Source organism: Photorhabdus sp. RM322S (assembly GCF_042879395.1).
Taxonomy (GTDB): domain Bacteria; phylum Pseudomonadota; class Gammaproteobacteria; order Enterobacterales; family Enterobacteriaceae; genus Photorhabdus; species Photorhabdus khanii.
The window spans coordinates 114,158-171,828 of the sequence record NZ_JBHFKW010000001.1 but is presented as its reverse complement, the minus strand read 5'-3'; the positions used below and the strand labels follow the sequence as shown (position 1 = coordinate 171,828).

The following is a 57,671-nucleotide window of genomic DNA, read 5'->3' as shown; positions in this document are numbered from 1 at the left end:
GAGCCTGATCCTGATCCCTAAACACCTTATGCGAGAGCGTCATGAGCGTCGGCAGGTGAGTCCGGTGCCTCTCGGCCAGGCGAATATCGTCAGGGCAGGAAAGGATATTACGCTGGTTTCCTGGGGAAATACTGTTCAACTTGCGACTATGGCTGCTCTTCAGGCGGAAAAAGACAATATTGACATTGAAGTGATTGAATTACGTAGTCTGGTACCTTGGGATAAACAGCGGATTGCGGAATCTTTACGCAAAACCGGGCGGCTTATCGTTGTACAAGAAGATACCCGGACAGCCAGTGTTGGCGCATCCATTATTGCTGATCTTTTGGATGAGAATGACAATTTCTTCTCCTTACTGGCACCTCCGCGCCTGGTGACGCGTGAAGATATTCATATTCCTTTTAATCCTTGTTTAGAGAAAGCTGTTTTGCCCGGCACGGATGACATTTTGGCCTCCGTATATGCGGTAATGAGCTAAGGAGAACTTATGGCACAGTTGCTTATTCCCCCGATGGGAGAAGGAACCACTGAAGTCGTTATCACCCAGCTACTTAAGCAGGTAGGAGATCATGTCAAGCGTGATGAACCTGTTTATGAAATGGAGACGGATAAGGCCGCTTTTACCATTGAATCTGATGTTGAGGGGATCCTGGAAAAATGGCTGGCTGCGGAAAATGATATTATCCCTGTTGGGTCGCCTATTGCGGTCATCAGAGCCGTCGGTGAGTTGGCAGAACTTTCCCCTGTCAGTGAAGAGTTGACGCCTCCGCCGGTTAGCGTGGAGAAAGTGGAGGCTGTTCCTGAGGTATCTGCTCCTCCTGCACGTATTCCGCCCAAAACCCGTCAGTATGCACAAGAACACCAAATTAAGCCCCACATTCTTAATCAACTGGCGGAAAAATACGGGACATTATTGCCCAGCCATATTGATGACTACCTTAAGCACAGCGAAACTAAATTGCCAGAAAATGGCCATTCCAAAGATGACAATATTGGTTTTCTGTCAAAAGATCAGCAGCGCTTTAATCGCGCGTTACGGCTGAATAGCGGTACGGTACAACCTTGTTGGGCAGGCAAACCCCTGTCGATTGAGCTGGTTGATAACGCCATTCGTCATCTAACCGAGAACTCCGGGCAGCAAGAGTGGATAACACCGTTTCAGGTAATCACTTACGCAGTTTCTCAGGCGCTGAAAAAATTCCCAATGTTGCGTTCAAGGCTGCTGGATCAAGAGCGTTATCATACTTATACGGATATCAATCTGGGTATTGCTTTTCTGGATGAAAAAGGTGATTTGAGTTCATTAAAAGTGCCTGGCACACAGACCATGGGCTTTTTCGAGTTCAGGCAGCATCTGAATAGTGTACTTGATCCCGATGCTGAAAGAATGCCCGTCGATATAGATGTTCCCATGATGATCTCGTATACCGGCAGCGATGGTGCTACCTTGGCTGTACCGCTTATCGTGCCGCCATCTCAGTCAACATTGTTCATCGGTGCTCCGCACAACAAAGAAATGAACCTCGTTTTGGCATTCAATCACTATTTGCTGAATGGGGTAGAAGCGGCTGAATTTCTTACCGAGATTGCTGCTGAAGTTCGCGTTCTGTCCGGGCCGCAATCTGTCGCACATCAGATGGAAGGTCAATCCGGTAAACCGGTTGCTGGGCAGTTACGCACGCTTCTGGCTGACTTCCTGAATTGGGACGAGGATTTTACTGAATCAATGATGCAACGTACCTGGGCTGATTTGGGCATTGATTCGCTAAAAGCGGTAAAACTTGCGGAGCTGATGTCAGTGCGTTTTCGCCGGAAATTATCGCCCACGCTGTTCTGGCGTTATAGCTCACCGCATCGGTTGATTGAGTATCTTGACGTTTCCAGAACTGAAGTGGCCGAGAAGAAACATTCCTTAGATGACTTTATTAATGCGGTGCGTTGTCTTGATGGTGAAGCAGCATTAGGATTGCAGCGCCTCATAGAGGGAGGTAAGCATGGATAATCTGCATCACATATATCATTCACTCAGCCTGGAGGAACAGCGGATAGCTAAATCCGCCTTACTGGAACATCTAAGCTCTATGGCTCCATCAGTAAGCAGTTCAGGTGATACGAAACAGATGCCTATTGCTATTGTGGGCATGGCCTTCCGACTACCTGGCGCGGAAGATTCCCCAGAGCAAATGTGGGAGATCATAAGATCCGGACGTAGTGTAATAGAAGAGATCCCAGAGCAGCGGCTTGCGTCTGGAAAACCTTACATTATTCCGCTGCCTAAAAAAGCATTAAAAGCTGGGTTACTGAATAATATTGATGGTTTTGATGCACCATTCTTTGGTATTTCTCCGCGAGTGGCCGCCATGATGGATCCGCAGCAGAGAATGTTGTTGGAGCTGACTTGGCAAGCGATAGAAGATAGCGGTACTAATCCGCTGAGTTATTCAGGGTCAAAAACCGGTGTTTTTATTGGCTCGTGCAGTAATGATTATCGTGAACTTGTCGCGGCTGATATGGCAATGGCGAATGCTTATGCAACGACGGGAACACTGAATTGCCTGTTGGCAAACAGGTTATCATTTTATTACAACTTTGTTGGTCCCAGCTTGCAAATTGATACCGCGTGTTCAAGCGGATTAACGGCGCTGACTCAGGCGGTAAATTCATTGCGTTCTGGGGAATGTCATCAGGCGATAGTTGGCAGTATTAATTTGTTGAGCAACACATTTAACATGGCCGCATATTACCGGGCAGGAATGTTATCTAAGGATGGTTGTTGCCGAGTTTTTGACGCGGACGCGAATGGCTTTGTCCGTGGTGAAGGCGCTGTGTGTCTGTTTTTGAAAACGCAAAAACAGGCATTGGAGGATCAGGATCCTATTTATGGATACGTTCGGGCATCGGCGGTAAATCATGGTGGGCGTGCTAACTCACTGACTTCACCTAACCCTGAGCAGCAGATTGCATTAGTCAATGATTGCTTGCAACAGGCTGGCGTTGCTGCGGAGCAAATCAGTTACCTGGAGGCACACGGTACGGGAACTTCGCTGGGCGATCCCATAGAATTTAACGCGCTTAACGAAGTCTTTAACCATGATCAGTCAGGAAAAATCCGGCAACCTTGCTATATTGGCTCAGTAAAAGCCAATATTGGGCATTTAGAAGGGGCGGCGGGGTTAGCGGGTATTGTTAAAGTTTTATTGATGTTGCAGCATAAATCCATTGTGCCTTGCGCGGCATTTCAGCGTTTGAACCCTGAAATTGATAGCGCTGACACGCGCTTACAACTGGCTACAGAGGAAAGCGCCTGGCAGGTGGATGCCGGGCAAAAACGTTTTGCTGGGCTCAGCTCTTTCGGATTGGGTGGCAGTAATGCACATGTTATTTTGGAGGAGGCGCCGACCAAAGTTCAGCAACAGATTAAAGCCAGTTCGGAGAGATATTATTATCCCATCGCGGCTAATAGCCAGGCATCGTTGCAAAAAATGGTGGTTATGTTGGGAGATTTTATTGCGAACGATGAAAACATCGATCTACAAGCGGTTAGCTGGACATTGCAGTTTGGCAGGGCGGCGCTATCTCATCGGGCATTGTTTGTTGCAACATCACGGCAGGATCTCCTGAACCAACTCCGTGATTTTGCTTCATCTGCTGCAACCAAAGAAGATCAATGGCTTCATATGGCAGAGGACGATTCTCGATTCTTATGGTTACAAGGTCAGGATATAGATTGGCGTACTTGCTGGCCTTCCGGGCAGAAGCCGTTACGCATTCGACTGCCCAAATATGCTTTTGAACATCGGCGTTACTGGTTACCTCACAACGAAACTGTGGTTGAAAAACCGTAGTTGGGGCCTCTCTTTTCCGTATAAATTCCCTGTTTTACAACAGGGAATTTATCAGGTCTATTAATCAACCCATTTAAAGAATGAGGAATGTTTTCGCTTCATCGAAAATTTTAAATAACGTGTTATCGATTAATTGGTTTTCTCTCATGCTTAATAACGTTTTAATTGTATTAACGATGGTAAAAAGTCTGACAGATTAATTAATCAAAAAGGTTATATACCCAATAGATTTCAAGATGCCTCGCGACGGCAAGGGAGCGAATCCCCGGGAGCATAGATAACTATGTGACCGGGGTGAGCGAGTGCAGCCAACAAAGAGGCAACTTGAAAGATAACGGGTATAACGATAAGCCGGTATTTAAGCGTTAATAGAGGACGAAAATAGCCTGGAAAAATAACGAAATTGATTTTCGCATGAGATTATATTAAAGGCATGAAAAAGAGGGGCCGTTTAAATCAAAACGTAAAAAAGAAATACTATTACATGGGTTAAAGTAGTGAAAAGCAAGTTTAAACTGGCGTATTAAAGGTATCGCAATGCTGCATAGTAAACGCAATATAAAAACGCTGAAAGTACCCAGTTACTATTATGTTAAATCATTTGCCTGAGGATTTTGTTATACCGATTTTTCATGATTGATTATTTAATTGGTTTGTAAAAAAGTTTATTTCCAGGTTGAGGATTTTATTAAAGTAGATTAATTTTTGGGAATGTATTGTCTGATTAACCTATTCATGTTGTTGCTTGTCTTTTTTTCTGGAGTATATAAGTTTTAATAAAGCCAATTTTTGCTTTTCATTTTTCACTGATAATTTTATAAGGTTTTAACAATTGTTTTTACCACTTTTACCGTCTGCTTTTTGTTAAGTTTAATCATCATGGGATATCGTGTTTTACACGAACATTAATCATACCCGTTTTATCTTTGCTGGCGCTGCTTTACTGGCAATCCTAAACGGTTTTCATCGGTCACTATTCTTTATTTTGTCTTCATAAATCAATCAGTAAATAACCTGATAATATAAATATATCCCTTTGTGTTTTTTCGGATAATATACTTTTTCTCACTTATTTATTTTAAATTCTTGGTTAATGGTTAATGGTTAATGGTTAATGGTTAATGGACTTTGATTAAATTTAATTAACATGATTTTAAAAAAATCACTTATAGTTAAATACGTGTTTTATATAAAATATTTAATATATTCATTTTCATTATTTTAAATGGTCATGGCAGGACAGGTAAATATAAAATAAGAGGAGGATGGCATCGTTGATGAATATTATTAAACATGACAAGGAATAAGCCGTTTTTAGTCACTCTGCACCTTTTAAAAATCCGGCATTAATGGTTGCCTGTTTTTTTACCCTCAGCTAATTAATCACCGAAAAAAATCAGCTTGTCGATTGCCTAAAAAGGGAAAATAAGTAAAAACATGATAAGTCTGTAAAACGCATCTCATTCCAAGGGGATGATAGAATAAAATAAATAATTTCCTGTGTTTATTGAGAATAAAACACGCACCATACGGAGGGAGGTTTAATATCCGGTGGTGCAACCAAAAGCTCTTTTTCCCAGCGAGCCAGCCGTTTGGCTGGCAGTGGATGAATGGTAGGAAACCATTTTTTGAGTAGATTTTTTAATGCTGCTTTCATTCGGAAAGATCTTCATCAGGGGGACCAAGGCGATCCAGTTCTGCCAAAATCAACGGAATTTGTGCGTCTAAATCGGCGGGTCTTTTATCTTTGCTCCACCAGATAAGCGGCCCACGGCGTTTATAATCCACCTTACTGACTGCTTCTTTGCCGTTTAATAAGAATTTCACCATAAAGGCGACTGCCAGCGCTTTATCATTGCCACTGCTTAAGAAAGCAAAGGAATAACTACTGACGTTAGGGATAAAACCACGCCCAATAAGCTGATTGTTTTCGTCTAAGCCATAGACTTTGAGGAACAGAATATTAGTTTTTTCTGCCATGCCTACTTGTGGATAACGGGCAGCATAAGCTTTACCTTTATACCAGGTGTAAAAAATCTGTTGTTCACGATCGATAATTAATGGAGCCTGACGGCGTAAAAAAAATATAGCCCATACAAAAGGCGGAATAATTATCAGATAGAGCAATAGGAAGCTTATATCAATAATGAGAAGTCGAGAGCTACTTGGATAAAAAGTATAACGATAATATAAATATTTTATTAGTGGGATCTCTTTATCGTTACCGATATAGCGGATATCTTCCATATCATCAGGTAGATCATCGCGTAGATAAAATTTTTCACCGTAATCTTTTTTTGCATAGCCGATCCATCGGTGAATAGCTTTTTCATCAATTTTTCGTTCTTCAATAAATTCGTTAATATTTAGAATAAGACTACTAATAATCCCTAATGTGACTGGGATTAAGGTAATACTCCGGGCGCGGCGTTGAGTATTGCGAATATGACATTCTTTATTATCAAGGTAGTCCAATATTTCCACATGCTTAATGGTTTCTGCATCCTTAATATCCGGTTGTGCCGCCAGAATTTCTTTTTCCCAGCGGGCCAGCCGTTTGGCTGGCAGTGGATGAATGGTAGGAAACCATTTTTTGAGTAGATTTTTTAATGCTGCTTTCATTCGGAAAGATCTTCATCAGGGGGACCAAGGCGATCCAGTTCTGCCAAAATCAATGGAATTTGTGCGTCTAAATCGGCGGGTCTTTTATCTTTGCTCCACCAGATAAGCGGTCCACGGCGTTTATAATCCACCTTACTGACTGCTTCTTTGCCGTTTAATAAGAATTTCACCATAAAGGCGACTGCCAGCGCTTTATCATTGCCACTGCTTAAGAAAGCAAAGGAATAACTACTGATGTTAGGGATAAAGACACGCTCGATAAGGTTATTATTTTCATCCAGTCCGTAGACTTTGAAATACAGAATATTAGTTTTTTCCAACATGCCTAATTGTGGATAACGGGCAGCATAGGCTTTACCTTTATACCAGGTGTAAAAGATCTGCCGTTCCCGATCGATAATTAATGGTGCCTGTCTCTGCCAGAAAAATACACAATAGACAAAAGGTGGAATAATCAGCAGATAGAGCAGCAGGAAGCTTATATCAATAATGAGGAGTCGAGTACTACTTGGGTAAAAATTATAACGATAATATAAATATTTTCTTAGTGAAATTTCTTTATCATTACCAATATAGCGTGTATCTTCTAGATAGTTTGGTAAATCATCACGTAGGTAAAAATTTTCCCCATATTCCTTTTTAGCTATATTAACCCATCGATAAATTTCTGATTCATTACTCTTTCGTTCTTCCATAAAATCGTTAATGTTTAATGCCAAGCTGCTAATAATCCCCAGTGTTACTGGAATCAGGTTAATGCTCCTAAAACGGCGTTGAGGATTGCGGATATGGCATTCTTTATCATTCAGGTAGTCCAGTATTTCCACATGCTTAATGGTTTCTGCATCCTTAATATCCAGTGGTGCGGCCAGAAACTCTTTTTCCCAGCGTGCCAGCCGTTTAGCTGGCAGTGGATGAATAGTGGGAAACCATTTTTTAAATAAGCTTTTTAGTCGTTGCTTCATAGTGTACGCTCCCCGTCAAGACTGCCTTTAATGGTATTTTCTGCTGTCGGTTCTTTTTCCCAGAGATAGCGCAAAGGGGCGATGACATTTGTCGATTGTTCATAGTACCAGTACAGTTCGCTACTGCGGGGATAAACGCCCATTGTTTCTGAGATGACTACTTCCAGCGTTGCCGTATCGCCATTCAGGGTCAATTTAGCCTGCTCCTTAGCTTTCCTGAATTTGGCATTGCGAAAAGCATCAGGGGTATATTTGCGGCGGTTAATCTCAACATAATCGATTTTTCCTTCCCAGTAGTAGGGAGCTCTGGATGGAGTTACAAAGATCCCGCGAATATCTGAGAGACCCATCTGAAAAGCAGGCAGGGTAAAACAATAGGTCGTGACACCAAACCCCTGATGTATTTTCAGTTGTGGCTGAATAAACAGATTTAAAAACTCCTGGTTTTCGATAACAAAATGATTTTGTGTGTCATTATCCATTCTTCTTGCATTTTCTAATTGTTTTTCAATGGATAGCCTTTCCTTTTTTTCATCCCAAAAGCCATACTTATCTCCCGCTCCCCAAAAACAGTTATTCAGCACTTTTTCCAAATCTGACCAGGCGCTGCTGGCCTGGACAATACTGCCACCGATAAGCAAACTGGCTCCCACAACCAGCCATGTCAGCAGTCCTGCTGTCATGACCGAGCCGGCGGCAAAGAAGACTAATCCTACCGTTGTTAGGATAATGGAGCCTGTTCCGATAGCGATATCACTGTAACCTTCTACACTATTACCCACTTTGAAAGCGTTACTGGCATCATAGAAGGAGACCAGCGCCCCTAAATAACCTGCCACGCTACCGGCAACCCGGGAGAACTGACTGACCATAGCTGTATTGACAGCAGGCACTTTTATGCCGTTCATCAGCGCCTTGACTATCGGGGAATTTACCTTGCTCGCCAGCGTCGAACCCAGAGAGGTCAAATCGGCACTCATACCAATCACCGCGGTACTAAAGCGCAGCAGACTCATATAGGACGGTCCGGGCTGTAACGGGTTGTTGCGGGCATATTCTGTCTGCGTGAGCACGTCCGCCAGGGTAAAGGCATTCAGAAACAGGCTGACGCCGGTCAGTGAGGAGTCAAACAGTAAACCAATGGACGGTTTACCGGCACCGTCTAAGGTAAAAAGCTGAACCGGCGAGTCTGCAAGGGTCTTAACGGCGGGCAGGGTTATCACCGGTTTGTCACCAAGTGATTCCAGCCGCTTGCTCCAGTTAATGATCCGTTCCCCGATAGCCTGTGTCCGCATCGCGGGATCTGGCAGGTGACGATTTGCTTTCGATTCCAGACGCTTAAGCACTTCCTGATAGCTCTGTTCACTGAGTGCCACTCTGCCATCCGGTTCAATCACCACGCCCAGCGTAGAGAGCAAGGCGGGGACAAATTGCTGGGTTATCCGGTCAATGGCTTTTTGGGGAAGCTGTCGGCCATAATTTGTCCCCTGAGAAATCGCCTGACCGGGATTGGCGCAGACGGTAGCCAGAAAAGTCCCCATGCCCAGCAGAATATTATCGACTCCGCGAATAAACTGACTTTGAAGCATCGGCGATTTGACTTTGTCGTTATTCAGCACGGTGATAACACTGCCGGTAATGGTGCGCCAGAAGTTGCCATCCCCGTTGCTGTCCGACTCTTTGGCGGCAAGTTTTGCCAAAACCTGTTGGCCGGGCAGGGAGGATTGCAGATTGCCGAGCAGTTCTGAGAGGATTTCACTGAAAAATTGGAACTCCAGCGCGTCCTCTTCTTCCCGCGTCTCTTTTTCATCTTGCAGTGAAAAGAAGTAGTGAAAGTAATTTTGTAGCCCGCCGACCTGATAACTCAGCGCCGGGTTGTCCGCAAAGGCCTCAAACAGTTTCATCAACATCGCCTGACGGACTTCAAAGTCTTGGGTAGTTTTTTTCAGTTTCGGCCAGTCGTTATCCCAGCGATCCTGATTAATACTGTCATCTATTTTCTTTTTCAGCGCCGGGTCTTTGGTCGCTTTGAGCCTTTCGACATAGAAACCGATAGTCAATGGGTAGATATTGGAGGCGTTGTAGCTCTGTTGCCACAGATGCAGGATAGAGTACGCTTCCGCGATATCCCGCTGGCGGCCCACCGGGTCATGCAGAATAACAATCCGCGCCTGTTCGTGCAGGTGCAGATAACCGTTGATTGCCTTGATAATCACGTCGGCATCCATCTCGTAGCTTTCCTGCGTGGTCAGCGCACCAATCTTGGCGGTCGCTAAATCCAGTTCATTGATGTCTTTTTCAATGATGGCTTTGATGTCGGCAAATTGCTCCTGCTGGATTTTGTAATCGACGATCAGCTTACGGAAGTACTTGACTGAGGCCTTAACGGCGAAGGGGGACTGTTCCTTATCAAGATTGATGAACTGCATGGTTTTCTGCCGCAGTTCCAGGCTGCCGTTCATTTTATCCAGTACGGAGGAGTGCCACGGGTGTTCGCTGTAGGCGATACTGATATTGATGACATCTTTGGCGACAAACAGGAACGGGTGACCTTCTCCCCGAATGCCCGGCTCAGGGATCAGCCCCTCACTGGCGTCTTTGCGGTTGAGGAACATGTATTTTTTAAATTTCTCAACCCGCTGTTTTTTGCCGTTAACCTCTTTCTCCGACACGCAGTATTTAAAGATATGCAGGAGGCCCTGGGCTTTGCTGCCGCGAGCGGTAAGTGGGGCTTCTTCCTTGATATATATCCAGCCGGGGCGCAGGAGGCGGGCGGCGTAGCCTTTGGTTTTCTCGATTGATGAGGAGAACATCAGGGTGTGGATATCCGGGGGGGCTGCTGGTTTTTCCAGTTCTCTGCCGAAAAAGTTGACATAAGCATAACGAACCGGGTAAATCGGTTTAATGTCGCAGTCACAGGGCTGCATGTAATTATCGACTTCAAGATTTTGCGGGAACAGCTCGTAAGCTTGTTCTATCAATTTGTCGAAGCGGTCCTGAATGTCAGTTGTCATAACATTTCCTTAGATGTCAGTGTGTCGCACTGTTCAAAAAGTGAATGTGTATTCCTGCATATTGGTCTGCATGCCCTCAATTTTTTGCTGAATATCGGCATCAGAAGTGCAAAACTTTTCAGCAACCGGAGAATATCCAGTTCACCAAATTCAGAGAGTAAATGGGGCAAAGAGTGGGTGTTCTTGCGCGGTAGTTATTCATATCACGCTTTATTAATAAAAATTTTCCCTATGGATATCTTCAAAGCTTTTCATTTTCACCTCAGATTCTTTTACGACCAAATATTAATATAAATTAATGCTTTTCTCTAATGAAAATCAAGGTTTATAATTTAAATATATGTAAATTTGTATTTAAAACAGTAAATAATGTAAATTTTATAAATGTTTAAGTAACGTCATTATTTGATTTATTTCTATGGGATTGCAATTAAGCAAGCTGTCATGGCTTCTTTCTTGAGCCGTTATCCGCTCATTAAATATCATTGCGTGATATGATTTAAAAGGTGATCAATAATGCAACATATTTAACTTAAAAATATGACAATTTTATGAAAATAAAGCTAATTTCATCGTCTCTAAAGCTTGATGTCAGGTGAATAAAACGGCTGGTCAGGAAGAGCGATATTTCGATAAAAAATAAAATAGAATCAATGACACAATGAGAATTATGCCTCAATATTCCCCCCAAACTCTGATTGAAGCTAAAAATATTGCATGCCAATTTGACGGTGAGCCGAAACCGTTATTTTCTGGCATAGATATTAATTTGACAATTGGACAACAAGCGCTTGTTGGACGTAATGGTATTGGTAAATCCTGGTTAGCGACCATTTTGGCTGGCCGTTATTCACCTTCTGAAGGTATGGTGCAGCGGTTTTGTGACGTAGGTTATTTGTCTCAGGGATTAGCCCCTTTTCCGGGCAATGGTGCCGATATTTTAGGTATTTCAACTCTGCAAAGTGCTTATCGCCGGATCCTGGATGGAGAAGGAAGTGACGAGGATTTTGAAAAAATGGAAGGGAACTGGGATATCGAGCAGCAAACAGAGTTAATGCTGGCGGAAGGGGAATTATCGGCGCGTGTTTTGCATCAGGCATTTGATACTTTAAGCGGTGGAGAACAAACACGGCTTCGATTGCTTGCGTTGAAACGGCAAGGGTGCCAGTTTTTAGTGTTGGATGAGCCAAGCAACCATTTGGACAGGCAAGGGCGCATTTGGCTGGCGGAATGGTTAACCGCATTTAGCGGTGGGAGCTTGTTGGTTACCCACGATCGCCGATTGCTGCAAAATGTCGATGTGCTATATGAGTTGAATAGCCTGGGTTTGCATCGTAGTGTGGGGGGATGGGAAACGTATCTGGAAAGTCGGGAGCAGCTTCGTCTTGGTGCTTTGCGTGAGGTGGAACAAACGCAAAAGCAGCTAAAACAGGTGCAGAGATCAAAACAGCGGGATTTGGAACGTTTGAGCAAAAGACAGAGCCAGGGCAAGCAGAAACGGGCCGGGGCTAACCAAAGTAAGATTATCCTGGATCGTGAACTTGGGCGTTCCGAAGCGACGCAGTCGCGCCAGGCAAAATTACACGATGAACGACTGGAAAAAGCCGCTTCTTCATCGTTGGATGCAAGAGAGAAATTAGAGATCGTCGATCCACTGGCTATTGCTGTCGCTGCTCCCGAAACAGCCACTAATCCTTTACTCTATTTACAGGATGTGATTTTGCCCTATGGCTCACCGATGCCACTGAGTCTGACGGTCAACTCTGGCGATAGAATTGCTATCGTGGGTGAAAACGGCTGTGGAAAATCAACGTTGTTAAAATTAATGGCGGGTAAAATTGCTCCGGTTCAAGGAGAACATCGAGTTACGCCATCACAACGCCTGATGGATCAGCACTTTTCTTTTCTCGATAAATCACAGTCGGCGCTGTATAACTTTCAAATACAGGAGCCAGGATGGCGGGAAGATCAATACCGGACACGTCTTGCACAGTTGCGTATTCGTGGGGAAGAGGCGTTAAAACCGGTAAAATATTTAAGTGGTGGAGAACAATTAAAAGTGGCTCTGGCCTGTCTTTTTTGTGGCTCTGTTGCACCCGCCCTTTTATTGTTGGATGAACCTGATAACCATTTGGATATTGAATCCAGGGAGTTGCTACAGCAGGCGTTATATCATTACACCGGATCCATCGTGTTGGTATCTCATGATGACACTTTTATTGAGAAAGCAGGTATATTACATGAGATAAGACTCCCGAAAATCATTGCTCGTAGTGGATAAATAGAAATGGCTTCATTGCTTTGAATCAGTTTTGTCATTCGTCTTGATCCCACAAATACCCCGTCAAATTTCTCATTGTTCCAGCCATCGAATTTTTTCTCTTTTGTCATGCTAGCAGCTATTTAATTCCATATTTTCTGACCGAAAACGTTTTAAACGCAGACAAGGAAAGCCGTGGCCGAAGATAGCGATCTTGAGAAAACAGAAGAACCCACGCCCCATAAACGGGAAAAAGCCCGGAAAGAGGGGCAGATAGCCCGCTCCAGAGAGCTGAGTTCTATATTGATGCTGACCAGTGGCCTGAGTTTGCTCTGGATAAGCGGTCAATCAATTACTCATGAATTGTCGCTGATGGTGTTTGAAGGTTTTAACTTCGATCACAGCATGGTCAGCAATGATAAACAGATGATTCAGCAGATTGGCAGGTTGCTGCGGCAAGCTGTTTGGGCTTTATTACCGGTTTTTGCCGGATTAGTGTTCGTTGCGTTAAGCGCTCCGGCGCTATTGGGTGGATTAGTATTCAGTACAAAATCCATCAAATTTGATGCGAAAAAATTGAATCCTATTTCTGGTCTGAAACGTATTTTTTCAATGAATGCGTTAGCTGAATTATTCAAAGCGTTGCTTAAAGCAGGGTTTGTCGGAATTGGTGCGGCTTTATTTCTTTGGATGAACTGGCCTGCCATGTTACGGCTGATCGCGCAACCACCGCTGTTGGCATTGGATGATGCAATGCAAATGCTGATATTTGCCGGTTATGTGGTGGTTTTCATGTTGATACCGATGGTGGCTTTCGATGTTGTTTACCAGATATACAGCCATCTGAAAAAACTGAGAATGACCCGACAGGAAATAAAGGATGAATTTAAAGAACAAGAGGGGGATCCACATGTTAAAGCGCGTATCCGTCAACAACAACGGGCGGCTGCCCGTCAGCGTATGATGGCGGATGTACCGAAAGCGGATGTGATTGTCACCAACCCAACTCACTATGCTGTCGCTCTGAAATATGATGAAAAAGCGATGAGTGCGCCAAGGGTATTGGCGAAAGGGGCGGGGATTATTGCATTGCGGATTAAAGAAATGGGTACAGAAAACCGCATTCCATTACTTGAGGCACCGCCACTTGCCAGGGCGCTTTATCGCCATAGTGAAGTTGGGGGACATATCCCTGCGACACTTTACGCGGCGGTAGCGGAAGTGCTTGCCTGGGTCTACCAATTGAAACGTTGGAAACGGGAAGGCGGCTTGAAGCCGAAGAAACCTGAAAATCTGCCAGTGCCGCCAGCACTGGATTTCGCTGGAGAAAATAATCGTCATGGCTAATCTGGCCTCTATACTTCGTTTACCGAGCAATATGAAAGGTTCGCAATGGCAAATTCTTGCCGGGCCGGTATTGATCCTCATGATTTTGTCGATGATGGTCCTGCCGTTGCCGCCATTTATGCTGGATTTGCTGTTTACGTTTAACATCGCGCTATCCATTATGGTGTTGCTGGTGGCGATGTTTACCCGGCGTACTCTGGATTTTGCCGCATTTCCGACAATATTGCTGTTTTCTACTTTACTGCGTTTGTCGCTTAACGTGGCTTCAACCCGTATTATTTTATTGGAAGGGCATACGGGCTCTGCGGCGGCGGGCCACGTTGTAGAAGCATTTGGTCACTTTCTGGTTGGCGGTAATTTCGCCATCGGTATCGTGGTTTTTATTATCCTGATCTTGATTAACTTTATGGTGATTACCAAAGGTGCAGGGCGTATTGCTGAAGTTGGCGCCCGTTTTGTGCTGGATGGTATGCCAGGTAAACAGATGGCGATTGACGCTGACCTGAATGCCGGATTGATCGGTGAAGAAGAAGCGAAGAAACGCCGGGCGGAAGTCACCCAGGAATCGGATTTCTATGGTTCGATGGATGGTGCCAGTAAGTTTGTGCGTGGCGATGCGATTGCTGGATTAATGATCCTGGTTATCAACGTCGTCGGCGGCTTAATTGTTGGTGTGGCCCAGCATGGTATGAGTCTGGGGGATGCGGGGGAAGTTTATACCCTGTTAACCATTGGTGATGGTCTGGTGGCGCAGTTACCTGCCCTGATTATTTCGACTGCGGCCGGTGTGATTGTTACCCGCGTGGCGACTGATCAGGATGTTGGTCAGCAGATGGTGACTCAACTGTTCAATAATCCACGGGTGTTGATGTTGAGTGCGGGGGTTCTCGGATTATTGGGCATGGTTCCGGGAATGCCCAATTTTGTTTTCCTGCTATTTACTGCGGCATTGGCAGGTCTTGGCTGGTATCTCTATCGCCGTGCTAATGGCCCGGTGATGAATACGGAAAAACCAAAAGTGGAAGAGCAACAGCAGGCATCAGAAGCTTCATGGTCTGATGTTCAGCTTGAAGATCCGCTGGGGATGGAAGTGGGATATCGCCTGATCCCGATGGTTGATTTTCGTCAGAATGGCGAATTATTGGGGCGGATCAGTGGCATTCGGAAGAAATTTGCTCAGGAGATGGGATATTTACCACCGGTGGTTCATATCCGTGACAACCTTGAACTGGCTCCGGCTGGCTACCGTATTCTAATGAAAGGGGTAGAAATTGGTCGTGGTGAAGCCCATCCGGGGCGCTGGCTGGCAATTAACCCTGGTGGTGCAGTAGGGGAATTGCAAGGTGATATCACCAAAGATCCGGCTTTTGGACTCTCTGCGGTTTGGATTGATGACAGCCTCAGAGAACAGGCGCAGGTTCAGGGTTACACAGTCGTTGCAGCCAGTACGGTTGTGGCTACCCATATGAATCATCTGTTGACGCAATATGCCAATGAGCTGTTTGGCCGTCAGGAAGCTCAACAGCTGTTTGAGCGTGTCAGTCAGGAGATGCCTAAACTGACGGAAGACTTTATTCCCGATATCGTTAGTCTGACAACACTGCATAAGGTTTTGCAAAACCTGTTATCCGAACAGGTGCCAATTCGGGATATGCGGACAATTATTGAGACACTGGCTGAACATGCTCCGGGGCAAACTGATCCTTATGAGCTGACATCTGTGGTCAGAATCGCGCTTGGCCGGGCAATTGCTCAACAATGGTTCCCGGGAGCGCAGGAAATCCAGGTCATCGGACTGGATGCCGGTCTTGAGCGTTTGTTAATTCAGGCGTTGCAAAATGGTGGTGGTCTGGAGCCAGGATTGGCGGATAACCTGCAACGGCAGGCAACGGAAGCACTGCAACGTCAGGAAATGCTGGGTGCTCCTCCGGTACTGTTGGTTAATCATGCATTGCGTCCGCTGTTATCACGTTTCTTGCGAAGGACTTTACCTCAATTGGTTGTCTTATCTAACCTTGAAATCAGTGATAACCGTCAAATCCGTATGACAGCAACCATTGGTGGTAATGGATAGTTGTATCAATAAAATAATGGGCCATTTTATTCGTAAATGGCCTTTAATATTCTTTTTTAAGAAAATTGCCCGTTTTGGATAAAAGTGGGATTTTTCTTTTATCATATTTACATTTACATTTACATTTACATTTACATTTACATTTACATTTACATTTACATTTACTGCCGGAGAAATTTCTATTCACTTCGGTTTTTTCATTATTAAATAATCATCATTAATGAGCTTGGGAATAGGTTGGTAAAGAGAGTGATAATTAATTTTTTAATGTTGTTAGTTTTGATTTTAATATTATCTAAATATAAAAAACTTTCGAAACAGATCGAAAAATAGAGTAAATCATACTGAGCAAGAATAATACACAACAAACTAAAGAGTCGAATGTTGAATTAAAGAATGATAATGATAAAGGAAAGATAAAAAATAACACACCAAATTTGGTGACGAAAAAATAAAATTCAGTAATATTTACCGCTCTAAACAATTCAAAAGGATGAGAGTTAAATATGTATAAAAATATGTTAAAACCCGTAACATCAAGAAAAACAGAAAACGGACCTCAATTAAAAGGAAATGAGAACACATATGACACATCAATATTAAAAGGCAGCCCTGTAGGACGAAATGATATTGGAAATTCAGCACCACTACCCGCTCAGGCAGAAGTTTTTCAAAAAGTTGTCGACGAAAAAATAGAAAGCTTTAAAACAAAGGGAAATCCAATATCAATTGTTGTCTGGCGTAATAACCAGACAGGGCTTACCCATATATTGGATGGTCAGCATCGATTTATTGCTGCATGCATACTTGGAGTACCCGTTAATTTGACATGGAAAAAATTCGGTATACCACCTAATCAGATAGACTGGAGTAGTACAAGATTCTCAAATGGAATACCAGCCAAGACCAGGATATTTGGAAAATAATTGATTAAGTTAGTTTAATGTGTATTAGGCGTGACTTGATCTGACACAGGACCTTGAAAGATTGAGAGTTACCGGTTTTGATATAGATGTTGAAATCTTAAACAAAATGTGAGGTAACTCTCATGCTTCATCGTGGTGAGCGGCACTTGATTAATATTCTTTATGTTTAATTGCGGTTATATCATCCCGGATAAATTCAAATATAATTGAGAATGTAACGGGTGCTACGACCGCCAGCTCCGGTGCTTTCTAAACAGCCTAGCTTAACCAAATGTGCCAAATGCCTTGTTGCCGTGGGGCGACTTACTTTTGCCACTTTTTGATATTGGCTGCTGTTAATACCCTGCTCAAAATCACCGTCCAGCATACGATTTAATACCTTTGCCTGCTCTTTAGTCAATTGGGTCTGATCTATCCGCCGCCAAAATTTAGCTTTTAACACAATTCGATTAATTTCTTTCAGTTTGTTTATTAAGGTTTCATTCAGTATTTTCAGAAACCAAACTATCCAGGCGGTAATATCCAAGCTGCCTTTCTGAGTGCTTTCAAGGATTTCGTAATACATCTTACGATGCTCACAAATACTGACTGACATTGCGTAGAAACGGATTGAACGGTTTTCGGCTTGGGCGAGTGCAAGGTCTGTCAAAAATCGGGTAATGCGCCCGTTTCCGTCTTCTAAGGGGTGGATTGTCACAAACCATAAATGAGCAATTGCCGCCCTAATGATGGGATCGAAGCTGGCATCTGTTCGGGATTTATTGAACCATTTTATGAATTGAAGTACTTCGGCGACGACTCTTTCCGGTGGTGGCGCTTCAAGGTGAACAGTCGGCTTATCCAGACGACCGGATACTACTTCTATCACCCCCTCGCGTAACCGACCTCCCTGTATCGGATTGAACAGGGTATATCCTGCGGGGAACATCAACTGATGCCACCTGAGGATACGCTCAAGGGTCAGCTCGGAGTCACTGTTTTCTATCACATCAAGGGCGACCTCGGTAATGCCGTCAGTTCTTTCTGTTGTTGGATAAGGTTTCTCTTCTGTGATACCCAACCTGTTCGCTAATGACGAGCGTACAGAAGCTGCGTTTAATCTCTCGCCTTCAATTTCGCTGGAATAAATTATATTGGATAGCAGGCTATCTAGCGTTGCTTGCTTGGCGTCTTCATACTCAGATTTGCCTAATAACAATCCTTGGTTGAACTGCACGTCTCGTAGTAATGGCGCAATAACGTCGGCATTCCAATGGAATTCAGGCCAATTCTGTTGTTCCCATATCCACATTGATTTCACCTATGAGTTAAATAATACCTCTATTCTACTCACAAAATGAGGCGAATGTTAATTTTATTTGACTCATTTACAGTTTTTTAAGGCAATAAAGGTCTTATTGACCTTGATGGAGGGTTGGGCGGGATCTCACTTATCCCTTCTTTATTGCGTTATTTCTATGGTTTTCTGTGTAAAATAATCGGGAGAAAGCACTTGAGTGTGATGCTGTCCTTTAAAAAGAGTATTTATTGAGTTAAATCCACCTTTTATATAAAAGCTTTAAACACTTCTTTTTATCTTTATTGATTAAAGTTTTTACCTGTTTTTTCATAATGCGTTTGTCCTTTTTTCCAGGTTTTGAAACCACGCGGACAGACAAAAAACGACTTTTCTTAACGGCTGTTTTATCATTTTTCAGATTCTGAATTATTTAATGTGGATAATTATGATTTTGATATTATTTAAATATATTCGCAATTTTCCTTAATGATTAAAATTAAATTTTTTATTTTATAAAAATCAAATGATTATGTGTAAGTAATGCTATTTTAGTGTGTTATCGGTTATTTTGTGTTTTTTAATAAATTTTTTAATGAATTGATTTAAATCTAATTAAATTTATGGCTATTGCGATAATCGTGGTGAGGAGGATATTATTTAAGTGATATTTTATAAAAAAAAGCAGTTAATTTTTTATTAAATAACTGGCAAAAATTCACTTTTCCGCAATGCTTAATTATATCAGGTTGTGCCTTACGAAAAACCAGTGACATAGTCAATTTAAATATTAAATAAGTGTTATCGGGAACATATTTTTCGATGGCGGTAGCGTACCTGAGTCAATAAGAGAAGTTAAATCGTTTCAAATCCGCAGGGTAACTAAGAACGGGTTTCTGATGAGGAAAACATTATGTCCATTGAACCACCGCTATATCAGGAAGGTATTGTCGTGATACATGTTGCTACGCCCGATGATTTGGTGAAATTTGCCGATCAAGCCCTCTTCTGGAATAAAGAAACCTATGAGCAGATGAAAATTGCAGAGGTACTGTTTACGCCAGCAGGAGAAACGCCACCTGGTCTGGGGATTAAACATGTCGCTACACCCGATGATTTGGCGAAGTTTGTCGATGAAGAATACTACTGGAATGGGAAAACCTACGAACAGATGGAAGCTGTAAAGGTGTTGTTTATACCAGCGGAAAAAATACGCGGTGTAGGGATTAAACATGTTGCCACACCCGATGATTTGGCGAAGTTTGCCGATGAAGAACTCTTCTGGAGTAAGAAAGACTACGAGCAGCTAAAAGCCGCAGAGGTGCTGTTTGTACCAAGAGAGGAAATGCCCGGTTCGGGGGTTAAACATATTGCCACGCCGGATGATTCGGCAAAGTTTACCGATAAAGCGGCTAATTGGAATAAAGAGAAACATTAAGAGAGGGATAAAGCCGGAATATTGTTTATCCCGAAAGTAAAAGAATAAAACAGAGTGTGACAACGTTAACTTATCTGCCATTCTGCATTGGAGGTATTAAATGGCTCACAACAAGACATCTACATCCAGCGAGAATAATCTGTTGAATAAAGAGGAGGTTAAATCCTGGTTTAAATTATATTCCCTGCCGAAAAGTGAAAATTATACTCAATTGGTGCAAATAGCGGCAGAAGGTCGGCGTTTAGCCGGGCTGGATCCTGCTCAGCCCGATAATAATCCAGGAGCAGGATTGAATCGGGATCTGGATGAGGTGAATTTACTCTTAGTGAATCCCGGTGAAGGGGTGCATATCGGAGAAGACCGTGAAATTGCTGTCAATATTGATAAGAGCAGCGGTTTACAGTTCATTAATGGCGAATTGGGATTACGCCCCGACTTTAAATTGTCGCTGGAATTGTTTGAGAGTTTTACGCAGGAACAACAAAGAGAACTTTACCGTTGGCTGATTCATGCTGGGGAGATGGCAGCGAGTAAGGTGCAGTTGCCCGCGTTTGACTTGCCGGCCAACGCTAACAATAAAAACCTTGGCGCTGTTGTCAGTGTCAGCGGCGATGGGAAAACTATCGCGCTTAGTGGGGCAGAGGCTAAGGAACCTGTATATCTATTTTCTTATACCGATAACGGTTGGTGGCAGCAATTCGCTGATTACATTAGTGGTTATGGCGGCAGAGCGCTAAGTTTGAATCGAAATGGTAATGTTCTCGCGGTGGGTATTGATAACCGAAACAGTGATGGTGGGCATGGTTCAGTGTTCGTTTATCACAGATTGGCAAATGGCACGTGGGAAAAATCGGCCAAACTTTGGCTTAGTGAGGCGAACGTTCAGCAGCATTTCGGTTGTTCTGTGAGCCTGAGCGCGGATGGCACACTATTAGCGGTAGGCTCTTATGGCTGGAGATCGGGTTTATTGACTAACTGCGGCGCAGTGTATCTTTATCAGTATGACGGGAAGAAATGGTCACAGCTTGGTGAGCGTTTGACCTTAGCTTCTCCGGCACAGGGCGATATGTTTGGCGGCAAACTGAGCTTGAGTGCGGATGGTTCAACCTTGGCAGTGGCGGCAACGGGGCGTAATGGTAATGGTGAAGTGACGATATTTCATCGTCACGGGGAATACTGGCAGCCGCAACCGCCACTCAATTCGCTGACTTCTCCTTCACTCGACAGCAATGACGGCTTTGGTGCCAGTCTCAGCTTAAGCGATAGCGGCGATATTCTGGCGGTGGGGTGCCCGGGAGAGAAGAACAATGTTGGTGCGGTCTATTTGTACCAGCGTCATCGTAATGGATGGCAAGTTATAGGGATACTGAGAGAAGCGGTGACTGCCGGGGAAAGGTTTGGCAGCGAGTTGTCTCTGAGTAGTGACGGCCAGATACTGGTGGTGTCAACACCTGTTGGTAAAAATGACACAGGTGTGCAAACCGGGGCGGTGTGGTGGTTTAGCTATCAGGATGAACAGTGGATTATGCAGGGCAGGTTACTGGAGCTAGATGGGGAATTAAACCATAAATTTGGTGCCGGCGTTTGTCTCAGTGGTGATGGCAATACGTTGGCGATTGGTGCCAGTGGCTGGAGGAGTGGAGAAGGGAAAGTTTACCTTTACGACTAGCTAAATGAGGAAAAAACGATGGCGAAAGAGATAACAGATGAAACGGTTAGCCAGCTTAGTACCCACTTCGCCCCTGGAAAGATCCCGACTGAGGCGGCATTTTATTCACTGATTGATTGGGCCACGTTGTGGCGACAGCTTTTTGGTTGGCAGGATGGTGATCAAGCTTATCATCCGGGAATTGGGTTGCAGGTTATCGACAACCGTTTGGCAGTTAAGACTGGTGATGGCATTGCGTTGGAACCGAAGGGGCTTGCGTTAAGGCTACAGCCCAATGGGGGATTGATGTTGGATAAATTTGGGGCGTTGTCAGTGGATGGTACTGTAGCGGTTTCAGCACAAGCTTTTAAATTGCTTCCTGAGGAGACGAGGGAACAAATTGCCAAGTTGTTATTGAATGCTGAGACAGAAGGCAGAAAACAGCGAACAGAAAACAGATGACGGTGACTGTCTAATACGGCTTTTGAGGAAATATTATGACTGATAAAGAAATTAGTACTGTTGACTCATTGAAAGCGAGTTTTAAGTCTGGTGTTCCGCCTACGCCTGAAGCATTTTCCCTCTTGATTGATGAGGCATATAAGGCATATGAAATCATTGATGGTGATAAGGGTGATGGCCCGACCGCAGGCTTGGAACGAGATGACAAAGGAAAACTGGCCCTCAACACTCACCATTCTGGCGGGTTAAACCTTGAACAGAGGGCTTTGGCGCTGTCACTGAAGCCAGACGGTGGGTTTTCTTTTGATGGAGGAAGGCGTCTGAAATTGGATGCCAATCGGCAAGTTCAGTTTGCCGATTTTTTCAGTTTATCGCGGCGGGAGCGGATGGAGATCGCACAGTTGTTGGGTTTGAAACGCAGTATCAGCACCACGATGACGCGTATTGTTGCTCCTTCCCCTAAAGAGAATGAACGCTTTGGCACTTCTGTTAGCCTGAACGCGGCGGGAGATTGTTTAGTGGTTGGGATGGGGAAAGTGCTCTATTTGTATATGTGCCGGAGGGGTGAGTGGTGGAATACAAGCACGCCCATTGTGTTTGAGGCTGATGGAGATAAATATCGCAGTGCTTCATGGAATGTCAGTCTGGATGCGGAGGGAGATAACTTGGCAGTGGGATACTTAACTGATTTTCGAAAAATGGAGGTTTGTGTGTATACGCGCACAAATGGCGTCTGGGATACAAAAAGTCCTATTGTGTTTCCGTTGGAAGATGAATATAGACACGCTGGTGGTGTGTATGCCAGTTTGAGCGCCGCAGGAGACTGTCTGGTGGTGTGGGGGGGCGTCTATACGTTCTATGTGTATACACGCACGAATGGGATCTGGGACAGAGAAAGCCCCATTCGGCTTTATTTTTCGAGTTCTGGTCACGGGGTTGCCATGATTTGTCTGAGTGCCTCGGGAAACTGTCTGGCGGTGCATGGTACCGAAGTTAATTATCCTTCTTCTCCCGCAATAAACATGGTTTATGTATATACACGCACGAATGGGACCTGGGATGAAAGCTACATTAGGTTCAATCCCCCTGAAGATAGCTCACCCGGTTTTGGCAAGGTTTTTAGCCTGAATGCAGAGGGAGATCGTCTGGCGGTGGGGGCGGATGATGATTCACCCATTATTAATGGGAAGGTTTATCTGTATACGCGCACGAATGGGATCTGGGATACACAAAATCCCATTAAATTTTCGGCTCCTGCAAGTGGCGTAACATATTTTGGCTGCGCTATCAAACTGAATGATGCGGGAAATCGTCTGGCAGTGGGGGCGGCTTCCAGGGTGTATGTGTATACCTATCTGAATGGTAAGTGGAATATGAAAACACCTATCGAGATTTTGGACCCTTCAGGCAATTTAGACAATGTAAATGGCTTTGGTAAGGCTGTCAGTTTGAATAAGTTAGGAACGAGTTTGGCGGTTGGTGCGGTTTTAACCAAGGTCGGTTCTGCGCCTGAAGCTGGTGCAGTTTGTATCTTTGATAATGTCAAATGAAGACAGAGAACAGGTGACGGTGACTGTCTAATACGGCTTTTGAGGACATATTATGACTGATAAAGAAATTAATACTGTTGACTCATTGAAAGCGAGTTTTAAGTCTGGTGTTCAGCTCATGCCTGAAGCCTTTTCCCATTTGATTGATGAGGCATATAAGGTATATGAAATCATTGATGGCGCTCAGGGTGATGGCCTAACTACAGGGCTGAAACGAGATGGCAAAGGCAAACTGGCCCTCAACACTCACCATTCTGGCGGGTTAAATCCTAATCAGGGGGCATTGGCGTTATCATTGAAGCCAGAAGGTGGACTCTCTTTTGATGGGGGAGGGTATCTGAAATTGGATGCTGGTCGGCAGGTTCAGTTTGCGGATTTTTTCAGTTTATCGCGGCGGGAGCGGATGGAGATCGCGCAGTTATTGGGTTTAAAACGCACCATAGTGACGCGTATTGTTTCTCCCTCTCCCGAAAAGTATGAGTCCTTGGGTTATTCTGTTAGCCTGAATGCGGCGGGAGACTGCTTAGCGGTTGGGATGATTAATAAAGTCTATGTATATATGCGCTGGAATCGTGGTGAGTGGAATACAAGCACGCCTATTGTGCTTGAGTCTTTTGAAAGTGATTATATTAGATCTTCATGGAATGTCAGTCTGAATGCGGCGGGAGATTGCCTGGCGTTGGCAAATAGTAGGCCCTATGATTTCGAAAAGCAGGTTGGTGTACATATGCGCACAAATGGCGTCTGGGATGCGAGAAAGGCCGTTTGGTTTCCGGCTCCGGGCAGCAATGAAATCTTTGGCTTGAATATTAGCTTGAGCGCAGCAGGAGACTGTCTAGTAGCTGGGGGCTCATCCTCTACGCTTCATATGTTTACACGCACGAACGGGATCTGGGATAGAGAAAATCCTATTAAGTTTCCGAGCCCTTCGAATGCTATTCGGTTTGGCGATGCTGCCCGCCTGAGTGCTGCGGGAAACTGTCTGGCGGTGTTTGGAGAAGAATTTTTTTCTGCAAGAAGCACGATTTATGTGTATACACGCACGAATGGGATCTGGGATACAGAAAACCCCATTGAGCTCAAGGCCCCTAAAGGTAGCCCATACGGTTTTGGCGAGGTTTTTAGCCTGAATGCGGAGGGAGATCGTCTGGTGATGGGGGCGGGTAATAATTTATCCATGATTGATGGGAGGGTTTATCTGTATACGCGCACAAATGGGATCTGGGATAGCGAAAATCCTATTAAGTTTTCTGCTCCTGCAAGTGACGTAACATATTTTGGCCGCTCTCTGGAACTGAATGATGCGGGAGATCGTCTGGTAGTGGGGGCGACTTCCAGGGTGTATCTGTATACCTGTCTGAATGATAAGTGGAATATGGAAACACCTATGGAGATTTTGGACCCTTCAGGCAATTCAGGCAATTCAGGCAATCCAGACAATTTGGAGACTTTTGGTGTATCTGTCAGCCTGAATAAGGCGGGGACGATTTTGGCAGTTGGTGCAGCGTCAGAGAGTGTCGATTCTAAATCCAAAGCCGGTGCAGTTTATGTTTTTGAGGATGTCAAATGGAAGACAGAGGACAGAAAACAGGTGACGGTGACTGTCTAATACGGCTGGCTTTTGAGGAAATATGATGACTGATAAAGAAATTAGTACCGTTGACTCATTGAAAGCGAGTTTTAAGTCTGGTGTTCGACTCATGCCTGAAGCCTTTTCCCATTTGATTGATGAGGCATATAAGGCATATGAAATCATTGATGGCGCTCAGGGGGATGGCCCGACCGCAGGGCTGAAACGGGATGGTAAAGGAAAACTGGCTCTCAACACTCACCATTCTGGCGGGTTAAACCCTGAACAAGGGGCTTTGGCGCTATCATTGAAGCCAGAAGGTGGACTCTCTTTTGATGGAGGAGGGTATCTGAAATTGGATGCCGATCGGCAGGTTCAGTTTACAGATTTTTTCAGTTTATCGCGGCGGGAGCGGATGGAGATCACGCAGTTGTTGGGTTTGAAACGCACCATGATGACGCGTATTGTTTCTCCTTCTCCTAAAGTGAAGGAGCGCTTTGGCACTTCTGTTAGCCTGAATGCCGTGGGAGACTGCTTAGCGGTTGGGATGATTAATAAAGTCTGTGTATATACGCGCCGGAAGAGTGGTGAGTGGAATACAAGCACGCCTATTGTGCTTGAGTCTTATCAAAGTGAGCATTATGGATTTTCATGGGATGTCTGTCTGGATGCGGCGGGAGGTTGCTTGGCGTTGGCAGGTAGTGGGGCCAATAATTTCGAAAAGAGGGTTGGTGTACATATGCGCACAAATAGCGTCTGGGATGTAATAAAGCCCGTTTGGTTTCCGGCTCCGAGCCGCACTGAAATCTTTGGCTTGGGTATCAGCTTGAGCGCAGCAGGAGACTGTCTGGTGGCTGGGTGCGAATACCAACTACCCACGTTACATTCTACGTTCTATATGTTTACACGCACGAACGGGATCTGGGATAGAGAAAATCCCATTAAGTTTCCGGTCCCTTCGAGTTCTTATGAGTTTGGCAAGGCTGTCGCCCTGAGTGCCGCAGGAAACTGTCTGGCGGTGCATGGTTACGATGATTTCACAATAAGCACGATTTATGTGTATACACGCACGAATGGGATCTGGGATAGAGAAAACCCCATTAAGCTCAAAGACTCTGAAGATAGCTCATCCGGTTTTGGCAAGGTTTTTAGCCTGAATGCAGAGGGAGATCGTCTGGCAGTGGGGGGGTTTTATAAATCCACTGATATTGTTAGGGCGGTTTATCTGTATACGCGCACAAATGGGATCTGGGATAGCGAAAATCCCATTAGGTTTTCAGCTCCTGCAAGTGACGTAATAGGTTTTGGAGGCTCTCTCGAACTGAATGATGCGGGAGATCGCCTGGTAGTAGGGGCGTCTTCTAGGGTATATGTGTATACCTGTCTGAATGATAGATGGAATATAGAAACACCTATGGAGATTTTGAACCCTTCAAGAAATTCAGATAATTTAAATGATTTTGGTAAGGCTGTCGGCCTGAATAAGGCGGGGACGAGTTTTGCTGTTGGTGCAGATTCAGAGAGTGTTAATTCTAAATCCAAAGCCGGTGCAGTTTATGTTTTTGAGAATGTTAAATAATACCATAGTTACTAAACTGAATATTATCCTCGGCACTTTACCTACGCCCGGACGTGGGCTGTTTCAGATGTGAAACTAGCATTTCAAATGGATATTTATGCATGTCAGGAAAATTCATGATGTTAATAGTGTGCTCTAATCTAAGTGGATAAAAAAGTGCCGTTCATCGTGATGAGCGGCACTTGATTAAAACTTATTTATGCTTATGAAGCGAGATTACTTTTTACGGGAATTAACATCAGGAAGTTCTACAAGTTCCCCCCGGTTATACAATGGCCCCATATCAATTTTCTCTTTACCTTTAATCGGAATATAACCGGCTCCTTCTCTGGCTGCATTTGCCAGCAGGCCGCAATCTTGATCGCCAGACCAAGAGAATATTCCGCCCAGCTTATATTCCGTTGCATAAATACCTTTCTTGAACACCGTGCGAGGGGTATCTAGAGAGATAAAATGTCCGCCTGTGCTGTTATAAAGAAAGTCCGCGTCTGTCGCGGTGTCCGTCATTAATTTAAAGCCATTTTTTGCCCATGCGAGCTGTTGCTCACAATCAAACTGATTATTCAGCAAACAGAAAAATTCAGGAGCACCGTTCTCCATTGTACCCAGAGCAGGAGCAGGATTATCTGGATTACGGTTGTATTGACGGGTTTTCAGATCTGCACCTATACAGGAACGACCATAGTTGGCAAAACCAAGGTGAATTTTTCCGGGGGGAACGCCTTCAACCTCAATAAGGTATTTAATGGCTTCATCAGATGAAATGTCGTAATCGCGGTTAGGATCGTCTGACGCATAAGGAGCAGAATAGAGATTGGTATGATGACCAATGTGTTTTGCCCAGCCGTTTCCAAAGAAGTCGTAGGTCATGACAAAAATATTATCCAATCCATTGTGAATGAGTTCTTTGATGTTGGATTTTTTCAGCTTGCCGACGACAGCACTGGACGCAATCGTAATTTGTTTTCTGGCACTGGTCCCAAATGCACAATCTAAAGCCTGACGCAACTTCTTAATGAGAATGGCGTAGTTAGGCCCATCATTTTCCGGATCAAACTCGTTACCCACTTCACCTGCGGCTCCAGGGTATTCCCAGTCGATATCGACGGCGGTAAACATGGGGAAACGTTGGAAGAAGTCAACAATGCTGTCAATAAAGGTTTTGCGTTGGGCATCGTCTTTTAACATTGGAGAAAAATAACCGGACATACTCCAGCCGCCGATACTGAAGGCCAGTTCCAGACGATGTCCTGCCAGTTTGGCCTGTTGTTGCAGGTTACGCAGCCCTCCGAGCAGGCCCGATGCGGCTTGCTGATTATAAAATGGCAAAAAGGTATTAGGACCGGCATCTCTTGTATCTTCTTTGGGTAGCCCGACGTTACGCGTAGTTCCCAGATCACCATAAGGGTCGACAGGAACGATATGACCGAATGTAATGGGAGGATCTTCCGGTCTTAATTGTTTATTCCAACCCTCAGCAGACAGGTTGATTCTGTCTTTTTTGCTTCCTTTATCGCCATAAATACCTAAAAAGCTGAATACTAATCTGTCATAAGCGGTTGCAGGGATATCCGCCAGATTAAATCCGCGACCAGGGCCATCTTCATTCTTGTCAGAGTCCTTTGAAGCTGGAGGCAAACGCGCATCATACTGGCACCAGTCAGTAATATAGGCAGAGACTTTAGGACGCGTTCTGTCCGTTTCATATTGGTTGTATAAAGAATGACATACCCGCGCAGAGGTGTAAGCCAGATTCGTGCCTGAACCATCGGGCTTATAGCCCTCTTTCTGATAAGTCTCCTCTGTGAGTGCATCGGGTTTTAAAATAGCCACATCTCCGGGGATAGGTTTAACGGTGCCTTCCTTAGGATTGCCATGTTTAGCGATTTCTTCTGCTGTTGCAGCACGTACCCAGCTCCAGGCATTTTCGTATGAAGGGGTATTATCACGTTGAGGAATGTGCCAGCGTTCCACCCAGTAAGTGTTTTTATAGACTTGACCATCAAATATAACGTAATAAGTTTCTCCACCAGATTGGTTGCTCCAGGCGGTTAACGGCGCACCGATATTTTCACTGGCATCGGACATCACTTTTTTGCAGGTATATTGATATTTACTGTTATCAGTCATCTTTTTTACCTTTTATATTTTTCCCACCTCATTTAATGAGGTGGGAAGTGGGAGTCTGTTAGTCTTGTTTTTTTTGCGCTTCGTGCTGCGCCAATCGTTCTCTGACTTTTTTCGTGAAGCTGTCACTGGTAGAACGTGCGGTATAACGCAGATGAATGATAATATCGCTCATCTTTTCCAGCAGGTCAGATTGATTATCACCAAACGTTAGCGTCCAGTTAGCAAATACCCCTGTCCCCTCAAAAGGCAGGAAACGCTCATCCTGGAAATCAAGCTGGAACATGCCGCTATCGTTTATACCGGTTGATAACACTACCGCCTGATTGGCCTGTAAATTACGAATTAAGCCACGAGGTTCGCCGTACTGAACCGGGTTAAGTAAGTAGTCGATAGTGTCAGGATCTTCCATGAAGTTAATGCTGTTGCTATTTTGCACCAGCGTTGCACGAATATCCTGATAGGGACCGACCAGTGTCGCCAGAGAAACCGAGACCGTTTTGGTGCGACGATCAATGTGTCCGGGATAATCTCTGATGAACATTTCAGAATCCAGATTGAAATTAAAGTTACCGGTTGACTTACCTGCTTCCCATGTTCCAGGGGGTAGCAATGATTTCAATGAAATGGTTTTAACCACCTCCAGCCGGCGAACGTTCTGTTTCATATACTCCTGATCCATGCGCAGTAAGGACAACTTCAGCGATTCTCCGACCAGCAAACCTTGATAGAGATCGTTCCAGCCTCCGCTTTGAATAAACTGCGTATCAAATTTCCCTGTTTCATATTGCCAGGAAGCTTCCGCAGACAAACATAAAGACATCACGGCGTCATATGCTTGTAAATACAGCGCGGACATTTGGCTAATCATCCACATGTACAGGTTTTCACTGGTGAAACGTTGGGAAAAATACTCCAACAGCGTATTATCGTGTTCCTTTTGCGCCTGTATCTGCGCTAATTGAGTGATAGAGGCTTGCAACTGCCGGCTCTGAATAGCAATTTGCTGATCGATTTCTTCAACGTTAATTTCAGCCTGTTTATACTGAATTTCCCATTCCTGACGGCGGCGGCGGTAATTTTCTGAAACGCTCAGGCTGTTAGCTTTCGCATTTTTGGATTCATATTCAATGCGTATACCTTCCGCGATGGCTCTTAGTGGAGCACCATACTGCATACCGCCAACGGCAAAGCCAAAAATATTAGGAATAAGATCCGCAACTGCGCCAGCGGTAGAAATGGCCTGAGCAGCAATAACTGCGTCAGCTGCTCCGCCCTGTAGCGAAATCACTTGCTGTTCGGTACTGGAGATATCTTCATCATATAGCGCTTGGTAATGCTGTTGTCGTTCAAGGGCGGCACGTCGGCTAACATTTAACGAATCCAAAGAGGCTTGATTAATATCAATTGTTTGTTGTTGCAGATTGACAGTGAAACTATACAAACCTAACTGTTGCTGCATTCTGAAACGCTCAAAGTCCAGATTATCTTTGCGTTCCAGTAAACTGAGGAAGCTATTACCATACTGAATTAATGTCTCCACACCACTCATTGCCCGGCTGAACACGGGGGCAAATCGATAATTGGGGATCGACATTCTTTTAGCTCCCGCCTGACGGTTGGCAACCACGCGTTGATAGCGTTGTTTCAACAAATCACGAGGGCTAATCGGCTCATCAAACAGCCCTGCCGGGTACTCTTTCCCGTCCAGCGTTAAATTGTGACGCAAGTTATAAATACGCCGCGCCAGTTCCTCCCAAAGTGTCAGATATTCCGTATCGACGGGCTTACGGAATAAATCGGAGGGTTGATTGGAAACGGCAGAGTCCCACACCACAGGTAGCAGCGGCAGCGTGTCCGTCATCGTCATTTCCAACTGACGTGTTTGGGTGTTGGTATAGGTTGCTGTATCTTCCAGCGTTCGCGGTTTCCACTCGGCGGCGAGCTGAATATCCGGGCTGGTGCCGAGCAGATTGTTAGCCGACGCATAGGTGAGCCGGGCAACGATACGGGAAGTTTGCGTGAGTTTGCGGTACTCCCGATCACCTTGATCCAACAGATTTTTCAAATAAAAACGGAAAATCGCTTTGCGGTAGTGAATGGGTTCACTGGCGGCAATGGCGTCAGGATCTGTCGGCTGGGTAAGGCTGCGCATAAACTTCGGTGGGGGATCAAGCAGTGGTCGGCTGCTCCAGTAACGCGGTTTTCCTTTGGCTAAATCTGGATGTTCGGCATCTTCCAGCGGATTGAATATGTAGTGCAACCACTGTGTTGCTTCTTCAAGGCGCTGTTCGATATTCAAGCGCCAGGCTACCAGGAACGGCATATGGAAGAACAATTCCCAGAAATAGATACCGTTGGCACCATCAAGGTCGATGGCCGTCATGCTACTGTGTGGCGGCAGAGGCAGCTCCTTAATATGTTGAGTATCCCAACTGAGTACCTGATGGATACCCTGGCTGGCGCGGCTGATGAGTTCCTTAGCGAATAAAGTGTTCAGCCGAATAGTCGGTGGAGTATTCTTATCATCATCCGGTGCGAAGGAGAGGTATTGAACCTGGCGTTCTTCCTTGAATTGAACTAACGGACGGATCAACATCCCGACCCGATAGTCATTCGTGTATGTTCCTCCTTTTTTCTCTTTTCCGAGACCATCACGGAAACTTATACCAGCCACGAAAGTGACGGAAAGCTGTTTCTCCAGATCAAAACGGGGTACAACAATATCTGGCGTGGGTTCGTTTTTGATGAGTGCTACTGAGGTTAACTTTGTATCCTCAGTAATTTTTTCCTCTTTTCCTGACTCATTAATGATACTTTTGGTGTTCCTCTGCCAGATGCAGAATTCCATATTTTCCAGGTCGTCATGGATTGGACTGGAACCATACAGAAAGGAGGATTTGGCGGTCAGTTGCAGTTCGGTGCCGGAGCCGTAGACAAAATCGACAATCAATTCTATAGTTCCTTTCCCCATTTCTGGGGTACCGTCTTCCTTAGACTCGCCGGCAATCATATATTTGGTATTACGCGTTGCCGGGTAAAGCACCATGGTACGGAAAGGTATGGGGTTTCCAGTTTCATCTTTATGCTCGCGGGAGTAATACCACACCAGATCCGCAGCATATTGTTCCGATGTCTTAGGCAGATCGGTAATTTCCGCCAGCAACGTATCGCAGATAAATTCGAAGCAATAATCATAGTCGTAAGGGCCATGAGTAGGATCGTTTCCTTTAAGACGAGTAAAAGCGACAATAGCCAGCTTCGGTTGACCACCGAGTATCACATCCATTACATCCATTACCGCAACCATATCTGTCATCTGATAGGGCAATTCGCTTTCCCGCAAAATACTGGGAGCACTCCAGGTTCCATCGTATTTTGCGTAGGCGATTTTTAATTGAGTGTTGTAGGTTTTCGGTGCTTCCTCTGTGTCTGCATGTAGACGAATATTTGTTGTCGTAGGAGTGACTTCTTCGCTTTCCGCCCAGGCAATATACAAACGGTTATTTAAAAAGATCGGACGTATCGTCGCGCTTTTTACTCCCCCCAACGGTAAATCGATAAAACGCCATTCACTCCAGGCATTGGGTGACAGCGCATCGGTATCTGGATGTCGAATAGACAGATTCAGAGAGCGCCAGTAATATTGGTAAGGCTGGGTTCGGGTACGTCCGATAAAGAAAAATTTATCGCGGGTGATGTCTACGCCGTCTTCGTAACTGGCAATAACTTCCAGATTGCTGACATCCTCAAAGTTATTCAGATACCCCAGCACGGCTTGTTGTACCGATTCTTGGGTAATTTTCCCCTGATTGAGACTGCTTTCAAGTTGAAAGAAAAACTCCGTTTTATTCAGCCGCAGCATCGGTTCTAAATAACTTTCCGGATAGGTTCTTAGCATACGGTCGGCGGACCAATAGTTATAACGGTTGGCAAATTCTTGCCAGTTCTCGCTCTCCTCAACGGTCATAAACAGACCTTTTTCAATATTTAGCGAGATGCGGTTAATGTATTGCTGCAAAGTATTGGTTGCCATTGCCACCCGACTAGTATTGACTTTGGCAGAGACCATGACATCCAACAGCAGATAATCATAGACATCATCCACATTTTTAATGTCGTCGCGTAGCGGCTCCATAGCGGGAGAATGGGCAACTACCTGACCAATAAAATAGTCCACCAATGCATCTCGCTGTGCTTCCAACAAACCTGCTTCTATCGTATTTTCGCTCATCGTTGTTGTTCTCCGGGAAGATCAGGATTTTGTCGCCGCAATGACGGCTTCGCCGACATGTTGGATCTGATCGAATGAGGAAGAGGGGGTGATTGCAGCGGCTTCACGAAGTGGTGAAACGGATAGCTTCGTTTGTTGTGAAAGTGCCTGAATACGACGCAACCAATCAATTTGCCCCATATTGCAAGCGCGTGCTGGGGTAAACTGTTCACACGCCTGTTCTACTTCACTGGCATCCCAGCCTAATATATCGGCCAGAAGTTCTGCACAATCGAGATTAATATCCTCGTCATTACGTTTAACTGGCGGATTATTGGCGTAAGCCAGATATTCGATTAATTTATCTTCCGTGTGTAATGATGAGGTCACCCAATGACGATAACGGCTCAATATAAAGATCTCTTTCAGCGTCAACGGCGCACCTTGTCCGGGTTCCATAGCTGTAGGAGAGGATAGACTCAGCCATGTTGGTTCGGCCAGGCGTAGGAATAGTAATTGGGGCGTCAGGCGCAGTTGTTTAATTAGTGCTCCATTCATCGCCAGATTATAGGCAATTTGCAGAAGATCATCGGAGATCTGTTGAGCATGAAGGAGACGTCCATTATACCGGCGCGACTGTTGATTCAGCATCTCCAGCAGCTCTGTTACACTGCTGCCAACCCATCTCAACAACAGCGGAACCGCATCGCGGGAAACTCCGTATTCCTTGGCAACTGCGGTAGAAACTAAATTGTCCTGTGCAGTTTTATATTGCTGAATAATGAGCCTCAGTGCGGTAACCGTAAGCTGTTTATCGACCGGAGGGGGCATTAACGTATCAACTATGGCGGTGATGATTTTGTCAAGATATTCTTCATCGCTCTGTGCCCAGACTAAAGGCAGCGGTTTCACCAGACCATCTTCGGTAATGAGCTCGCTAAGTTTTGCTATCCAGCCGCCGACATCGGGAATTTCTGGTCCTTGGAAGTCTTGCTCTGTCAAAAGATTTTCCGGCAGGGCAGAGACAATGCCGCCAAAGAAATCTGCGCTGCTTTCGGTGGCGACAATAGGCAAACGCTGATTTTGAATAAACAGACTAAGCTCTTCCGGCGTCAGTTTTGTCTGTGATAGCCAGGCTGATATTTCTTCCATAGCGAGAATGATATCGAGACTATCGATTTGCGTTGTTGACTCTCCGTCATCTCCCAGTGGGCTTAAACGGGGTGCTCCCGCCAGCAGTAGCGGATTAAAACCACTAGTTTTGGAGAAAATATCAACAATGATGATTCCTTGCTCTGGGGTCAATTTAAACAGTCTGGGGATCATAACCAGCCGATAAAATGCTGATATGACATCCAGAGAACGCATGAGCCGTTTTTCCGGCAATGAGAATGCGGAACCGACTTGTTGCGCTAAAATTTGAAAAGTGGCTGAAGAAATTCCCAGACCTGCACAGATTTGTTTTACCGTTCTGGCATCACTGCCCCGGCGGGCGGTATAGTCAAATTCGCTATTGTCCAACGCCATTGGGATATCAAACAGCTGAGGCTGATTAAATACCTGATCGAAAAACGGCACATTAGAACTGATGTTGAAAGGGGTAATCTGGTAGATAAATGCGGCAAAGGCTTCGGCTGCCAAATTATAGTTATTGTTTAAATAACGGAATAGGCCCAGAACCCGCAGGCTATTGTAGTTGATATTCAGCTCTAAATTATCCATCCCTTCTGCCCGGGCAGCTGAGGTAAGCAACAAATCTAATTTATCATGCGGCAGTTTTGTCCAGCGTTGCAGGCGTAACAGACGGTTTAATCGATCAAAACGATATTCCGTGATTGCTGTCATACTACGGGGACGTGTTTTGTTAATACCCAATGCTTCTGGGTGGGCAGAATTCAGATATACCGAGCCATACTGGTAAGGCGTCGGGAATGTGGCGTGACTCTGTCCATTACTGAAAATCGTATTTTTAAACTGAACATTCGGTGACACGGTAGGATGATAATCGCCGTGGCTGAACGCACGTTCCAGCTCCTCAACAGAGCCTTTAGTTTGTTCGGAGAAGAACAAAATTTCTTCCAGTTTTTGCCTTTGTTGCAGGGTAATACCATAGTTTTCTAAGAAGAAATCGGCGGCTTCGGGAAATAATTTATCTTTATCAATATCATCACCGGCAATGGCGAAACGGTATGTTAAGGTCAGTACCGATGTCTTCTCTGACCACTTTTGAACTTCGATCTTGACCTCACCAAAATAAGGGCCGGCAGCAAGATCCAGGCCGGGATTATCTTCGTCATGCCAACTGAATTCTAACTGGCGCGGGTAGGGTGGCGTATCATCAAACGGCAGCAACCGGGCCTTAATACGCTGATAACTGAGTACTGATTTACCGCGTAGCTTAATTGTAATGGGCTTTTTATCCTGATTAGTACAGGTGACGGTGATGAACTCGTGGTTATCTGGTGCAGGTTCAATCTCACTGTATGTGAGCTCGTCTGGACCACTGACATTGTCTTGCTTCGGCACAATATAACCATGGGCAGAAAGAACAATATCGGTGACGGTTTCGGTTGTACTGCCGCTAAGATAAACCGCCTGTAAGCGGGGGCGAGTCAGATGTACCTGAGCAAATGGACTGGGCTGGCTCAACAATGCCATTTGCTCCTTACTCAGCAGGGTTCCTGCCAGCAAGGTATTGTTCTGTTTATTTGCGGGTAGATTGTGACTAAACCATGGGATCTCGGTACTTAATGCCTGAATGATTTTAGCCAGCGAGGTCTTTTTCTGCTCTAATCCCAGCGTAATTTGCGTTGTCGGCAGGCTGAATGGCAACGTAAAGGGGTAGCGTGTTTCACCTAATACTTGATTAACCGGTTTGCCTGTATCTTCTGTGAGATCGATATAGTTTGCAGCGGAATAACTGAGCACTTCATTGACTATCTTGAGTGCCGGAAGTTCCTGATAGGTATTGTCCGCATCCAGCATTAATTCGGCTAAGTCAGGGCGTCGCTGTTCAAGCATTGTCGCGCCTTCTGTAGAATCCAGTTCGATTTGCCGTGCAAACAGATAAAGCTCAAGCAGATAACTTATTGGCGAATTCAGCGCTTCCAGAGCGCCCGGACGACAGAAGTTATCCCAGGGTTCGGGAAAAAGGTCAGTATAACTTGGCAGCTCAGGTTTTCCCTCTGCAATGCGTTTCAAACGCAACGATTCACCATCGCGTAGCCCTTGTTCCCTCTGCATATGGACGAGTTGAGTAGCAAAACTGAGTGCACGATCATAAATCTCACTTGCGTGCCCAGAGAACTGATGCTTATGGCGGCGAAGAAAACGGGATTTTCCTACGCGAATAATATCGAAAACAGACTGATAACCAAAGTTGATGAGTTGAGTAGCTAAACTATTTTCTGCTTCTGCTGGGATTGTTTTCACCAAAAGCGTTGAAATAGTCTGAGAAGCATGATTATTGGATTGGAGCGTTGTCTTATCGTTCATAATTCACCTTATAAACTGAAATAACGCATAAGTAAGGCTCGACTCAATATGATGAGTCGAGCCTGCTTATTATACCCTTCATCTTTCAAGTTGCTGCTTTGTTGGCTGCGCTCACTTACCCCAGTCACATCGTTATCTATGCTCCTGGGGATGCGTTCACTTGCCGCCGCGCTGCAACTTGAAATCTATTGGGTATATAGCCCGGATACTTATTTCTTTCTGGCAAATACAGTCTTACTTTGATGGCGATTTGTAACAAAGGAAGGTTGGGATCGTCTTGGTTGAGAACTCAATTCTGCTCTCCCAACATGGTAAAATTTAGACATGTCAATAGTGACTGGAGCAACAGGCGTGGCGCCTAATCCTTCACGGGCGGCGTTGACTAATAGCCCGTTATCGGCATCAATCGTCCAGACAAATAGCCCTCCAAGCCCTTTATTTTTTACAAATTCTGCTTTTCGATGCACGGTACGAGGTGTTTCTATCGATAGGAATGCTCCGGTGTTTTCGTTATATAAAAAGTCTGCATCGGAAACGGTATCGGTATACAGGGTAAAATCGTTTTTACCTTTCAGATCACTGTCTAGATAGTTGCGCAGTAGATCTGGAAATTCGGTGACGCCGGGGCCAAAGCTGCCGAAAGTATTATCTTCTTCAGGATCAGGTTCGTACGGGGTGTAGAAGCCTCTCAGTGGCGATAATTTGGTGACGTATGCTTGTTGAGCATTACGACTATAAGCGGCAAAACCACAGAAAATCATTTTAGGGTTAACATTTAGCTCCAGAAGGTAATTAACCGCATCCTCCATTGAATTCAGTTCATCGTTATTAGGGTCACGTTTAATATTGGTATGGTGTGCCAGACCTTCAGCCCATGGAGAGCCAAAAAAGTCATAACACATCACGTTTAACCCTTCAACACCTGCCTTAATCAATTCCAGGACATTTGCTTTTGCCATTTTGCCCGGCTCGGCATTAAGCGCGATACTGATTTTTATATCAGACAACTTTTGCTTAATTACTTTAATTAATTCTGCGAAGTTTTCCGCATCTTCGTCCCCATAATCATTACCTTCTGCACCTGGAACACCGGGGTATTCCCAGTCAAGGTCAAGATCAGTAAACATAGGGAAAGTATCAAAAATCTTTTTCAGACTTTCAGCCAGATTTTCGCGGGATTCAGGCTCCTTGGCGATGTGGTGGAATGCTTGACTCATTGTCCAGCCGCCCAAGCTTAAACCAATTTTTGGCGGTTTCGCGCCTTGAGTAAGCTTAACTAATGCGCCTAAAACGCCCTGTGCTTTATGTGGGTCAAACAGCTCAGGAGGATCGCCCGGTACCCAGCCTGCAAATCCACAGTTCAGATAGGCTTGAACATCTGCCCAGCTGTCGAGGAAGGTTGCTTTGCCTCGGTGATTAATCAGGTCGTCCTGATCCTTAGCAATAGCAAAATCTATAGCGCCTTTTTCAATATTGCTTTGTTGTTCTCCTTCGTCGCCAATAATCCCTGAGAAACCAACGATAATCTTGTCATAACGTGGGTAGTTATCATCTTTTAAACGCATGATATCTGAGCCACGCCCTCCGGCCGTGTAATCGACGTCGGTATCTCCGGCAAATTCACCATAACGGCTATCATAAATCCCCCAATCAGTGAGATAGCCAAATACCAGAAAATCAGGATCGGATTCATAATTATTAAACAGGTTTTTAGCCACCCTGCCTGGAGTATAAGAGAGCTGTTTATCCGCTGTAGCGGGATCGAACTCATTGGCGGCATAGGTTTTTTCAGCGGCTCCCGCTCCCCAGACTTTGTCTGGCTCGTTTAAATCTTTGGTTCCTGGATCTGGAGAGAGATAGAGTTCATCTGCTGCATGAGGTTTTTTTTTATCAGACATTTTGTCGATCATAATAATCCTCTTTTAAAGTAAGGTTTTAGTGATGATGTGGTTTCACTGTTAAAACTTGAGATAGGTAAGATAAAACGTAGCTTATGTTTGAAATTAATCAATTACATTTATATGAAAAATTAACTACTGTTTCGAAATCAAGGATATATATTTTCATCATAGAATTTAGATCCTCTAATGATTTGAGAGTTAATATTATATTTATGATTGATATAATTATTTGATTTTAAGTGATTATATTTATTATCTGGTAATTTAAGGTAGGAATAAAATAGTATTTTAGGAAAAGGTTTTTGTAAAAAAATAATAAGCAGGGAGAGTTTCTTTATGCTATTGGAAAGCGTTTATCTTGAGAAGAGTAATTAATGTGTTTTCTAATGTGTATGAAAAACTGCACGAATCAATAATATGTCTATATTTACATAGAGGCGCCAACAAAATTTCTGGCGTGTCGTCTGTTACCGTTAGCGTTGCGGAACTACTACCAATAAGGAGCCATCCATGTTTCAAGCTGATCTGCATGCCGGAACGCCAACCCTGCGTGTGTGTGATAATCGTGGGCTACCCATCCGCAGTCTGCAATATCACCGGGCTTTGACTGGGGATAACTCTCATCCAATGACGCCGCTTGATGAGCGCATCACCCAGACCTACTATCATGCTGCCGGTTATCCTACCGAAAGCAGAGACCCGCGCCTGTTTGCCAGCGGTACCACATCCAACGTCCGCCTGGAGTGCAGTCTCAGCGGCACGCCCCTGCGTAGTGACAGCGTTGATGCCGGTTGGAGCTTGTCTTTGAACGATATCGAAGGCCGACCGTACTGGCGTAAAGATGCCCGGGGCACGGTACATACTTGGCAGTATGAACTCCCGGAGAAAGGCCCTGGCCGTCTGAGCGCTCATTTTGAACAGCTCAACGGTGGTGAGTTTGAGGTGCGTGAACGTCTGGTGTATGGAGAAGAGGAGCCGGATGCCGGACAAAACAATCTACGCGGTCAGTGTGTACGTCACTACGACACTGCTGGCTGTATGCAGCTACACCGCGTCGGATTACAGGGCGTGACCCTTGAACAGTCGCGTCGCTTACTGAAAGATAAAATGCAACCGGTGTACTGGCGCGGCGAAGATGAAGGGGATGAGAACACGGGTTGGTCATCCCTGTTGGAAACCCAACGATGGACTACCCGCACTGCCTGCAATGCGCAGGGACAACTGTTAAATCAGACCGATGCTGCCGGGCATTTGACCTGGCAGCGTTACAATGTGGCCGGGCAACTGACTACTGGCGGGCTGACACCCAATGGCGATGCGCCGGAACAAATACTGATAGCCCGTCGCACTTACAGTGCTGCCGGGCAGGTATGGGAGGAAGAAACCGGCTCAGGTATTTCTACCCGCAACACCTATGAGTTACAGACGCAACGATTACTCAGCGTGGAGACCAAACGGGGTAATACGCTGCTGCGACATATTGCCTATGACTATGACCCGGTAGGTAACATCATTCAGGTGGATCACCTGCATGAAGAAACGCGATTCTTCAACAATCAGCAAGTTAATCCACGGAATAGCTATGACTACGACACGTTGTATCAACTCACTGCGGCCCGTGGTCGTGAACAGGTGCAACAGGTGAATCCTTCCGGTCAGCAAAAGGATGAAAACCAGCGGGTCAACTACCAGCGTAACTACAGTTACGATCGAGGCAACAACCTGATACGTATCCGCCATAACGGAGCCACTCAGTTCACACGGGATATCACGGTGGAAGCTGGTTCTAATCGAGGGGTGGCGCAGGTGGATGAGGTTTCTTCTGTACGGGCAGAAAACAGCTTTGATGCCTGCGGCAACCTGCAAAACCTGCTGCCAAGCGATACTCAGACACTGATATGGGATGGACGTAACCAGTTGAGTGGTGTACGTGGCAGTACACGGGAAGAGGATTACCTGTACGGCAGTGGAATGCGGGTATACAAGATGAACCGTTCACAGAATGGCACGGAGGAAGAACGGGTGGTGTATTTACCGGGGTTGGAACTGCGTAGTCGCTGGTTGAATGGCACAGAGCAGGAAAGTTGGGAGGTTATCACGCCGCAGGATGGGGTGAGGGTGCTGCAATGGCGTAAAGGTTGCCCGCTGGAAGGCAAAACCTGGCAAGGGCGCTATTGCTATATGGGATTGCTGAGTTTAAATGAACTGGAGCTGGATGAGACGGCAGCATTGATTAGCGAGGAGGAATATTTCCCGTTTGGTGGTACGGCGTGCTGGTTACCACGGAGCAAAGTTGAAGGAGATTATAAAACCCACCGTTATTCGGGCAAAGAGCGAGATGCCACCGGGCTGTACTATTACGGTTATCGTTACTATATGCCGTGGGCAGGCCGCTGGCTGAATCCAGACCCGGCGGGTACGGTGGATGGGTTGAATTTGTACTGTATGGTGAGGAATAATCCGGTGACCATGGAGGATAGTGATGGCAGAGGATTAAATGAAAAAGGGGTTCCTCCTCCTCCACCGATAATGGGCATGGCCCCACCGCCGCCACCGATAATGGGTATGGCCCCACCGCCACCGCCGGTAATGGGTATAGCACCACCACTTCCACCTCCTAGTGGTGGTACTGGAGGGATACCAAATGTAAGCTCATTGACGATCAGCAAAGGGTTTGTGCCGATTGATTTGCCAATACCAGAATATACACAGAGTGAAGTTCGAACCCAGCTCTGGAAAGCTGCTGAACATGTAAATTTAGATCAGCTTGCCAGCAAGATAAGTGAAATATCAGGCGAAGCAAAGAAACCAATTAATCTGGTTGACACTACATTGGAAGAGGTGAGTCGTAAGACTGGTATTCCTTTTAACAGTGATGCTTTGACAGCAAACCCGGCAGCTTGGACATCTCCAGAAGGAACAATATACATGGCCACAGACTCACCCGATTATTCTCAAAATGGTGAATTGGATGTTGATAAGATCCGGTCAACAGTTGTCCATGAAAGCTTACATTTTTCCTCACATAATTATGTAGGGTTTCAAGCAGATACTGACACCAGTGTTCAAAACACAAATTATGATGAATATGTTACCGATTACTTTGCCTATTCGGTTTATAAAGAAATGTATCCAGATAGCCCCTATAAGACGGGATATTTCACAAAAGATGTTGGGGGAAAACCTAAGGTTTGGGGGGGCAATCTTGTCGAGTTCATGACACAGTCTGGGCATGAAACTTTAGGTAATATTAAGCAAGCTTATTTTGGTGGGCAAGGAAGGTTAAATCAGCTCCCTGAGAAAGCTTTAGATACATGGAAAAGTTATGCTAAGACAGGTAGGTCTCCAAAAATTTAGCTAACATTAACCCGTTATTATCATTATGAGTAGCTCTGTGAATTTTTGGTTTACAGAGCCTAAATTGATAGTGATGTCTTTAGGTACTTTCTTCCTAAGAAAATATGTGGCACAAGCCCTGAGGTAATTACCTCAGGGCTTGCAGACGTGTCTCAATTAGGTAAATTGACACGTCGAGGAATCAGTGCACTTGCTATCGTAAAAAATAACGTCATCTATTTCTTTATATTATTGCGTAGCTCCTCCATTTCTTTTTCTGTGTCATTCTCATCTTCATGAACGCTGAACCAAGGGAAATAAGATGTTCTGCGTAACTTCTGGTTGGCTGTTTCTACCCTGATTTCTCTATTCAGAGCATCATATTCATATTTATCTGCGTACTGGTTAATACGTAAACTGGCATCGGACGCATAGTGCCAGTCATTCAGGAAAAATGGCTGATACACACACTTAACTAATCCTTTATTATTGTATTCAGTTCGTCCACTGACAGCCCAGCGAGGTTCGGATTTGCCTTGCTTTGGTTTATTCTTATCGTCCAAAACTAATTCTCCTGATGGACTAAGTAAATAAGCTAAACCAGGTTCATTAAGCACTGATGTTTGTAATGTCCGACCGAAACCGTCGCTAAAACTAACCGCAATCCGAATACGTTGTTCCCGTTTAGGTCGAGCATAGTTGTCAGCCATAAAGCTGGCTTCATGCACCGGCATTTGTGAAACTTCTTCCAACAGGTTGCGCATTATATCTCCCCATCCATCACTTTGAGCATCGTGTTGCCAGCAGGATACAGGCAGAAGAACCTCGCCTTGAACACTGATAATTCTTGCCTTAACTAAACGCCACCAGAGTGCTTCGCTGGATAAATTCAAATGGGTCTTAATTTGATGAATATCTTTCTTTTTCAAGCAATTTTTGTTATCAAATAACGAAAGTAAAACATCTCCGTAGTCATAAATTTTCTGCCTTTCCAACCAGCGATAAGCTTCGGTACAAACATGACCATATGAGGTGATAAATTGGCGGCTGAGTAAATAATCCCATAAATTCTTGGCTGCATGTATTGATTCCTTATCAATAACACTATTTTCAGCCTTTTCTTTACTGATATTTCCCATCCAACTGAACCATTCAATTCCGCTATATTGGAAAACTATTTGTTCTTTATTTTGCAGGGCTTGCTCAATCATCTCGGTAACATTACCGTCCGGTAAGGCAAAATCATTCACTGGGTAAAAACCACTGGTGATATAAGCGCCGTCATTGTTCTTTTCCCCCTCTTGCCCATAAAAACTACTGGCAATAACGCGTCCTAGTGCGTTGAATTTAGCTTCAAAAATATTGTCGTTTAAATCTGTCAGTTTCCAAGGTTGCATAAAACGATAATCATATTCAACCGTAGTAATATTTCCGGCGGCGTCACGGGTTTTTATAATGCCACAGGTAAATTGATCATATTCATAAGTGATTTTCCCACTGAGTAAAGTGGTTTGTTGAGACAATGGTCGGTAGAATTTTAATGCACTCCTCTCGGCATATATCGTATATCCATTACTTGCGACCCATACTTCTGTTTCAGGTTCTATTCCCGGTACGGGTAAGATACGTTCGCTTTTACGATATCCGGCGGAAGTCAGATGATTGTCCCGTTCGGTTTCACTCATAACATCTTTGAATGCAGACAAACTTTCATCATCAAATTCAGCAACGTCAATATGATCAATCAGCGCTAAAGCCTCGGGTACATTGGTGGCGTAATGAACTTGGGTTTGTCCGGCAAATTGGCGGGGACGATTTGCTGATAATATTCCTCTTGGCTCAGTCAGCGTTTCAAAACTAAACCCTTCTCCTTGCGGAATATCAATGGGGTCCGGATGCAGATAATTTCGTCTTTCCCCTTGAAGTACGCTTAGCCGCCAAACATTGCGTTCGTTGAAATGCACGATCTGAAACCGCTCTTCAAAGACACGCACTATTTGCTGTTGCTCATCATAGCTGCTGCTCCAGCCCGTTTCAGGCAGTAGCGGTGGATAGGGATTCGTTAGGGGTTTATCCCGGCGTGGGTAATTGATACTCACCCGGTGCAATACTTCACCATATTCTTCCTGTTGGATAATCACCTGTTGAGATATAACGGGATCACTCACTATCCCTTCATATACATAGTTTATTTTTTCCAACTCGACGGGCATAACAACAGGCTCTTTTACGACGCTATCTTGGCTATCATCATCGTAAACAGTCGGCTGCACTAATCTGGCACGCAGGCGAGTCATTTCTACACTCAGTGGCACCTCTTTATTGATATCCCATATCTCCTTACGTATCAGCATCCCTTGTAAGCCGCGATACAATCCCTTACGTGTCGCTTCATCTGGATTTTCTAAAATGACATCTTTTTGTTGTTCTGCATCGTAATAGGTCAATTGAGCTAGCGCGGGAATAAAAGCCTCTTCATCACCTGACCAACAATGAATAAGATGCTTGTCATCATCTTCATAACCAAGGTGATACCAGGAATCAATCCGCGTATTTTTATCTTCTGGCGAGTCATTCCGGTAGAAATCAATAACTGATTCAGTCATTGATATATAACCAAATCCACGAAATTCCCGCTCTTTCTGATCGAAAACGCCACGCCGATAAGTATAGGATTGGCTTAATGAATTACCGCTGATTTCATCTTTTGCATATGAATACGCCTGGACATATATCGGCATCGGTAAACGAGATATTGCCTCCGGCGTCTCTTTTTTCTCATCTAACCAATATTGTGCAGAACTACGATATCCCCACTCGGTATAGGCTCCCATATTATTACTCACAGAAGATAATAAATAGGATTTAACCGGGGTAAAATCATAACGCCAATGGTGGTAATAACCATCATCACCAACAACGCTTAATACTAAACTGGGCACACCGGTTCCTCTTATATCTGCGACCAGTAATTTGCTGAGTAGATCTGTATAGCGGAGCCCTTCCGGCAATGGAATAATATGTGGTTCGCTATATGAATTCCCTGCTTGGTTGAGGTATAAATAAAGTTTATCTGAATCAGCATAAATCAGGTCGGTCGTTCCTGAGCCATTAATATCGGCTAAATAGATGCGCTCAGGGTTAAATGGTGTTGCCGGATTAAATCCACTCAGTTTCACAACAGGACCAAACTTACCGTGGCCTAAATTTGGGCTGAAACTAACCCCTTCCTCACTAATCCGTATCCAATGCTGTTGACCGGAGCCGGCAATATCACTGAAAGCAACAAGACTGGCGTGATCGCGTTCCCAATTGCCAATAGCAGTTTCTGGCAAAGCAACATCAACACCTGTTTCAAATCCATTGCCATTATTGAGATAAACACGAACGGACATAGGACCTAATAACGCTAAATCGCTAAAACCACGGCTATTAATATCTACGAAGCGAATATCGGCAGAAAAGAATTCAAGTGGCAGAGCCTTAAAAGGCGTAAAGTCTGACCAACCATGATTCTTATGGGTAAAGAAGCCCGACAATCCTGGAGAGGTGACAATCCAATCAAGTTCAAAATCATTGTTTATATCGGCAAGATAGGCATTTTCCGGCCTTAAACTCGGAATTAAAGGTAATGTTTCCCAATCGGCATAGGTAACTGCGTCCGGATGATCTATTGCCACATCACGTATTGGTGAGCGGTACTTCCATTCCCCCGCATCAAAACGCAGGATCCCTGCAACACCATCCTTATATAAGTCGATCAGTTGAAATTTTTGACCGCGATAGACGCCATCAAAATCTGTGTCTGGCAAGTCAAATGATTGCCAACCGATATTATTATCCGGAGAAAATGGCGTATAACTAAATTCTATTGGCGGGAGAGACTGAGGAGGAAGCTCTCCATAACCCATCATCGTAACGCTACGCAATGTGCTTAATATTGGGCTATCTTCATATTTGAGCAGCAGACGATTTACCAGCACATTCTCATCACCTAATTGATCTGGAAAATGATGATACATAAGCACTTGTCTGCAAAGGCGATAAGTGCGAAGCTCAAAACCATATTCATAACGAGAAAAAATATCCGGTCGGACTAACCATTGCCCGTTTTCTGGTGTGTCAAATGGCGGCGCTTCATCTAAATTATTTCCTCTTTCTCCGTAGTCGAGAACCAAGGTAAAAAGCCATCCGTCCTGTGGTAACACTGGCTGTGATTCTAGATAAAGGGTTTCATGTTGTTCTGAATTGCCGTAAGTGACTTTACTAAGGTAACGCTGTGCATTGCGTTCTCTTTCTAACTCCCACTCTGGTAGTGGTTCCGGTAATCCTTTGCCGTCTTCGGCTAAATAATGATAGCCAATATGTTCTCCGGTAGAAGATAAAGACTCTTCTAATAACCAGACAGCGACTTTGTTTTTATTTTCGGGGTCAAAAATTCGGCCTTGTTTTGTTTTACCTAAACAATGAATTTGTCCATCTGGAGAATAGATAAGCCAATGGCCTGCATCTTTATCATCTAACTGATGATGCTCAAATCGTATAAAATTACCTTCTGAACGGGAACAATAGCGAGTAATATTATAAGAAGCAGAAATATCTTTAGAGTTAACTGTATTTTCTTTTACTTTCTCTTCCATTGATATTAATAGTTCGCCATTAGGGCCAACAAATTGATCAATTTTCCCGGTTTTATCGATTCCTGAGCCGTAGTTGGGAACGCCTTTTTGCGTCCTGCGGCTGATCTTGAATAGTTGGAGCTGCCATCCTGCACCAAACTCACTATTTCCTTGTCCGCTGCTGTATTGCAGGGACAACGAAGGCGCATAGCCTCTGCCAGAAGAAATTGGTAGCGGCACAGTGAGAGCAACCATGCCACTGACGCCCGCAGTGTTTAATTCGGCATCTAGCCCTTTTAACGCGCCACCGCCTTTTGGTAAAGATAACTCGGTAATAGATATTGTGTTGATCGCTTGTTCTGTCATAGTTTTCTCTCATAGTATAAGAGTCATGAACAAATAATATTTTTATTAAAGAAATACCTACAAAAATCAAGTGGAAATTTCACGAATGCTTAGACAACTATTTGTTTCGTTCATAACTATAATGTTGTAAGTATATGCTTTAATAATATAATTAAGATGACACTATATAATTTCTGGCGAATCATTATCACTGAAATACCAATAGCATCTGCTCTCAAAGCGTAGACGATAATTCATAAAAACACCTATGAAATGACGTGTAAAAATATCCATGAAATCGCTTCTAAATTAAATGTATGGCATTAAGACCTTGTTTTATTTGATTGAGTTACCTAATTGAAGAGATTGAATGCCATGACTAAATAGGGCCCGACCGCAGGGTTGAAACGAGATGATGAAGGAAAACTGGCCCTCAAAATTCAGGTTTGAAACTGAGTGTGAATCATAGTGATAACTTCAAATACATATGACGGCGGCGATTGGCGGTAGCTGATAGCTACATCAATAAAATAATGTGCTATTATGTTGGTTTTTTTAAGAAAAATAATAATTAGCCAATTAGGTAAACTTATCTGGTCTACAATTCATTGTGAGGGTTATTTTTATGCTTAAATCTCGATAGAATAAATGTGAGTCTGAAATAGAAAACCATTATGAATTTAATAACAGTGGAGAATGTCATATGCAATCTGATAATAATAAAGAATCTTTGGCCAGATCATCGGACGATAATTTTAAATTCATTTTAAACTGGAATAAGGATACTGGGAGGATTACTCTTTGGAATATCAATTTGGTTGAAAATAGTATCATCTCATCTTCGCCATTTATTAGTTTTAATTGGCTGATTGGTAAAAAGAGTCATAATATAGTGTCGATAGGTAACTATATTATTATGACTGATTATGAAACTCATGAATATAAATTATTTGAAGTTAAATTTGATCCTTATAAAATGACTTTTTTATCTAAAATTCCTGATAAATCTGGTATCTTCCGTAATATAGTAGAAGGATGTAACATTATACCTTTGGGTAATTTTCTTTTATTCTGGACTCCCAGAACAGGCGGTTATTCGTGTTATCCATTTGATCCACAAGGTGATGATGTGATAGCAAGAACACCTGTTAAACAGCAAAAAACATTATGGAAAACGTGGGTTGATCATATAATCATACCTTTTCAGAATTATTTATTAAGTATACCCAAAGATCTCTCGAAAAATGAACTTTGGATATTTGATCCCTCTTTAGAGTGGAATTTGGCAGGAAAAAAAGCCAGTAATAACACTAGGTTGTCATTTATAAATTTAGAGAGTAAAAAAATAAATATAGGTGATTATCTTATTGATATTGGAAAAGATAACAAAATTAACGTATGGAAAATAAACCCAGCATATATCAACGGTAACGGTGAGCCATTTTTTAATAATATAAGTGCTATTAATAGCAATAATGGCGATATTAGCTTACTTGATGTATTTAATGATAATTCTATAAATATTGGTTTTTCTCCCATGATGCCCATGAGCCTGTTGAATAGTGATTTGTCACCAGGAACTATTGGGTTTATGAGAAATAAAATAAGAAAAATAGTCTATGTTATGTTTGAAAACAGATCGTTGGATCATGCATGTGGTTGGTTATATGAGAAAAATGCTCCTTCTGTAATTATCGGTGATAATAGAAATAAGAAATTTGATGGTTGCGATAGCGATAATAATTTTAATATTGATAAAAATGCAAGTGTTATATATCAAGGAAAATACAAAGACGGAAAGAAGGCTCCATTAATTGTCCCTGGATATGATCCACACCATGATCATCAGTCAGTAATGAAACAAATTTTTGGCGAAACTCATACGGATCTTTATAAGGAAAAAAAGAAGCCTTCTATGGCTGGTTTTGTTCAGGAAAATGGCAATGGGGAAACAATGTTAGCTTATACACCTAATCAGCTAAACATATTAAACGGACTTGCTGAAAACTATGCTATTTCTGATAAGTGGTTTTGTTCATTACCCGGCCCAACGGATGTTAATCGGGCTTTTTCATTGACAGGTTCATCATTTGGCGTTGTGGAGAACTTCGTATCAGGTTCAATTTATATTAATTGGCCTAATAGTCCACACCGCAGCTCAATATGGGATACATTATGGAGCAATGGTATTACAGATTGGAAGATTTATAATTATTCTCTTTGGCCTGATTTCTACTATACATATCATCTTTTTTTAAAATCTCATATTGAGACAGTAGATAAAAATAAAGATGATTATGTTCAGGGAATGAGTAAATTTTTTGCAGATGCAAAGAGTGGAAACTTACCCAGTTTTAGTTTTATAGAACCCGCTTGGTTAGATTGTGATAATGGGATTATGTCTAATTCATACCATCCAGTTCAAGACTTAGTACATGGAGAGCACGCATTAAATGATATCTATAATGCGCTAATTGAAGGTCCTGATTGGGAAAATACACTATTAGTAATTACTTTTGATGAACATGGTGGAATATATGATCATGTGTCACCACCATATTTAAATAACCCTTATATAGGAGATACTTATCCAGGATTTAATTTTGATTTGCTTGGCGTGAGGGTGCCTACTATTTTGGTTTCTCCATGGATAGAAAAGAACACGCTATTCAGACCCACGAAACCATTACATTACGAATCAACTTCATTTATAGCAACATTATTAAAATGGTATGGGATACAAAAAGAAAATTGGTGGTTAGGTGAACGTATCATGAATGTAGATACTTTTGAGGATGTTTTTACATTAGAGAAACCTAGAAAAGATAAACCAACCTTTATACCTTCGCAATCAAAAGAAGATACGCCGGCAAGTAAAATGGAAATAAGTGATTTACACCTCACATTTTTACCGAGGATAATATATCACCTAGCTCAAGGGAAATTAAATGATGATATATTGGATAAAGAGATAGATGAAATAATTAAAAAGAGCCGTAATCTTGAAGACATGATTAATAATATAACCGCATTTCAGAAAAAAATGATGTAATTTTGGGGAATTATTCAGAGGGCATTTGAAATGCGATGCTCTCTATTTTCTCAATAAATTTGCATAATAGCAGGTCATCCCCAAAAAACTTCACGGTGAAATTTTTTGTATATAGGGGGGGTGGGAGCAACAGAACAATAAACGATGTTAAGCAGTCATTTTAAATAGCCATTTAATTATAAATCAATATGTTAATTATCTTCATTGAAGGGTCTTAACTCCCCTCTGCTGACGGCTTCTGGAACCGTAAAGGTGTAGTGGAGACAACCTCTTCACATCTTCGTCATGAACCGGATATCCCTCTTGCCTGAGTTGTTGCACGGCGGCGTCCATGTAAATCGTAAACGGCTCTGGAGATAATCGTAAAGATGAACTAATCTCTTGTTGTTTGGGTTATTCAAAATAACCCATGCATTATATTGACGCATCTTGTATTTCACAGCTTCGCTTTGATATTTAAATTTAAAATAAGGTGATTAACTATGAACAATGATGTACAGCTGATTAAAAATGCCGCGGGTAAGGATAAATGCCCTCCGGGTAAAATGGCTCTGTATACCAACATTAATTTTAATCAACAAGAACTGGGTGATATACTTTTAATATCTCCTAATGTACAACTGGATCAGGCTCAGCTCGAATCTTACGGTTTTTATGTTGGACACCATGATGGGGTTTCCTGTGTAGTGAACAATATGAATCATGCTGGAACACTCGTGGCTGGTCTTAACCTTAATGGCCAGATCCTGAATGTTCCCTCCATGACAGATATTCCTTCACTCGTGGGACAGGGGTGGAATGACAGAACGCGCTCAGTTGTTGCAGCACCGGTTAAGCTTGTTAAACTGAAAATGTCCTCTGTTAGCCCTGTAGTTTTAAAAATTAATCAAAATATAAACCTCGAACTCAAGATTGAAAACCTGAGTGATATTGATGTGCCGAATACAACGTTGGAGGTAAAATCTGGCAACAGTAACGTGGTATCAGTTGGCTCATTCGAACAACCCGGGATAATTCCGGCAAAAAGTTCTGTTACCGTCACAGTACCTGTGACCGGCAAGCAGGTGGGCCAGACGTCATTAACTTTCACTCTTCATACTCCTCTCGGATTTATCAATGAAGGCGATAATGTTTATAATGCACAAGCAAGAGTGGATTTGTTTTCAGTTCAGTTGAGGATGGAATCCGATAATCCGGTAATTATAGGATTAAACAAAACCGAACCCGTTGAGTTAATAATAAAAAACTTAAGCGATATCAATGTTCCGGATACAGAACTGAAAGTAACAGCGAAGAATTCGGATATTATATCTGTAGGTTCATATCTTCAGCCAGGAACCATTTCTGCTAACGACAGTGTTATTGTCTCTGTTCCTGTTACTGGCCTGAATCTCGGTGAGTCATCGTTGACGTTCGGTCTCTTTGTACCAAAAGAATTCGCTAATACAGGAGACTCTCAGCGTGTTGTGTCAACAAAAGTTCAGAGTGCCGTAACGCTGCGCATTACCATAGATCGTCAGATTGATTTACTGACTGGGGGCCCCCTTCAGGTGCCCGTTAAAATTACTAACGAAAGTGCTGAGCCCATTGCCAACATTAAGGTGGCTTTTGATACGAGTGATGCGACCCTATTTACCGTTGGCGCTTTCCAGTCGGAAATCAATATTCCCCCAAAAGATTCAAAGGTCATTAATGTTGAGTTGATTCCGGCAGACAATAAGACAGGCAGTGCACGACTGGACTGTACACTGACATTACCTCCCGGATATGTGAATGATGGTGATAGTGAAAAAGCAGCAATAGTTAACGTCACTGTGGAAAGACCTCTTGTAGTTTTACAGTCGTTTCAGGCAAGCTGGGCTGCTGAGGGGGGGTATTTACACAGTTATATGCTGACAATGAAGTCAGCTAATGTCCGGGTCACTTTGTGGGAACTTTCTTTTCAGCTCCCTCAGGGAGCACATGTTTCGGAAACCTGGTACGAAACACAGAAAAACTGGCTGGACAAACGTGAGAGCGGTGATATGGTCTTCCTGACGAATAAGAGTACACACACCATTGATCCAGGAACTGATCTGCCCCTACAGATTCAGTTGGTCTATCCGGATCAGTCCCCCGCTCATGAATATATTTACAGTTTGTCTCTTCGTCAGATCCAGTAAATCTGAGAAAAAGATTCAGCTATCAAAAAAAACCACGGTTCCCGTGGTTTTTTGTCGTATGCAATGTTTATCAATCAGCCCGTTTTAACCTTACTACCTACAAGGGGTGGTGATAGAGTGCCCAATATGATGATGTCCGATTGCAGTTATTGTGAGTCCGGCGCAATGGAATGCGAGCCGAACAGGATGAGAACCGGCTTCCCTGGGAAACGCATCTGGATGCGTTAACGATCAGTATCAGCAGATTGAAACGCAGGAACTGGACAAAATACAAGAAGACGGCACTACCGCAATGGGCGGTAATGCGCTGAAATTTCCGTCAGGCTCAGTGGATTCAATATTGTTTGAAAAGATAGTCGATAATATCCTGTTGAAGTTCAAAGGCATCACGTCGCTCCGCAAGGTAGCTTTTTAGTACGGTGAGTGAACGCAGGCTTTCGCGCAGTTGGATTTCGTTTTCTATATTTTGCTGCAATTTTTTGCAGTGCTCGCGTAGGTTATCTTCTATTACCTTCGATGTTTCACCTCCCAGTGTGCTCCAAATCATGCCCGGTAACGAATCAGATTTTTTTAGCTGATTAAGTTCACTGGTCAGGATATCGATACGTGCTTTTAGCAACTTATTGATGTCGGATATATCCCGACTGTTAAAACTGAAAGTTGGATCAATATACTTGTGGTACATGTTTATTATCGTCCAGACATCATTATCTTTCTTAGCTTTTGATAACTGTACCATCAACTGGTTTTTTTTCTTTTTCTCATCTAAATCCTGTTCACGATCCGGATGTAATACCTTGGCTATTTTTCTATACATTTGGCTTACTTCCTGCGATTTAAATAAATCATCCAGTTTTCTCTGGTCTTCTTCCGCAGGGTCGAAATCATCGGTATCTTCTGCATCATATTCATCGTAGAAATGTTCTGATTCCCGTTGAAAATGCTGTTCTATGGTGGCACGCATTTTCTCAGGGCTTTTCATCATATCAAGTAATTCTTCATCAGATATTTCTTCACTAAAATCAAAATATTCATCCAGAGTCTGCCGGATATCAGCCATCTGTTCTGGTGTTGGAGCTTCCTCTTTCAACGCATGAAGATTGGCAAAGTGATCGGTCAACTTATTGAGATCAAGGTTTTCGTTAAAGGGGTAAGCACATAACTCAGCAAGTTCTTCTTCTATCCAGAAAAATAATTCTCTCCGTTGGTTTTTCCCCAGCGATTTTTTATCGGCAAATGAAAGCAACCGTGCCGCTTTATCATATCTGGACTGTATATATTGATGCTCTACCGGTAAAACCTCTTGTTGAAAGCGCATGAACAAGTCGTCTTGTTGCTGTTGTAGCTTGGCGATCTTCAATTGGTATTTTTCGATGGACTTCCAGTAAGCTTTGAATTGTTGCTGAGGCGTTTTTGGTATCTGTTGTCCGCTCGATTTTCTTTTTTTTAGTTGCTTGTGCATCAATATTGTTCCTGAAGTTGAAACTCGTACGTTACGTAATTAAAAATTATATTGTCAATACCCGTTGTCGTTTATCCCTATTCTGCAATATATTTTCGTAACACGCAAAACATTATAGTTGTGCAATTGTTACATTGACTTACAAATGGTGATTGTTGCTAATCTTTTCTTCCCTGATTGTAATAACAGTTTCACAATACTTTTCGTTTGAATTATTCATACCTGAGGACTCCGTGAGCAGCTACGAAGCTCGGGTTGAACAGGAAGGCGGCGCTAATAAATACTATCAAAACAATAAAAAACGGCACTACCGCGATGGGCGGTAATGCGCTGAATCAAACCTGGACTTTATGGCCGGAAAACATGGAGTGACGGGTAGCCTGGCCGTCTGAACCATAAAGAGAGGGGCTGTGGTGGCTTTTTAGAAAAGCGATAGCTTTGCTATTTAACTCAAGATGCTGGGCTAACAACAGACCATTATGGGCGTTTGAATCACGAACCTGGATAGTTGCTTTGCCGATCTGTTGCCACAATCTGGCAAGCATAGGCTGTTTATCATAAGGGGCAATGGCCTTTAATTCTTTGCTTAAATTAAGACGTTGCTGTTCTAAATGGCCAAACGCGGATAACAGAAAATTTTTTCGTTCTGTTACCCGGTGCAAATCTCGTGCTTCAATAAAACCCTCGCACAGAATACGCTGTTCTTCCGCCATTGTTTGGGTCAGCGAGGTTAAATAGGTAACTTGCTGTTCGAGTAATTGTTGAAGTTCTTCCATAACGGGTTTAATTACTTTTTATAATACGGAAAATTTTCGGCGGCTTCTCTGAACAGAGCGTCTGCGATTTTACCGCTGTTCATTTTTAAGGTTCCCTGAGCGATAGCGTCTTTCAGTTTTTGCACTTTTTGGATGTTGATATCCTCGCTGCTCGGCTGAACCAGTTTTGTTTGTGTTTCGCTCAGTTTTACTTGTGCATCAGTGCTTTTTAACGTAACGCCGGAGGTTTTTCGGGTGCCCTGGGCGCTTTCATTAGTTGGTCGCTGTTGAACAGCAGCGATAGCTAATAAGGGTTGAGTGCGTTCGATACTCATAATCATTATCCTTTATGGCCAGGCATAGGTTCACCTATGGATCGGAGCAGGTTACATGCCATTTGCATACCTGCAAATCATGCTCTGCTGGTTATATCGGCACAGTAAAAGAAAACTTTAGCAACTTATAACATGATTTTTACACTGCCGTTTTCTAGTGCTTGGCCGGTTATAACGTGCCCTGAATTCATTCGGACCCTGACTTTATCAGAAGTTACAGCGTTATTAATAGCTTTCCCTTCATTACGTATCTGAAAACCCTTTCCTTGTACAATCACCCCCACATTTTGACCTGCCCGTACAGCCCACGGGCGGCGTAACATATTGCGGGTGATTGCCTGTCCTGTCGGAATGCTGCGTATAGCAACACTGTTTTTTATTTCATTTTTGTTAATAATCAGATCGTTCGGTAATTTTTCCAGCAATCCGCTTCTGACCTGAAAATCTTTCTCCGATAAAACATCATTACGGGAGAGGGCGCGGCGGGTAACCCAATAATGTCCTGTAACGCTGACAGCGACCTGAATAAATTTGCGTTTTTGATGACAAACGATAGGTAAAGAGATATTTCCCCAGTTTTGATTACTAATAGGAGGGTGAATTTCCGGTGATTCACACTGAGGCCATTGCCGTTCCGGTGTTCTGATTTCAACAGAAACTTTTTGATGATTATCCCTGTGTATCTGCTGAAAATAATGCGTTATAGCCTGAGGCAGATTATTTCCCCATGCCATCGAATTCATAAAGAAAAACGCGAATAGCCCGATAATCTTTATAGCTTGCATTTTCTCGCTCTTATTATTTTGTCAATAAAGTAGATAAATCCGCGGCTGTTGGGTGGCGCACAGTGTACCCGCATTGGATATCGGTTAATGGGATAAATAGCAATTCAATTAGCGTCTATTCATCCGATAGGCTTTTCTTTCTGCGTTTATTCTGTCTACTGCGAATTTCGCGATCGCGAATTGCGCTATTAAGGTTCATAACACAGGTAAGTCACATAAGAGGGAGGAATATGCTCGATAAATTAGATGCAGCCTTTCATTTTCAGCAGGAAGCTTTGTCATTGCGATCACGGCGACAGGAAATATTGTCCGCGAATATCGCCAATGCGGATACTCCAGGGTATCAGGCGCGGGATATTGATTTCGCCACACAACTGAAAAAAACCATTGCGCACGGTCGGGTCACCGGAAACGGGATCGGGCTGACGCTGACATCGGCTCGGCATATTCCAATTCAGCCTCAGAAGAGAATGGAGATGGACTTGCTGTATCGGGTGCCTTATCAGGCGGCGATGGATGGCAACACGGTGGATATGGATATGGAGCGCGGCAATTTTATGGATAACAGCCTGAAATATCAGGCTGAACTGACGGCGACCAGCTCCCAGGTTAAAAGCATGATGTCAGTCTTACAGCAAGGATAAAGGCCATGTCTTTACTCAGTGTTTTTGATATTGCCGGTTCGGCATTATCAGCTCAATCCCAACGATTAAATGTCAGTGCCAGCAATATGGCGAATGCCGATAGCGTTTCAGGGCCTGATGGCCAGCCATACCGGGCGAAACAGGTGGTTTTCCGTGTCGCCGCACCGGCAGGACAAGAAACAGGCGGTGTTCGGGTCAGTGAAATTGTTGATGATCCAACACCTTTCCGCCTTGAGTATCAGCCAGGGCACCCGCTGGCCGATGAGAAGGGTTATGTACGAATGCCAAACGTTGATGTGGTTGGGGAAATGATTAATACCATTTCGGCTTCCCGTAGCTATCAGGCCAACGTTGAGGTACTGAATACAACCAAGTCGATAATGCTGAAAACATTAACGTTAGGTCAGTAACAGGAGCGACTCATGGGAATTGCCAGTGCAATGAACGAACCAATGGATAACACCATCATTGGGGAGATGGCATCGTCTAGCGATACAAAGAAGAACAGCAAAGAGCTGAATAGCAACTTTATGCAACTGCTGATTGCACAGATTAAAAACCAAGATCCAACTAACCCGATGAAGAACAATGAGTTGACCTCCCATTTAGCGCAGATTAACACGCTAGAAGGGATCGAGAGGCTGAATACCACGTTGGGGTCTATTGTTGGTCAGATTAATAATAGCCAGTCTTTACAGGCATCAGCTTTGATTGGGCGCGGCGTTATGATCCCCGGCGATACGATTCTGGTTGGTCCCAGCGAAGACGGGGGGGCCAGTATTACGCCATTTGGTATTGAGCTGGAAAGGCCGGCGGATAGTGTGAACGTGACCATTACGGATAAACAAGGGGCTGTTGTAAGCCAAATTGATCTCGGTGCGCTGGAAGCGGGGGCCCATAGCTTCGGCTGGGATGGCATAAAAGGAGATGGCACTGGCACTACGGTTGCGAATGGCGCTTATAAAATCACCATCGCAGCCAGCTATAAAGGCGAGCAGAGAGTGTATCAGCCACTGATGTTCGCTGTTGTGAAAGGCGTTACCCGTGATGCGGACGGCGCTAAGTTAGATTTAGGGCGGTTTGGTACCGTCACTATGGATCAGGTACGTCAGATTCTTTAACAAACAAGCATTTTAACGGAGAGTAATATGGCTTTTTCACAAGCAGTGAGTGGCTTGAATGCAGCGTCAGCTAATCTGGATGTTATAGGTAATAATATCGCTAACGCAGCGACATATGGCTTTAAATCCAGTACTGCTGCTTTTGCTGACATCTTTGCTGGCTCTCAGGTGGGTCTGGGGGTAAAAATGTCGGGTATTAACCAGAACTTTAAAGATGGTACACCAACTACCACCAACCGCCCTCTCGACCTGGCGATCACGCAAAGTGGTTTTTTCCGTCTGCAAGACAGTAATGGTGGGATCTACTATTCCCGTAACGGCCAGTTCAAAATGGACGAGAACCGTAACATTATCAACATGCAAGGCATGAAGCTGACAGGTTATCCGGCAGTGAGTATCAATGGGGGGGTACCGCAGGTTCAGAAGGGTGCTAACCCGGTAGCGATTACGGTATCTCAGGATATGTTGTTGGCTAAAGCGACAACTGAGGTGACGATGCAAGCGAACCTTAATTCGATGCATAAAGTACCAACGGAGGCTTTCTCGCCAGATAAGCCGGACTCTTATAACTACCCTAACACGATCACCGTTTTCGACAGTTTGGGCAACCCGCATGGTATTAGTATTTTCTTTGTAAAAACAAATGATAACGAATGGCAAGTTTATGCGCGGGATGGGGATGTTGCCGGTGCTAAAGAAGCTTCACTCGGAACCCTGAAATTTGATGGTAACGGTAAAGTCAT

Annotated in this window: 35 protein-coding genes (2 of these 35 running past the window's edge); 21 read left to right on the top strand and 14 right to left on the bottom strand. The window is 43.9% G+C overall.

The window, feature by feature from the left end; translation table 11 throughout:
• The 3 genes in view from ACGF63_RS00765 to ACGF63_RS00755 are tightly spaced (at most 9 nt apart) and all read left to right on the top strand, a layout consistent with a single transcriptional unit that may run on beyond the window.
• On the top strand, window positions 1-478 hold the 3' end of the coding sequence (locus ACGF63_RS00765; protein ID WP_387628205.1) for a dehydrogenase E1 component subunit alpha/beta. 1,520 nt of this gene lie to the left of the window's left edge; 478 of the gene's 1,998 nt are visible here — the last part of the coding sequence; the start codon falls outside the window, past its left edge; it ends in the stop codon at window positions 476-478.
• A gap of 9 nt (window positions 479-487) precedes the next feature.
• Entirely contained in the window at window positions 488-2,002 is a 1,515-nt protein-coding gene (locus tag ACGF63_RS00760; RefSeq protein ID WP_387628203.1) for a biotin/lipoyl-containing protein, read from the top strand.
• Window positions 1,995-3,845 carry a beta-ketoacyl synthase N-terminal-like domain-containing protein gene (locus ACGF63_RS00755; protein ID WP_387628200.1) on the top strand — a complete coding sequence of 617 codons (1,851 nt, stop codon included), beginning with the start codon at window positions 1,995-1,997 and terminating at the stop codon, window positions 3,843-3,845. The genes ACGF63_RS00760 and ACGF63_RS00755 overlap by 8 nt, the downstream gene beginning before the upstream one ends.
• A gap of 1,504 nt (window positions 3,846-5,349) precedes the next feature.
• Here ACGF63_RS00755 and ACGF63_RS00750 read toward each other — a convergent pair.
• The 4 genes from ACGF63_RS00750 to ACGF63_RS00735 are packed head-to-tail and all read right to left on the bottom strand — an operon-like array spanning window position 5,350 to window position 10,446.
• Entirely contained in the window at window positions 5,350-5,502 is a 153-nt protein-coding gene (locus ACGF63_RS00750) for a hypothetical protein (RefSeq protein ID WP_387628197.1), read from the bottom strand.
• Window positions 5,499-6,467, bottom strand: a complete 969-nt coding sequence (locus tag ACGF63_RS00745; protein WP_387628195.1) for a hypothetical protein — start codon at window positions 6,465-6,467, stop codon at window positions 5,499-5,501. The genes ACGF63_RS00750 and ACGF63_RS00745 overlap by 4 nt, the downstream gene beginning before the upstream one ends.
• Window positions 6,464-7,432, bottom strand: coding sequence for a hypothetical protein (locus ACGF63_RS00740; protein WP_387628193.1), 969 nt, complete (start codon window positions 7,430-7,432; stop codon window positions 6,464-6,466). The genes ACGF63_RS00745 and ACGF63_RS00740 overlap by 4 nt, the downstream gene beginning before the upstream one ends.
• Entirely contained in the window at window positions 7,429-10,446 is a 3,018-nt protein-coding gene (locus tag ACGF63_RS00735) for a toxin VasX (RefSeq protein ID WP_387628191.1), read from the bottom strand. Before ACGF63_RS00735 ends, ACGF63_RS00740 begins: the two co-directional genes overlap by 4 nt.
• Before the next feature lie 670 nt (window positions 10,447-11,116).
• Here ACGF63_RS00735 and ACGF63_RS00730 point away from each other — a divergent pair.
• The 4 genes from ACGF63_RS00730 to ACGF63_RS00715 all read left to right on the top strand — a co-directional run bounded on the left by ACGF63_RS00730 (window position 11,117) and on the right by ACGF63_RS00715 (window position 17,053).
• Window positions 11,117-12,727: an ABC-F family ATP-binding cassette domain-containing protein gene (locus ACGF63_RS00730; RefSeq protein WP_387628188.1), complete on the top strand. Its 1,611-nt coding sequence runs from the start codon at window positions 11,117-11,119 to the stop codon at window positions 12,725-12,727.
• Between the two features lie 174 nt (window positions 12,728-12,901).
• Window positions 12,902-14,053 (top strand): flagellar biosynthesis protein FlhB, encoded by a 1,152-nt coding sequence (gene flhB / locus ACGF63_RS00725; protein WP_387628185.1) that lies wholly within the window; start codon window positions 12,902-12,904, stop codon window positions 14,051-14,053.
• Window positions 14,046-16,127: a flagellar biosynthesis protein FlhA gene (gene flhA, locus ACGF63_RS00720; RefSeq protein ID WP_152962970.1), complete on the top strand. Its 2,082-nt coding sequence runs from the start codon at window positions 14,046-14,048 to the stop codon at window positions 16,125-16,127. Before flhB ends, flhA begins: the two co-directional genes overlap by 8 nt.
• A gap of 506 nt (window positions 16,128-16,633) precedes the next feature.
• Window positions 16,634-17,053 (top strand): hypothetical protein, encoded by a 420-nt coding sequence (locus tag ACGF63_RS00715; protein ID WP_166289097.1) that lies wholly within the window; start codon window positions 16,634-16,636, stop codon window positions 17,051-17,053.
• 196 nt (window positions 17,054-17,249) lie between these two features.
• Here the strand turns inward: ACGF63_RS00715 and ACGF63_RS00710 are convergent, their stop codons facing one another.
• Window positions 17,250-18,344, bottom strand: a complete 1,095-nt coding sequence (locus tag ACGF63_RS00710) for a Fic family protein (RefSeq protein WP_387628181.1) — start codon at window positions 18,342-18,344, stop codon at window positions 17,250-17,252.
• Window positions 18,345-19,242: 898 nt separating this feature from the next.
• On the opposite strand from ACGF63_RS00710, the gene ACGF63_RS00705 reads away from it, so the two are divergent.
• The 6 genes from ACGF63_RS00705 (at window position 19,243) to ACGF63_RS00680 (ending at window position 26,576) form a co-directional block, all read left to right on the top strand.
• Window positions 19,243-19,767, top strand: a complete 525-nt coding sequence (locus ACGF63_RS00705) for a hypothetical protein (RefSeq protein WP_152962971.1) — start codon at window positions 19,243-19,245, stop codon at window positions 19,765-19,767.
• 100 nt (window positions 19,768-19,867) lie between these two features.
• Complete coding sequence (locus ACGF63_RS00700) at window positions 19,868-21,436, top strand: hypothetical protein (protein WP_387628178.1); 1,569 nt, start codon at window positions 19,868-19,870, stop codon at window positions 21,434-21,436.
• 18 nt (window positions 21,437-21,454) lie between these two features.
• A complete protein-coding gene (locus ACGF63_RS00695) occupies window positions 21,455-21,877 on the top strand; it encodes a hypothetical protein (RefSeq protein WP_387628175.1) in 423 nt (140 codons plus the stop codon).
• A gap of 35 nt (window positions 21,878-21,912) precedes the next feature.
• Complete coding sequence (locus ACGF63_RS00690) at window positions 21,913-23,427, top strand: hypothetical protein (RefSeq protein WP_081738257.1); 1,515 nt, start codon at window positions 21,913-21,915, stop codon at window positions 23,425-23,427.
• Window positions 23,428-23,476: 49 nt separating this feature from the next.
• Window positions 23,477-25,036 carry a hypothetical protein gene (locus ACGF63_RS00685; protein WP_387628306.1) on the top strand — a complete coding sequence of 520 codons (1,560 nt, stop codon included), beginning with the start codon at window positions 23,477-23,479 and terminating at the stop codon, window positions 25,034-25,036.
• A gap of 22 nt (window positions 25,037-25,058) precedes the next feature.
• Entirely contained in the window at window positions 25,059-26,576 is a 1,518-nt protein-coding gene (locus tag ACGF63_RS00680; protein WP_152962975.1) for a hypothetical protein, read from the top strand.
• A gap of 216 nt (window positions 26,577-26,792) precedes the next feature.
• Here the strand turns inward: ACGF63_RS00680 and ACGF63_RS00675 are convergent, their stop codons facing one another.
• From ACGF63_RS00675 to ACGF63_RS00660, 4 genes are all read right to left on the bottom strand, one after another.
• Window positions 26,793-28,706: a glycoside hydrolase family 18 protein gene (locus ACGF63_RS00675; RefSeq protein WP_387628171.1), complete on the bottom strand. Its 1,914-nt coding sequence runs from the start codon at window positions 28,704-28,706 to the stop codon at window positions 26,793-26,795.
• Between the two features lie 58 nt (window positions 28,707-28,764).
• Window positions 28,765-32,937, bottom strand: coding sequence for a neuraminidase-like domain-containing protein (locus ACGF63_RS00670; RefSeq protein ID WP_152962977.1), 4,173 nt, complete (start codon window positions 32,935-32,937; stop codon window positions 28,765-28,767).
• Between the two features lie 21 nt (window positions 32,938-32,958).
• The gene (locus tag ACGF63_RS00665; RefSeq protein ID WP_152962978.1) at window positions 32,959-36,411 is read right to left on the bottom strand and encodes a Tc toxin subunit A; all 3,453 of its coding nucleotides are present in this window, start codon (window positions 36,409-36,411) and stop codon (window positions 32,959-32,961) included.
• 209 nt (window positions 36,412-36,620) lie between these two features.
• Window positions 36,621-38,321, bottom strand: a complete 1,701-nt coding sequence (locus tag ACGF63_RS00660; RefSeq protein ID WP_239002434.1) for a glycosyl hydrolase family 18 protein — start codon at window positions 38,319-38,321, stop codon at window positions 36,621-36,623.
• Between the two features lie 501 nt (window positions 38,322-38,822).
• On the opposite strand from ACGF63_RS00660, the gene ACGF63_RS00655 reads away from it, so the two are divergent.
• Complete coding sequence (locus tag ACGF63_RS00655; protein ID WP_387628167.1) at window positions 38,823-41,669, top strand: RHS repeat domain-containing protein; 2,847 nt, start codon at window positions 38,823-38,825, stop codon at window positions 41,667-41,669.
• Window positions 41,670-41,884: 215 nt separating this feature from the next.
• On the opposite strand, the gene ACGF63_RS00650 is transcribed toward ACGF63_RS00655, so the two are convergent.
• Window positions 41,885-46,633, bottom strand: a complete 4,749-nt coding sequence (locus tag ACGF63_RS00650) for a SpvB/TcaC N-terminal domain-containing protein (RefSeq protein WP_152962980.1) — start codon at window positions 46,631-46,633, stop codon at window positions 41,885-41,887.
• A gap of 682 nt (window positions 46,634-47,315) precedes the next feature.
• Here ACGF63_RS00650 and ACGF63_RS00645 point away from each other — a divergent pair.
• From ACGF63_RS00645 to ACGF63_RS00635, 3 genes are all read left to right on the top strand, one after another.
• Window positions 47,316-49,664 (top strand): alkaline phosphatase family protein, encoded by a 2,349-nt coding sequence (locus ACGF63_RS00645; protein WP_152962981.1) that lies wholly within the window; start codon window positions 47,316-47,318, stop codon window positions 49,662-49,664.
• Between the two features lie 482 nt (window positions 49,665-50,146).
• Complete coding sequence (locus tag ACGF63_RS00640) at window positions 50,147-51,826, top strand: hypothetical protein (protein WP_152962982.1); 1,680 nt, start codon at window positions 50,147-50,149, stop codon at window positions 51,824-51,826.
• A gap of 170 nt (window positions 51,827-51,996) precedes the next feature.
• The gene (locus tag ACGF63_RS00635; protein WP_152962983.1) at window positions 51,997-52,137 is read left to right on the top strand and encodes a hypothetical protein; all 141 of its coding nucleotides are present in this window, start codon (window positions 51,997-51,999) and stop codon (window positions 52,135-52,137) included.
• A 23-nt stretch (window positions 52,138-52,160) separates the two neighbouring features.
• Here the strand turns inward: ACGF63_RS00635 and ACGF63_RS00630 are convergent, their stop codons facing one another.
• From ACGF63_RS00630 to flgA, 4 genes are all read right to left on the bottom strand, one after another.
• Complete coding sequence (locus tag ACGF63_RS00630; RefSeq protein WP_152962984.1) at window positions 52,161-53,288, bottom strand: hypothetical protein; 1,128 nt, start codon at window positions 53,286-53,288, stop codon at window positions 52,161-52,163.
• 335 nt (window positions 53,289-53,623) lie between these two features.
• The gene (locus tag ACGF63_RS00625) at window positions 53,624-54,064 is read right to left on the bottom strand and encodes a flagella synthesis protein FlgN (protein WP_152962985.1); all 441 of its coding nucleotides are present in this window, start codon (window positions 54,062-54,064) and stop codon (window positions 53,624-53,626) included.
• A gap of 11 nt (window positions 54,065-54,075) precedes the next feature.
• Entirely contained in the window at window positions 54,076-54,378 is a 303-nt protein-coding gene (flgM, locus tag ACGF63_RS00620) for a flagellar biosynthesis anti-sigma factor FlgM (RefSeq protein WP_036849003.1), read from the bottom strand.
• Window positions 54,379-54,503: 125 nt separating this feature from the next.
• Window positions 54,504-55,163 carry a flagellar basal body P-ring formation chaperone FlgA gene (gene flgA / locus ACGF63_RS00615; protein ID WP_387628160.1) on the bottom strand — a complete coding sequence of 220 codons (660 nt, stop codon included), beginning with the start codon at window positions 55,161-55,163 and terminating at the stop codon, window positions 54,504-54,506.
• Between the two features lie 230 nt (window positions 55,164-55,393).
• Between flgA and flgB the strand changes: the two genes are divergently transcribed.
• The 4 genes in view from flgB to flgE are tightly spaced (at most 27 nt apart) and all read left to right on the top strand, a layout consistent with a single transcriptional unit that may run on beyond the window.
• Window positions 55,394-55,807, top strand: a complete 414-nt coding sequence (gene flgB / locus ACGF63_RS00610) for a flagellar basal body rod protein FlgB (RefSeq protein ID WP_036849007.1) — start codon at window positions 55,394-55,396, stop codon at window positions 55,805-55,807.
• A 5-nt stretch (window positions 55,808-55,812) separates the two neighbouring features.
• Complete coding sequence (gene flgC / locus ACGF63_RS00605) at window positions 55,813-56,217, top strand: flagellar basal body rod protein FlgC (protein WP_036849009.1); 405 nt, start codon at window positions 55,813-55,815, stop codon at window positions 56,215-56,217.
• A 12-nt stretch (window positions 56,218-56,229) separates the two neighbouring features.
• Window positions 56,230-56,928, top strand: a complete 699-nt coding sequence (gene flgD / locus ACGF63_RS00600) for a flagellar hook assembly protein FlgD (protein ID WP_036849012.1) — start codon at window positions 56,230-56,232, stop codon at window positions 56,926-56,928.
• Between the two features lie 27 nt (window positions 56,929-56,955).
• Window positions 56,956-57,671, top strand: partial view of a flagellar hook protein FlgE gene (flgE, locus tag ACGF63_RS00595; RefSeq protein WP_152962988.1) — the 5' portion only. 499 nt of this gene lie beyond the right edge of the window; 716 of the gene's 1,215 nt are visible here — the first part of the coding sequence; it begins with the start codon at window positions 56,956-56,958; its stop codon lies beyond the right edge, outside the window.

Coding starts and splice junctions, on each gene's coding strand:
- ACGF63_RS00760 (WP_387628203.1), top strand. CDS start 488: ATGGCACAGTTGCTTATTCCCCCGATGGGAGAAGGAACCACTGAAGTC.
- ACGF63_RS00755 (WP_387628200.1), top strand. CDS start 1,995: ATGGATAATCTGCATCACATATATCATTCACTCAGCCTGGAGGAACAG.
- ACGF63_RS00750 (WP_387628197.1), bottom strand. CDS start 5,502: ATGAAAGCAGCATTAAAAAATCTACTCAAAAAATGGTTTCCTACCATT.
- ACGF63_RS00745 (WP_387628195.1), bottom strand. CDS start 6,467: ATGAAAGCAGCATTAAAAAATCTACTCAAAAAATGGTTTCCTACCATT.
- ACGF63_RS00740 (WP_387628193.1), bottom strand. CDS start 7,432: ATGAAGCAACGACTAAAAAGCTTATTTAAAAAATGGTTTCCCACTATT.
- ACGF63_RS00735 (WP_387628191.1), bottom strand. CDS start 10,446: ATGACAACTGACATTCAGGACCGCTTCGACAAATTGATAGAACAAGCT.
- ACGF63_RS00730 (WP_387628188.1), top strand. CDS start 11,117: ATGCCTCAATATTCCCCCCAAACTCTGATTGAAGCTAAAAATATTGCA.
- flhA (WP_152962970.1), top strand. CDS start 14,046: ATGGCTAATCTGGCCTCTATACTTCGTTTACCGAGCAATATGAAAGGT.
- ACGF63_RS00715 (WP_166289097.1), top strand. CDS start 16,634: ATGTATAAAAATATGTTAAAACCCGTAACATCAAGAAAAACAGAAAAC.
- ACGF63_RS00710 (WP_387628181.1), bottom strand. CDS start 18,344: ATGTGGATATGGGAACAACAGAATTGGCCTGAATTCCATTGGAATGCC.
- ACGF63_RS00705 (WP_152962971.1), top strand. CDS start 19,243: ATGTCCATTGAACCACCGCTATATCAGGAAGGTATTGTCGTGATACAT.
- ACGF63_RS00700 (WP_387628178.1), top strand. CDS start 19,868: ATGGCTCACAACAAGACATCTACATCCAGCGAGAATAATCTGTTGAAT.
- ACGF63_RS00695 (WP_387628175.1), top strand. CDS start 21,455: ATGGCGAAAGAGATAACAGATGAAACGGTTAGCCAGCTTAGTACCCAC.
- ACGF63_RS00690 (WP_081738257.1), top strand. CDS start 21,913: ATGACTGATAAAGAAATTAGTACTGTTGACTCATTGAAAGCGAGTTTT.
- ACGF63_RS00680 (WP_152962975.1), top strand. CDS start 25,059: ATGATGACTGATAAAGAAATTAGTACCGTTGACTCATTGAAAGCGAGT.
- ACGF63_RS00675 (WP_387628171.1), bottom strand. CDS start 28,706: ATGACTGATAACAGTAAATATCAATATACCTGCAAAAAAGTGATGTCC.
- ACGF63_RS00670 (WP_152962977.1), bottom strand. CDS start 32,937: ATGAGCGAAAATACGATAGAAGCAGGTTTGTTGGAAGCACAGCGAGAT.
- ACGF63_RS00665 (WP_152962978.1), bottom strand. CDS start 36,411: ATGAACGATAAGACAACGCTCCAATCCAATAATCATGCTTCTCAGACT.
- ACGF63_RS00660 (WP_239002434.1), bottom strand. CDS start 38,321: ATGATCGACAAAATGTCTGATAAAAAAAAACCTCATGCAGCAGATGAA.
- ACGF63_RS00655 (WP_387628167.1), top strand. CDS start 38,823: ATGTTTCAAGCTGATCTGCATGCCGGAACGCCAACCCTGCGTGTGTGT.
- ACGF63_RS00650 (WP_152962980.1), bottom strand. CDS start 46,633: ATGACAGAACAAGCGATCAACACAATATCTATTACCGAGTTATCTTTA.
- ACGF63_RS00645 (WP_152962981.1), top strand. CDS start 47,316: ATGCAATCTGATAATAATAAAGAATCTTTGGCCAGATCATCGGACGAT.
- ACGF63_RS00640 (WP_152962982.1), top strand. CDS start 50,147: ATGAACAATGATGTACAGCTGATTAAAAATGCCGCGGGTAAGGATAAA.
- ACGF63_RS00635 (WP_152962983.1), top strand. CDS start 51,997: ATGCGAGCCGAACAGGATGAGAACCGGCTTCCCTGGGAAACGCATCTG.
- ACGF63_RS00630 (WP_152962984.1), bottom strand. CDS start 53,288: ATGCACAAGCAACTAAAAAAAAGAAAATCGAGCGGACAACAGATACCA.
- ACGF63_RS00625 (WP_152962985.1), bottom strand. CDS start 54,064: ATGGAAGAACTTCAACAATTACTCGAACAGCAAGTTACCTATTTAACC.
- flgM (WP_036849003.1), bottom strand. CDS start 54,378: ATGAGTATCGAACGCACTCAACCCTTATTAGCTATCGCTGCTGTTCAA.
- flgA (WP_387628160.1), bottom strand. CDS start 55,163: ATGCAAGCTATAAAGATTATCGGGCTATTCGCGTTTTTCTTTATGAAT.
- flgB (WP_036849007.1), top strand. CDS start 55,394: ATGCTCGATAAATTAGATGCAGCCTTTCATTTTCAGCAGGAAGCTTTG.
- flgC (WP_036849009.1), top strand. CDS start 55,813: ATGTCTTTACTCAGTGTTTTTGATATTGCCGGTTCGGCATTATCAGCT.
- flgD (WP_036849012.1), top strand. CDS start 56,230: ATGGGAATTGCCAGTGCAATGAACGAACCAATGGATAACACCATCATT.